General features: G+C 72.6%; 54 protein-coding genes. 31 read left to right on the top strand and 23 right to left on the bottom strand.

Annotation, left to right across the window (positions count from 1 at the left end):
* Positions 1-51: 51 nt before the first annotated feature.
* Positions 52-852: a C40 family peptidase gene (locus ACSNOC_RS07990; protein WP_436746566.1), complete on the bottom strand. Its 801-nt coding sequence runs from the start codon at positions 850-852 to the stop codon at positions 52-54.
* A gap of 619 nt (positions 853-1,471) precedes the next feature.
* On the opposite strand from ACSNOC_RS07990, the gene ACSNOC_RS07985 reads away from it, so the two are divergent.
* From ACSNOC_RS07985 to nuoN, 14 genes are all read left to right on the top strand, one after another.
* Positions 1,472-1,831, top strand: coding sequence for an NADH-quinone oxidoreductase subunit A (locus ACSNOC_RS07985; protein WP_436746565.1), 360 nt, complete (start codon positions 1,472-1,474; stop codon positions 1,829-1,831).
* A 16-nt stretch (positions 1,832-1,847) separates the two neighbouring features.
* Positions 1,848-2,402: a NuoB/complex I 20 kDa subunit family protein gene (locus tag ACSNOC_RS07980; RefSeq protein WP_436746564.1), complete on the top strand. Its 555-nt coding sequence runs from the start codon at positions 1,848-1,850 to the stop codon at positions 2,400-2,402.
* Positions 2,403-2,487: 85 nt separating this feature from the next.
* Complete coding sequence (locus ACSNOC_RS07975; RefSeq protein ID WP_436746563.1) at positions 2,488-3,216, top strand: NADH-quinone oxidoreductase subunit C; 729 nt, start codon at positions 2,488-2,490, stop codon at positions 3,214-3,216.
* The gene (locus ACSNOC_RS07970; RefSeq protein WP_436746570.1) at positions 3,213-4,550 is read left to right on the top strand and encodes an NADH-quinone oxidoreductase subunit D; all 1,338 of its coding nucleotides are present in this window, start codon (positions 3,213-3,215) and stop codon (positions 4,548-4,550) included. The genes ACSNOC_RS07975 and ACSNOC_RS07970 overlap by 4 nt, the downstream gene beginning before the upstream one ends.
* Positions 4,547-5,377, top strand: a complete 831-nt coding sequence (gene nuoE, locus ACSNOC_RS07965; RefSeq protein WP_436746562.1) for an NADH-quinone oxidoreductase subunit NuoE — start codon at positions 4,547-4,549, stop codon at positions 5,375-5,377. Before ACSNOC_RS07970 ends, nuoE begins: the two co-directional genes overlap by 4 nt.
* A 5-nt stretch (positions 5,378-5,382) precedes the next feature.
* Positions 5,383-6,735, top strand: a complete 1,353-nt coding sequence (nuoF, locus tag ACSNOC_RS07960; protein WP_436746561.1) for an NADH-quinone oxidoreductase subunit NuoF — start codon at positions 5,383-5,385, stop codon at positions 6,733-6,735.
* The gene (locus ACSNOC_RS07955) at positions 6,732-9,224 is read left to right on the top strand and encodes an NADH-quinone oxidoreductase subunit G (RefSeq protein WP_436746560.1); all 2,493 of its coding nucleotides are present in this window, start codon (positions 6,732-6,734) and stop codon (positions 9,222-9,224) included. Before nuoF ends, ACSNOC_RS07955 begins: the two co-directional genes overlap by 4 nt.
* 29 nt (positions 9,225-9,253) lie before the next feature.
* Positions 9,254-10,597 carry an NADH-quinone oxidoreductase subunit NuoH gene (nuoH, locus tag ACSNOC_RS07950; protein WP_436746569.1) on the top strand — a complete coding sequence of 448 codons (1,344 nt, stop codon included), beginning with the start codon at positions 9,254-9,256 and terminating at the stop codon, positions 10,595-10,597.
* Positions 10,590-11,219, top strand: coding sequence for an NADH-quinone oxidoreductase subunit NuoI (nuoI, locus tag ACSNOC_RS07945; RefSeq protein ID WP_436746559.1), 630 nt, complete (start codon positions 10,590-10,592; stop codon positions 11,217-11,219). Before nuoH ends, nuoI begins: the two co-directional genes overlap by 8 nt.
* A complete protein-coding gene (locus ACSNOC_RS07940; RefSeq protein ID WP_436746558.1) occupies positions 11,216-12,157 on the top strand; it encodes an NADH-quinone oxidoreductase subunit J in 942 nt (313 codons plus the stop codon). Before nuoI ends, ACSNOC_RS07940 begins: the two co-directional genes overlap by 4 nt.
* Complete coding sequence (nuoK, locus tag ACSNOC_RS07935; RefSeq protein ID WP_436746557.1) at positions 12,154-12,453, top strand: NADH-quinone oxidoreductase subunit NuoK; 300 nt, start codon at positions 12,154-12,156, stop codon at positions 12,451-12,453. Before ACSNOC_RS07940 ends, nuoK (ACSNOC_RS07935) begins: the two co-directional genes overlap by 4 nt.
* A 13-nt stretch (positions 12,454-12,466) precedes the next feature.
* Positions 12,467-14,362: an NADH-quinone oxidoreductase subunit L gene (gene nuoL, locus ACSNOC_RS07930; RefSeq protein WP_436746556.1), complete on the top strand. Its 1,896-nt coding sequence runs from the start codon at positions 12,467-12,469 to the stop codon at positions 14,360-14,362.
* Between the two features lie 10 nt (positions 14,363-14,372).
* Positions 14,373-15,989, top strand: a complete 1,617-nt coding sequence (locus ACSNOC_RS07925; RefSeq protein WP_436746555.1) for an NADH-quinone oxidoreductase subunit M — start codon at positions 14,373-14,375, stop codon at positions 15,987-15,989.
* The gene (gene nuoN / locus ACSNOC_RS07920) at positions 15,986-17,593 is read left to right on the top strand and encodes an NADH-quinone oxidoreductase subunit NuoN (protein WP_436746554.1); all 1,608 of its coding nucleotides are present in this window, start codon (positions 15,986-15,988) and stop codon (positions 17,591-17,593) included. The genes ACSNOC_RS07925 and nuoN overlap by 4 nt, the downstream gene beginning before the upstream one ends.
* A 110-nt stretch (positions 17,594-17,703) precedes the next feature.
* Here the strand turns inward: nuoN and ACSNOC_RS07915 are convergent, their stop codons facing one another.
* The 3 genes from ACSNOC_RS07915 to fahA form a co-directional block, all read right to left on the bottom strand.
* Complete coding sequence (locus ACSNOC_RS07915) at positions 17,704-18,291, bottom strand: hypothetical protein (protein WP_436746553.1); 588 nt, start codon at positions 18,289-18,291, stop codon at positions 17,704-17,706.
* A 247-nt stretch (positions 18,292-18,538) separates the two neighbouring features.
* A complete protein-coding gene (locus tag ACSNOC_RS07910; protein ID WP_436746552.1) occupies positions 18,539-19,120 on the bottom strand; it encodes a hypothetical protein in 582 nt (193 codons plus the stop codon).
* Between the two features lie 301 nt (positions 19,121-19,421).
* Positions 19,422-20,654 (bottom strand): fumarylacetoacetase, encoded by a 1,233-nt coding sequence (gene fahA, locus ACSNOC_RS07905; protein ID WP_436746551.1) that lies wholly within the window; start codon positions 20,652-20,654, stop codon positions 19,422-19,424.
* A gap of 132 nt (positions 20,655-20,786) precedes the next feature.
* On the opposite strand from fahA, the gene ACSNOC_RS07900 reads away from it, so the two are divergent.
* Positions 20,787-21,797, top strand: a complete 1,011-nt coding sequence (locus ACSNOC_RS07900; RefSeq protein ID WP_436746550.1) for a polyprenyl synthetase family protein — start codon at positions 20,787-20,789, stop codon at positions 21,795-21,797.
* Positions 21,798-21,986: 189 nt separating this feature from the next.
* A complete protein-coding gene (locus ACSNOC_RS07895) occupies positions 21,987-22,859 on the top strand; it encodes a LolA family protein (RefSeq protein ID WP_436746549.1) in 873 nt (290 codons plus the stop codon).
* Between the two features lie 163 nt (positions 22,860-23,022).
* Here the strand turns inward: ACSNOC_RS07895 and ACSNOC_RS07890 are convergent, their stop codons facing one another.
* Positions 23,023-23,475: a VOC family protein gene (locus tag ACSNOC_RS07890; protein ID WP_436746548.1), complete on the bottom strand. Its 453-nt coding sequence runs from the start codon at positions 23,473-23,475 to the stop codon at positions 23,023-23,025.
* A 21-nt stretch (positions 23,476-23,496) separates the two neighbouring features.
* On the opposite strand from ACSNOC_RS07890, the gene ACSNOC_RS07885 reads away from it, so the two are divergent.
* A complete protein-coding gene (locus ACSNOC_RS07885) occupies positions 23,497-24,114 on the top strand; it encodes a CGNR zinc finger domain-containing protein (RefSeq protein ID WP_436746547.1) in 618 nt (205 codons plus the stop codon).
* 9 nt (positions 24,115-24,123) lie between these two features.
* On the opposite strand, the gene ACSNOC_RS07880 is transcribed toward ACSNOC_RS07885, so the two are convergent.
* The 7 genes from ACSNOC_RS07880 to ACSNOC_RS07850 form a co-directional block, all read right to left on the bottom strand.
* Positions 24,124-24,534, bottom strand: coding sequence for a four-helix bundle copper-binding protein (locus ACSNOC_RS07880; RefSeq protein ID WP_436746546.1), 411 nt, complete (start codon positions 24,532-24,534; stop codon positions 24,124-24,126).
* Positions 24,535-24,615: 81 nt separating this feature from the next.
* Positions 24,616-25,515, bottom strand: a complete 900-nt coding sequence (rarD, locus tag ACSNOC_RS07875) for an EamA family transporter RarD (RefSeq protein ID WP_436746568.1) — start codon at positions 25,513-25,515, stop codon at positions 24,616-24,618.
* A gap of 173 nt (positions 25,516-25,688) precedes the next feature.
* Entirely contained in the window at positions 25,689-26,777 is a 1,089-nt protein-coding gene (locus tag ACSNOC_RS07870; RefSeq protein WP_436746545.1) for a 2-oxoacid:ferredoxin oxidoreductase subunit beta, read from the bottom strand.
* Positions 26,767-28,671, bottom strand: coding sequence for a 2-oxoacid:acceptor oxidoreductase subunit alpha (locus ACSNOC_RS07865; protein WP_436746544.1), 1,905 nt, complete (start codon positions 28,669-28,671; stop codon positions 26,767-26,769). Before ACSNOC_RS07865 ends, ACSNOC_RS07870 begins: the two co-directional genes overlap by 11 nt.
* 178 nt (positions 28,672-28,849) lie before the next feature.
* Entirely contained in the window at positions 28,850-29,509 is a 660-nt protein-coding gene (locus ACSNOC_RS07860) for a response regulator transcription factor (protein ID WP_436746543.1), read from the bottom strand.
* Positions 29,510-29,569: 60 nt separating this feature from the next.
* Entirely contained in the window at positions 29,570-30,859 is a 1,290-nt protein-coding gene (locus ACSNOC_RS07855; RefSeq protein ID WP_436746542.1) for a sensor histidine kinase, read from the bottom strand.
* A complete protein-coding gene (locus tag ACSNOC_RS07850) occupies positions 30,856-32,061 on the bottom strand; it encodes a sensor histidine kinase (RefSeq protein ID WP_436746541.1) in 1,206 nt (401 codons plus the stop codon). The genes ACSNOC_RS07855 and ACSNOC_RS07850 overlap by 4 nt, the downstream gene beginning before the upstream one ends.
* 187 nt (positions 32,062-32,248) lie before the next feature.
* Here ACSNOC_RS07850 and ACSNOC_RS07845 point away from each other — a divergent pair, with 187 nt between their 5' ends.
* The 12 genes from ACSNOC_RS07845 (at position 32,249) to ACSNOC_RS07790 (ending at position 42,640) form a co-directional block, all read left to right on the top strand.
* Complete coding sequence (locus ACSNOC_RS07845) at positions 32,249-32,620, top strand: NADH-quinone oxidoreductase subunit A (RefSeq protein ID WP_436746540.1); 372 nt, start codon at positions 32,249-32,251, stop codon at positions 32,618-32,620.
* Positions 32,611-33,168, top strand: coding sequence for an NADH-quinone oxidoreductase subunit B (locus ACSNOC_RS07840; RefSeq protein ID WP_436746539.1), 558 nt, complete (start codon positions 32,611-32,613; stop codon positions 33,166-33,168). The genes ACSNOC_RS07845 and ACSNOC_RS07840 overlap by 10 nt, the downstream gene beginning before the upstream one ends.
* A complete protein-coding gene (locus ACSNOC_RS07835) occupies positions 33,165-33,839 on the top strand; it encodes an NADH-quinone oxidoreductase subunit C (RefSeq protein WP_436746538.1) in 675 nt (224 codons plus the stop codon). The genes ACSNOC_RS07840 and ACSNOC_RS07835 overlap by 4 nt, the downstream gene beginning before the upstream one ends.
* Entirely contained in the window at positions 33,839-34,798 is a 960-nt protein-coding gene (locus tag ACSNOC_RS07830) for a complex I subunit 1/NuoH family protein (RefSeq protein ID WP_436746537.1), read from the top strand. The genes ACSNOC_RS07835 and ACSNOC_RS07830 overlap by 1 nt, the downstream gene beginning before the upstream one ends.
* Positions 34,795-35,325, top strand: coding sequence for a NuoI/complex I 23 kDa subunit family protein (locus tag ACSNOC_RS07825; protein WP_436746536.1), 531 nt, complete (start codon positions 34,795-34,797; stop codon positions 35,323-35,325). The genes ACSNOC_RS07830 and ACSNOC_RS07825 overlap by 4 nt, the downstream gene beginning before the upstream one ends.
* Positions 35,322-35,885, top strand: coding sequence for an NADH-quinone oxidoreductase subunit J family protein (locus tag ACSNOC_RS07820; RefSeq protein ID WP_436746535.1), 564 nt, complete (start codon positions 35,322-35,324; stop codon positions 35,883-35,885). The genes ACSNOC_RS07825 and ACSNOC_RS07820 overlap by 4 nt, the downstream gene beginning before the upstream one ends.
* The gene (gene nuoK / locus ACSNOC_RS07815; RefSeq protein WP_436746534.1) at positions 35,885-36,205 is read left to right on the top strand and encodes an NADH-quinone oxidoreductase subunit NuoK; all 321 of its coding nucleotides are present in this window, start codon (positions 35,885-35,887) and stop codon (positions 36,203-36,205) included. Before ACSNOC_RS07820 ends, nuoK (ACSNOC_RS07815) begins: the two co-directional genes overlap by 1 nt.
* Positions 36,202-38,094: an NADH-quinone oxidoreductase subunit 5 family protein gene (locus ACSNOC_RS07810; RefSeq protein WP_436746533.1), complete on the top strand. Its 1,893-nt coding sequence runs from the start codon at positions 36,202-36,204 to the stop codon at positions 38,092-38,094. Before nuoK (ACSNOC_RS07815) ends, ACSNOC_RS07810 begins: the two co-directional genes overlap by 4 nt.
* A 6-nt stretch (positions 38,095-38,100) precedes the next feature.
* Positions 38,101-39,678 (top strand): complex I subunit 4 family protein, encoded by a 1,578-nt coding sequence (locus ACSNOC_RS07805; protein ID WP_436746532.1) that lies wholly within the window; start codon positions 38,101-38,103, stop codon positions 39,676-39,678.
* On the top strand, positions 39,675-41,222 hold the full coding sequence (locus tag ACSNOC_RS07800) for an NADH-quinone oxidoreductase subunit N (protein ID WP_436746531.1): 1,548 nt from the start codon (positions 39,675-39,677) through the stop codon (positions 41,220-41,222). The genes ACSNOC_RS07805 and ACSNOC_RS07800 overlap by 4 nt, the downstream gene beginning before the upstream one ends.
* Positions 41,223-41,362: 140 nt before the next feature.
* Positions 41,363-42,223: a zinc metalloprotease HtpX gene (gene htpX, locus ACSNOC_RS07795; RefSeq protein WP_436746530.1), complete on the top strand. Its 861-nt coding sequence runs from the start codon at positions 41,363-41,365 to the stop codon at positions 42,221-42,223.
* 15 nt (positions 42,224-42,238) lie between these two features.
* Positions 42,239-42,640 carry a YccF domain-containing protein gene (locus ACSNOC_RS07790; RefSeq protein ID WP_436746529.1) on the top strand — a complete coding sequence of 134 codons (402 nt, stop codon included), beginning with the start codon at positions 42,239-42,241 and terminating at the stop codon, positions 42,638-42,640.
* Positions 42,641-42,671: 31 nt separating this feature from the next.
* Here the strand turns inward: ACSNOC_RS07790 and ACSNOC_RS07785 are convergent, their stop codons facing one another.
* From ACSNOC_RS07785 to ACSNOC_RS07735, 11 genes are all read right to left on the bottom strand, one after another.
* The gene (locus ACSNOC_RS07785; RefSeq protein ID WP_436746528.1) at positions 42,672-43,289 is read right to left on the bottom strand and encodes a DedA family protein; all 618 of its coding nucleotides are present in this window, start codon (positions 43,287-43,289) and stop codon (positions 42,672-42,674) included.
* Positions 43,290-43,312: 23 nt separating this feature from the next.
* The gene (locus tag ACSNOC_RS07780) at positions 43,313-44,419 is read right to left on the bottom strand and encodes a magnesium and cobalt transport protein CorA (RefSeq protein ID WP_436746567.1); all 1,107 of its coding nucleotides are present in this window, start codon (positions 44,417-44,419) and stop codon (positions 43,313-43,315) included.
* Between the two features lie 120 nt (positions 44,420-44,539).
* On the bottom strand, positions 44,540-45,202 hold the full coding sequence (locus ACSNOC_RS07775; RefSeq protein WP_436746527.1) for a GOLPH3/VPS74 family protein: 663 nt from the start codon (positions 45,200-45,202) through the stop codon (positions 44,540-44,542).
* A gap of 81 nt (positions 45,203-45,283) precedes the next feature.
* The gene (locus tag ACSNOC_RS07770) at positions 45,284-46,522 is read right to left on the bottom strand and encodes an ABC transporter permease (protein WP_436746526.1); all 1,239 of its coding nucleotides are present in this window, start codon (positions 46,520-46,522) and stop codon (positions 45,284-45,286) included.
* The gene (locus tag ACSNOC_RS07765; protein WP_436746525.1) at positions 46,509-47,480 is read right to left on the bottom strand and encodes an ABC transporter ATP-binding protein; all 972 of its coding nucleotides are present in this window, start codon (positions 47,478-47,480) and stop codon (positions 46,509-46,511) included. The genes ACSNOC_RS07770 and ACSNOC_RS07765 overlap by 14 nt, the downstream gene beginning before the upstream one ends.
* Positions 47,477-48,265 carry a class I SAM-dependent methyltransferase gene (locus ACSNOC_RS07760; protein WP_436746524.1) on the bottom strand — a complete coding sequence of 263 codons (789 nt, stop codon included), beginning with the start codon at positions 48,263-48,265 and terminating at the stop codon, positions 47,477-47,479. The genes ACSNOC_RS07765 and ACSNOC_RS07760 overlap by 4 nt, the downstream gene beginning before the upstream one ends.
* Positions 48,262-48,822, bottom strand: a complete 561-nt coding sequence (locus ACSNOC_RS07755; RefSeq protein WP_436746523.1) for a hypothetical protein — start codon at positions 48,820-48,822, stop codon at positions 48,262-48,264. Before ACSNOC_RS07755 ends, ACSNOC_RS07760 begins: the two co-directional genes overlap by 4 nt.
* Positions 48,822-49,877, bottom strand: coding sequence for an alpha/beta fold hydrolase (locus tag ACSNOC_RS07750; protein ID WP_436746522.1), 1,056 nt, complete (start codon positions 49,875-49,877; stop codon positions 48,822-48,824). Before ACSNOC_RS07750 ends, ACSNOC_RS07755 begins: the two co-directional genes overlap by 1 nt.
* On the bottom strand, positions 49,874-50,761 hold the full coding sequence (locus ACSNOC_RS07745; RefSeq protein ID WP_436746521.1) for a hypothetical protein: 888 nt from the start codon (positions 50,759-50,761) through the stop codon (positions 49,874-49,876). The genes ACSNOC_RS07750 and ACSNOC_RS07745 overlap by 4 nt, the downstream gene beginning before the upstream one ends.
* Positions 50,762-50,900: 139 nt before the next feature.
* Positions 50,901-51,107 carry a hypothetical protein gene (locus tag ACSNOC_RS07740; protein ID WP_436746520.1) on the bottom strand — a complete coding sequence of 69 codons (207 nt, stop codon included), beginning with the start codon at positions 51,105-51,107 and terminating at the stop codon, positions 50,901-50,903.
* 17 nt (positions 51,108-51,124) lie between these two features.
* On the bottom strand, positions 51,125-51,322 hold the full coding sequence (locus tag ACSNOC_RS07735; protein WP_436746519.1) for a hypothetical protein: 198 nt from the start codon (positions 51,320-51,322) through the stop codon (positions 51,125-51,127).
* A gap of 356 nt (positions 51,323-51,678) precedes the next feature.
* Here ACSNOC_RS07735 and ACSNOC_RS07730 point away from each other — a divergent pair, with 356 nt between their 5' ends.
* Together ACSNOC_RS07730 and ACSNOC_RS07725 are read left to right on the top strand one after the other, a co-directional pair.
* Positions 51,679-52,341 (top strand): response regulator, encoded by a 663-nt coding sequence (locus ACSNOC_RS07730; protein WP_436746518.1) that lies wholly within the window; start codon positions 51,679-51,681, stop codon positions 52,339-52,341.
* A partial coding sequence (locus tag ACSNOC_RS07725; RefSeq protein ID WP_436746517.1) for a sensor histidine kinase occupies positions 52,338-53,378 on the top strand: 1,041 nt, incomplete at its 3' end. The genes ACSNOC_RS07730 and ACSNOC_RS07725, both read left to right, overlap by 4 nt.

Genomic DNA, 53,378 nt, shown 5'->3' with positions numbered 1-53,378 from the left:
GACGGGCTGGCGGGCGGGGCGTGACCTGGCGGACGGGCGGGCTCGGCGGATCTACAGGACGCGGACGGCTCCGGTGGGGCTGTCCCACCCGAGGTCGCGCTCCACGACCCCCGTCGAGGGGTTCTGCGCGCCGATGAACGTGCCGTTCCCGGTGTAGACGGCCACGTGGTAGGCGCTGCCCGCGGAGCCCCAGTAGAGGATGTCACCGGGCTGGAGGGCGTCGAGGGAGACCTGGGTGCCCACCACCGACTGCGAGGCGGCGGTGCGCGGCAGCGAGACGCCGGCCGTCGCGTAGGCGGCCTGCACCAGGCCGGAGCAGTCCCAGGCGCTGTCGCCGCTGGCGCCGAGGACGTACGCGTCGCCCAGCTGGGCGCGTACGAAGTTCACGATGGCGGCTCCCGCGCCGCCGGTCACGGGCGCGGCGGCCGGCTCCGCGGCCGTGCCGAGGGTGGCGGCTTCCTGGGCCTGGGCGGCGGCTTCGGCGTCCCGCCGCTCGCGCTCCATGGCCCGGCGCTCTGCCTCTTCCTGCTCCGCGCGGCGCTCGGCGGCCTCCTGGCGGGCCTGCGCGGCGGCGCGGTCCTGCGCCCGCTGCCACTCGTCGAGGACCTGCGTCTCGCTGACGTACGCCTGGGTGGCCTCGGCGGCCCGGGTGGCGCTGTGGGCGAGGACGGAGTCCAGCGTGGGCAACTCCCCGGTCGACTCGGCCGGCTTCTCGTCGGCGGAGGCGGGGGTGGTCGCGCCGGTGACGGCGACCGATCCGACGACGCCCGTGAGGACGCCGCCGCGGATCAGGTTGCCGGCACGCGACGTGCGGGGTTTTCGGTGTCGACCTTGATAACGGATTGGGGACATGGGGATAACGGCTATCAGCACCTGCCGGTTGATCTCAATTCACGTGTGATGCGCCACAGTGGACGTGTACGCGCCGAATCCATGGGCGATTTGCCCGGAACGCCGCTTCGTCCGGATCCGGACGGCGGGCGTCCGTCTTCCGCCGTGTCCTGCGGGTTGTCCGGATTGTCCGGCGGCCGGCCGGAGGCTTAGCATGTCCGGCGCTCCCGATCAACGTTGCTCCACCGTTACCGGCCGGGAACGTGGCGCACGTCACTTCCCCGCGCCGCCTTCACGTTCCTTCACCAGTTGAACGGTCGGGTGCTCTACCATCTGGCGGTTCCGCGTGCGAATTTGCCGCCCGGAGACCTCCGATGGTAGAGCGAGCCGCCCGGTTCGGCCGGGAATATCCCACCCCCTCCCCGGCCCGTGGTTGGCCAACTACCTTGTGTGGCACATCCTGAACGGGTGCTCCGACCTCGTCTTTGCCGAGGTGGGAGAGATCACAGAGATTGTTGGGCGACCCCGTGTCGAAGGTCACAGGCGGTGAGGCATAGGATGCCTCCAGCTTTGTGAACTGACTCACATAGCGGTGATCTTCGTGAGGGCAGTCGCCGTCGACTGGAAGGAGCGAGGTGCGGTGAACGCGTACGTTCCCATCCTCGTGCTGGGGGCCCTGGGAGTCGGCTTCGCCGTCTTCTCCGTGGTCCTGGCCGCGATCATTGGCCCCAAGCGCTACAACCGGGCGAAGCTGTCGGCCTACGAGTGCGGAGTCGAGCCCACCCCGCAGCCGGCCGGCGGCGGAAGATTCCCCGTCAAGTACTACCTGACGGCGATGCTCTTCATCATCTTCGACATCGAGATCGTCTTTCTCTATCCCTGGGCCGTCCACTTCGACTCCCTGGGGATGTTCGGGCTTACGCAGATGCTGATTTTCGTGGGCCTCATCGGCGTCGCCTACGCATACGACTGGCGCCGGGGAGGACTCGAATGGGACTAGGAGAGAGGCACTCCTGATGGGGCTCGAAGAGAAGCTGCCCAGCGGGTTTCTGCTCACCACCGTGGAGAACATCGCCGGCCTGGCCAGGAAGTCCTCCGTCTTCCCGGCCACGTTCGGCCTGGCCTGCTGCGCCATCGAGATGATGACGGCCGGGGCCGGCCGCTACGACCTGGCCCGCTTCGGCATGGAGGTCTTCCGCGGCTCGCCCCGGCAGGCCGACCTCATGATCGTGGCCGGCCGGGTCAGCCAGAAGATGGCGCCGGTGCTGCGGCAGATCTACGACCAGATGCCCAACCCCAAGTGGGTCATCTCCATGGGCGTCTGCGCCTCGACCGGCGGCATGTTCAACAACTACGCCATCGTCCAGGGCGTCGACCACGTCGTCCCCGTCGACATCTACCTGCCCGGCTGCCCGCCGCGCCCGGAGATGCTGATGGACGCCATCCTCAAGCTGCACGCGAAGATCCGCGAGGAGAAGCTCGGCGTCAACCGCGAGCAGGCGGCCCGCGAGGCGGAGGAAGCGGCGCTCAAGGCGCTGCCGATCATCGAGATGAAGGGGCTGCTCCGGTGAGCGGCGCACGGGCGGCCACCGGGGCGCCGACATCGGTGACGCGTGCGGGGTGCCGCGCGGGCGGAGAAGCGAACGAGGAAGCGCTGTGAGCGACGGCCAGCAGGTGAACCAGAGCACGGACACGAACGAACTGCCCGCCCATCGCGGGCGGGGCGGTGAGGCCATCGCGCACCGGCGCGGGATGTTCGGCGCCAACAACGGCGGCGACACCACCGGTTACAGCGGCCTCACCCGCACCATCCGGATGCCAGGCCCCAGCGCGCGCCCCTACGGCGGGTACTTCGACGAGGTCGCCGACGAACTGGAGGGCGCCCTGGAGGAGCAGGGGATCGACCCCGCCCTGGCGATCGAGAAGACCGTCGTGGACCGCGGCGAGATCACGTTCCACATCGCCCGCGAGCACCTGCTCCAGGTGGCCCGCACGCTCCGCGACGACCCGGCCCTGCGCTTCGAGCTGTGTACGGGCGTCAGCGGCGTGCACAACCCCGCGGACGCCGGGCGCGAGCTGCACGCCGTATACCATCTGCGGTCCCTCACCCACGGGCGGCTCATCCGCCTGGAGGTCAGCGCGCCGGACAGCGACCCCCACATCCCGTCCGTCGTCCCGGTCTACCCGACCAACGACTGGCACGAGCGCGAGACCTACGACTTCTTCGGCATCGTCTTCGACGGCCACCCCGCGCTGACGCGGATCATGATGCCCGACGACTGGCAGGGGCACCCGCAGCGCAAGGACTACCCGCTCGGCGGCGTCCCCGTCGAGTACAAGGGCGCCCAGATCCCGGCACCCGACCAGCGGAGGTCGTACTCCTGATGACCACACACGCGACCCGGCCCGCGGAGGCCAGGGAGACCACGGAAGGCACCGTCTACACCGTCAGCGGCGGCGACTGGGACGAGGTGGCCCAGAGCGTCGCCGACCGCGGCGACGACGAGAAGATCATCGTCAACATGGGCCCGCAGCACCCGTCCACGCACGGCGTGCTCCGGCTCATCCTGGAGATCGACGGCGAGACGGTCACCGAGGCCCGGGCCGGCATCGGCTACCTGCACACCGGCATCGAGAAGAACCTCGAGTACCGGACCTGGACCCAGGGCAGCACGTTCGTCACGCGCATGGACTACCTCACCCCGTTCTTCAACGAGGTGGCGTACTGCATGGGCGTGGAGAAGCTGCTCGGCATCACCGACGACGTCCCCGACCGCGCCACCGTCATCCGCGTCCTGCTGATGGAGCTCAACCGCATCTCCTCCCACCTGGTGGCCATCGCCACCGGCGGCATGGAGCTGGGCGCCAGCACGGTCATGGTCTACGGCTTCCGCGACCGCGAGCACACCCTGGACCTGTACGAGCTGATCACCGGCCTGCGGATGAACCACGCGTTCATCCGGCCCGGCGGCCTCGCCCAGGACCTGCCGCCCGGCGCGGTGGACGCCATCCGCGAGTACATCAAGAAGATGCGGAAGAACCTCCCGGAGTACGACAAGCTCTGCTCCACCAACCCGGTCTTCAAGGCCCGGCTGAAGGACATCGGCTACCTCGACCTGGCCGGCTGCCTGGCGCTCGGCGCCACCGGGCCCATCCTCCGCGCCGCCGGCCTGCCGCACGACCTGCGCAAGACCGACCCGTACTGCGGCTACGAGACCTACGACTTCGAGGTCCCCACCACCGACACCTGCGACTCCTTCGGCCGCTTCCTGCTGCGCCTGGAGGAGATGCACCAGTCGCTGCGGATCGTCGAGCAGTGCCTCGAACGGCTGGAGCCGGGCCCGGTGATGGTGGCCGACAAGAAGATCGCCTGGCCCGCGCAGCTCGCCCTCGGCCCCGACGGCCTGGGCAACTCGCTGGACCACATCAAGAACATCATGGGCACCTCCATGGAGGCCCTCATCCACCACTTCAAGCTGGTCACCGAGGGCTTCCGGGTCCCGCCGGGCCAGGTCTACACCGCGGTGGAGTCCCCCAAGGGCGAGCTGGGCGTGCACATGGTCAGCGACGGCGGCACCCGCCCGTACCGGGTCCACTTCCGCGACCCCTCCTTCACCAACCTCCAGTCCATGGCCGCGATGTGCGAGGGCGGCATGGTCGCCGACGTCATCGTCGCCGTGGCGTCCATCGACCCCGTGATGGGAGGCGTCGACCGATGACGGACGTGCATCTCGGCATGCCGGACCTGCCCGCACCCGCCTTCCCGGAGGAGGTGCGCGCCCGGCTGGAGGCGGACGCGAAGGAGGTGATCGCCCGCTACCCCGACAGCCGGTCCGCGCTGCTGCCCCTGCTGCACCTCGTGCAGTCCGAGGAGGGATACGTCTCCCGTACCGGCATGCGGTTCTGCGCGGAGGTGCTGGGCCTGACCACCGCCGAGGTGACGGCGGTCGCCACGTTCTACTCCATGTACCGCCGCAAGCCCTCGGGCGACTACCAGGTCGGCGTCTGCACCAACACCCTGTGCGCCGTCATGGGCGGCGACGCGATCTTCGCCGCGCTCCGCGAGCACCTCGGCGTCGGCAACGGGGAGACCACCGGGGACGGCAAGGTCACCCTGGAGCACATCGAGTGCAACGCCGCCTGCGACTACGCGCCGGTCGTGATGATCAACTGGGAGTTCTTCGACAACCAGACCGTCGAGTCCGCCAAGCGGCTCGTGGACGACCTGCGCGCCGGCCGCGAGGTCGCGCCCACCCGGGGCGCGCCGCTGTGCGACTTCCGGCAGACCGCCCGCGTCCTGGCCGGCTTCCCCGACGAGCGCCCCGGCGCCGTCGCCGCCGGCGGCAGCGCGGGCCCCGCCTCGCTGGCCGGGCTCCGGCTCGCCAAGGGCGAGCGGGGTCCCGCGACCGTGGCGGTCCCGCGGGCGACCGAGCCCCCCGCCGGCGAGGAGCCCCCGGCACACCCCAGCTCCCACGACGCCCCGCAGCCGAGCTCGGCCTCCGACCCGCACCACCCCGCGGGCCCGGTGACCGGGGAGGGTGAGTGACGACCATGTCCGACGTGACGCAGATCGACCCCGGGAAACTCCTGTCGCCCGTGCTGTCCGCGTTCTGGGACGAGCCCGGGTCCTGGACCCTCGACGTCTACCGCCGGCACGGCGGCTACCGCGGCATGGCCAAGGCACTGGCGATGCCGCCCGACGACGTCATCGCCTACGTGAAGGAGGCCGGGCTGCGCGGACGCGGCGGCGCGGGCTTCCCCACCGGCATGAAGTGGCAGTTCATCCCGCAGGGCGACGACAAGCCGCACTACCTCGTCGTCAACGCCGACGAGTCCGAACCGGGCACCTGCAAGGACATCCCGCTGCTCTACGCGAACCCGCACTCCCTCATCGAGGGCATCGTCATCGCCTGCCACGCCATCCGCTCCCGGCACGCCTTCATCTACCTGCGCGGCGAGGTCGTCCCCGTGCTGCGCCGCCTCCAGGCCGCGGTGGCCGAGGCCTACGCCGCGGGGTACCTCGGCAAGGGCGCGCTCGGCGCCGGCGGCGACCTGGACGTCACGGTCCACGCGGGCGCCGGCGCGTACATCTGCGGCGAGGAGACGGCGCTGCTGGACTCCCTGGAGGGCCGCCGCGGCCAGCCCAGGCTCCGCCCGCCCTTCCCGGCCGTGGCGGGCCTGTACGCCTGCCCCACCGTGGTGAACAACGTGGAGTCCATCGCCTCGGTTCCCGCGATCATGGACCGCGGCAAGGAGTGGTTCCGCTCCATGGGCAGCGAGAAGTCCCCCGGCTTCACGCTCTACTCGCTCTCCGGGCACGTGGCGCGCCCCGGCCAGTACGAGGCGCCGCTCGGCGTCACGCTGCGCGAGCTGCTCCAGATGAGCGGCGGCATGCGGCCCGGCCACCGGCTGAAGTTCTGGACGCCGGGCGGCTCGTCCACGCCGATGTTCACCGAGGAGCACCTCGACGTCCCCCTCGACTACGAGGGCGTCGGCGCCGCCGGCTCCATGCTCGGCACCAAGGCGCTCCAGTGCTTCGACGAGACGGTCTGCGTGGTGCGGGCCGTGACACGGTGGACCGAGTTCTACGCCCACGAGTCGTGCGGCAAGTGCACGCCCTGCCGCGAGGGCACGTACTGGCTCGTCCAGTTGCTGCGCGACATCGAGGCCGGCAAGGGACTGCTCAGCGACATCGACAAGATCGCCGACATCGCCGACAACATCAACGGCAAGTCCTTCTGCGCCCTCGGCGACGGCGCCGCCGCGCCCATCTTCTCCTCGCTGCGGCACTTCCGCGACGAGTACGAGCGGCACATCACCGAGGGCGGCTGCCCCTTCGACCCGGCCCGGTCCACCGCCTGGGCGGACCAGGGCCCGCAAGCACACCAGGAGGTGAACGCGTGACGGTCACCACCGGCGCCGAGACCGCCGCCAAGCAGGAAGACCTCGTCACGCTGACGATCGACGGCATCGAGATCTCCGTGCCCAAGGGCACCCTGGTGATCCGCGCCGCCGAGCGCCTCGGCATCGAGATCCCCCGGTTCTGCGACCACCCGCTGCTGGACCCGGCGGGCGCCTGCCGCCAGTGCATCGTCGAGGTCGAGGGCCAGCGCAAGCCGATGGCCTCCTGCACCATCACCTGCACCGACGGCATGGTCGTCAAGACGCAGCTCACCTCGCCCGTCGCGGAGAAGTCGCAGCGCGGTGTGATGGAGATGCTGCTGATCAACCACCCGCTGGACTGTCCGGTCTGCGACAAGGGCGGCGAGTGCCCGTTGCAGAACCAGGCGATGACGGCCGGCGACCCGGAGACCCGGTTCGACGGCGTCAAGCGGACCTGGGAGAAGCCGGTCCCGATCTCCACCCAGGTGCTGCTGGACCGCGAGCGGTGCGTGCTGTGCGCCCGCTGCACCCGCTTCTCCCAGCAGATCGCGGGCGACCCGATGATCGAGCTGCTGGACCGGGGCGCGCTCCAGCAGGTCGGCATCGGCGAGGGCGACCCGTTCCAGTCGTACTTCTCGGGCAACACCATCCAGATCTGCCCGGTCGGCGCGCTGACCTCCGCCGCCTACCGGTTCCGCTCCCGCCCCTTCGACCTCGTCTCCTCGCCCAGCGTCTGCGAGCACTGCGCCGGCGGCTGCGCCACCCGGACCGACCACCGGCGCGGCAAGGTGATGCGCCGGCTGGCGGCCGAGGACCCCGAGGTCAACGAGGAGTGGATCTGCGACAAGGGCCGCTTCGCGTTCCGCTACGCCCAGCAGCCCGACCGGCTGACCACGCCGCTGGTGCGGAACGCGGAGACCGGGAAGCTGGAGCCGGCGAGCTGGCCGGAGGCGCTGCGCGTCGCCGCCGCCGGGCTGGCCGCGGCGAAGGCCGGCGGCGCCGCCGTGCTGACCGGCGGCCGGCTCACCGTCGAGGACTCCTACGCCTACGCCAAGTTCGCCCGGGTCGCGCTCGGCACCAACGACATCGACTTCCGGGCCAGGCCGCACAGCGCGGAGGAAGCCGCGTTCCTCGCCTCCCGCGTCGCCGGGCACGGTCTCGCCCTCGACGGAGGTGGGATCACCTACGGCACGCTGGAGGCGGCGCCTGCCGTGGTGCTGGCCGGGTTCGAGTCCGAGGAGGAGGCGCCGGGCGTCTTCCTGCGGCTGCGCAAGGCCAACCGCAAGCGCGGTCAGCGCGTCTTCTCGATCGCCACCCACATCACCCGCGGCCTGGCCAAGACCAACGGCACGCTGCTGCCCGCCGCCCCCGGCACCGAGACCGCCTGGCTGACCGCGCTGGCCGACGGCGGCGGGACGGACGAGGCCGGGCGGCGGGCCGCCGAGGCGCTGCGCGAGCCCGGCGCGGTGCTCATCGTCGGCGAGCGGCTCGCCACCGTGCCCGGCGCCTGCACCGCGGCCGTCTCCGTCGCCGCGGCCACCGGCGCCGAGCTGCTGTGGATCCCGCGCCGCGCGGGCGAGCGCGGCGCGATCGAGACCGGCGCCCTGCCCGGGCTGCTGCCCGGCGGCCGTCCCGAGTCCTCGGCCCGCGCCCGCCAGGAGGTGGCCGCCGCCTGGGGCATCGCGGCCCTGCCCGAGCGGCCCGGCCGCGACACCGGCCAGATCCTGGGGGCCGCCGCCGCCGGTGACATCCGCGCCCTGGTGGTGGCGGGCGTCGAGGTGGCCGACCTGCCCGACCCGGCCGGCGCGCGCGCCGCGCTGGACGCGGTGGCCGCCGACGGCTTCCTGCTCAGCCTGGAGCTGCGGCCCACGGAGATCACCGAGCGGGCCCACGTGGTGCTGCCGGTGGCCGCCGTGGTGGAGAAGGGCGGCACGTTCCTCAACTGGGAAGGCCGTGCCCGGCCGTTCGGTCCGGCCATACAGCCCGCCCAGATGACCCGCCGCCTGGTGCAGAGCGACGCCCGCGCGCTGCACATGCTCGCCGACGCCATGGACGTCCACCTCGGCCTGCCGGACCTGCACACCATCAGGCAGGAGCTGGACGGACTGGCCGACTGGCGCGGCGAGCTGCCGCTCGGGCCGACGGCCACCCCCGCCGACCTGCCCGCGCCGGGGCCGGGCGAGGCGGTGCTCGCCGGGCACCGGCTGCTGCTCGACCAGGGCGTGCTCCAAGTCGGTGACGACGCGCTGGCCGGCACCCGGCACCCGGCCGTCGCCCGGCTGTCCCCCGCCACCGCCCGCGAGGCCGGCGCCGGGGACGGCGCGCCGCTGACCGTCACCGGCCCCGCCGGGACCGTCACGCTGCCGCTCGTCGTCACCGCCGAGATGCCGGACCGCGTGGTGTGGATCCCGCTCAACTCCACGGGCGGCGGCGCCCTTCAGGACCTGGGCGCGGTCCCCGGCGACGTCGTCCGCGTCGCCCGTGAGGTCACCGAGGAGGTGAACGCGTGATCACCGTGGCTCAGGAGCCGGACCTGTCGATGTTCGGCGACGACCCGTTCTGGCTGGTCCTGATCAAGGCGGTCTTCTGCTTCGCGTTCCTGATGGGCTGCGTGCTCATCAGCATCGTCATGGAGCGCAAGGTGCTGGGCTGGATGCAGTTGCGCATCGGCCCGAACCGGCACGGCCCCTGGGGCATGCTCCAGTCGCTCGCCGACGGCGTGAAGCTGATGTTCAAGGAGGACATCACCGTCAAGGGCGCCGACAAGGCGCTGTACATCCTGGCGCCGATCCTCGCCGCCGCGCCGGCGTTCATGGCGATCGCCGTGATCCCCTTCGGCCCGGCCGACGACCCGGTCAGCGTCTTCGGCACCGAGACCGTCCTTCAGCTCACCGACCTCCCGGTGGCGCTGCTGTACGTGCTGGCCACCGCGGCGATCGCGGTCTACGGCACGGTCCTGGCCGGCTGGTCGTCCAACTCGACCTACCCGCTGCTGGGCGGCGTCCGCGCCACGGCGCAGATCATCTCCTACGAAGTCGCGATGGGCCTGTCCTTCGCGGCCGTCTTCCTGTACTCCGGCTCGATGTCCACCTCGGCCATCGTGGACGCGCAGAGCGACCGGTGGTTCGTGATCCTGCTGCCGGTGTCGTTCCTCATCTACATGATCTCGATGGTGGGCGAGGCACACCGGCCGCCGTTCGACATGCCGGAGTCCGAGGGCGACCTCGTCGGCGGGTATCTCACGGAGTACTCGTCGATCAAGTTCGCCTTCTTCATGCTCTCCGAGTACATCCACACCGTCACGGTCTCCGCCCTGATGGTGACCCTCTTCCTCGGCGGCTGGCGGGCCCCGGCGCCGCTGAGCTTCTGGGAGGGCGCCCACTCCGGCTGGTGGCCGCTGCTGTGGTTCACCGCCAAGCTGGTCTGCGTCATCTTCTTCTTCGTCTGGATCCGCGGCGCGCTGCCCCGCGTGCGCTACGACCAGTTCATGGTGCTGGGCTGGAAGGTGCTCATCCCCATCGCCCTGGTCTGGCTGATGCTGGTCGCCACCGTGCGGGCGATGCAGAACGAGGAGTACGAGTTCCGCGACATCGTGATGTGGGTGGCCGGCGGCGTGCTGCTGCTCCTCCTGCTCTCCTTCGTCGTGGACTTCTTCCGCGACCGGGCCGACCAGCGCCGCGAGGAGGCCGAGGCCGCGCGGCCGGCGGAGCCGTTCGACCCGATGGCCGGCGGGTACCCCGTGCCGCCGCTGCCGGGCCAGACCCTGCCGCCCGTGCCCCGGCGCCCCTCGCGGGCCGGCCGGGCCACCGCCGGCGTCGCCGCCGACACCCCCGGATCCACCTCGGCAAGCACCGAACCAGGAAGGGAGGGCGACGATGCCTGAGATCCACAACCCTGTGGGCGGCTTCGGCGTGACCTTCAAGGCCATGTTCAAGAAGCGGCTCACCGAGCAGTACCCGGAGGAGAAGAAGCCCACGGCGCCCCGCTTCCACGGCCGCCACCAGCTGAACCGGCACCCGGACGGCCTGGAGAAGTGCATCGGCTGCGAGCTGTGCGCCTGGGCCTGTCCGGCGGACGCCATCTACGTGGAGGGCGCGGACAACACCGAGGAGGAGCGGTACTCCCCGGGCGAGCGCTACGGCCGCGTCTACCAGATCAACTACCTGCGCTGCATCCTGTGCGGCCTGTGCGTGGAGGCGTGCCCCACCCGGGCGCTCACCATGACCAACGACTACGAGCTGGCCGACCGGACCCGCGCCTCCCTGATCTACACCAAGGAGGAGCTGCTCGCCGGCCTGGAGGACACCATGGTCCCCCCGCCGCACGCCATGTACCCCGGCGCGGACGAGCAGGCGTACTACCGGGGCGAGGTGCGCGGCGCCGCCCCCGGCACCGTGCGGCAGCGGGTCACCGGGGAGCAGCTGGCCGACGACGACGCCGTGTCCGCCGCCACCCGGCTGCACGACCCGGCCACCGACCGCGGCTCCTCGGAGGTGGAGGTATGAGCGCCCTCGCCACCGCCCTCGCGGCGGAGACGTCCACCTCGACCGGCGAGGCCGTGCAGTTCTGGCTGCTGGGCCCGCTGGCCGTGGCGGGCGGGCTCGGCACCGTGCTGATGCGCCGCGCGGTGCACTCGGCGCTCTGCCTGGCCGGCACGATGGTGATCCTGGCGACGTTCTACCTCGCCAACGGCGCCTACTTCCTCGGCATGGTGCAGATCGTCGTCTACACCGGCGCAGTCATGATGCTGTTCCTCTTCGTGCTGATGCTCGTCGGCGTCAGCAGCGCCGACTCGCTGAAGGAGACGCTCAAGGGACAGCGCTGGCTGGCCGGGGGATGCGGGCTCGGGCTCGGGCTGCTGCTGATCGCGGGCATCGGCCAGGCGTCCACCGGCTCCTTCACCGGCCTGTCGGAGGCCAACGCCGGCGGCAACGTCCAGGGCCTGGCCTCGCTCCTCTTCACCCGCTACGTGGTGGCGTTCGAGGTGACCGGCATCCTGCTGACCATCGCCGCCGTCGGCGCCACCCTGCTGACGCACCGCGAGCGCATCGAGCGGATCAAGAGCCAGCGCGAGCAGGCCGTCGAGCGCGTCCGCGGCGCCCACGTGCCGCCGCTGCCCGCGCCCGGTGTCTACGCCCGGCACAACGCGGTCGACCTTCCCGGCCTGCTGCCCGACGGCACCCCGGCCGAGCTGACGATGAACGAGACGCTGCGCGGGCGCGGCCAGATCCGCGAGGTGCACCGGCAGTCGGTGGCCGACGTGGCGGCGCTGGAGGCCCGCGCCGCCGGATACCACGGCCAGACGTACATGGCGGGCCCGCGCGGGCCCCGGAGCGTCACCGCGCTGGAGACCACCGGTCAGCCGGACGCGTCGCGGGCCGTGACCGACCCGCGCGACACCGACGGCACCGGCACCGAGGAAGCCGAGGAGGCCCGCCGGTGAACCCGGAGAACTACCTGTTCCTGTCGGCCCTGCTGTTCACGCTCGGCGCCTGCGGCGTCCTGCTGCGGCGCAACGCCATCGTGGTGTTCATGTGCGTGGAGCTGATGCTCAACGCCGCCAACCTCGCGCTGGTCACCTTCTCCCGCATGCACGGCAACCTCGACGGCCAGATCATGGCCTTCTTCGTCATGGTGGTGGCCGCCGCCGAAGTCGTGGTCGGGCTGGCCGTCATCGTCACCGTCTACCGGTCGCGCCACTCGGCCTCGGTCGACGACGCCAGCCTGATGAAGCTCTAAAGGGGTCAGAACAGTGGAGTCATTGATCGGACTGCTCGTCGGCGCGCCGCTCCTCGGCGCCGCCCTGCTCCTGGTGGGCGGGCGGCGCCTGGACCGGGTGGGCCACTGGCTGGCGACCGCCCTGGCCGCGACATCGTTCGTCCTCGCCACCGTGCTCTTCCTCGACCTGCTGGAGAAGGAGGGCGAGGAACGCACGCTCCACCAGCACCTGTTCAGCTGGGTGCCCGTCGCGGACTTCCGGGCGGACGTGGCGTTCCAGCTCGACCAGCTCTCGATGACCTTCGTGCTGCTGATCACGAGCGTGGGCACGCTGATCCACCTCTACTCGGTCGGCTACATGGCGCACGACGAGCGGCGGCGGCGCTTCTTCGCCTATCTCAACCTGTTCCTCGGGGCGATGCTGCTGCTGGTCCTCGCGGACAACTACCTGCTGCTGTACGTCGGCTGGGAGGGCGTCGGTCTGGCGTCGTTCCTGCTGATCGGCTTCTGGCAGCACAAGCCGAGCGCGGCCACGGCGGCGAAGAAGGCGTTCATCGTCAACCGGGTCGGTGACGTCGGCCTGTCGATCGCCATCCTGCTGATGTTCACGACGTTCGGCACGTTCGCCTTCGAGCCGGTCCTCGACAACGCCACGCGGACCGGCGAGGCCACGCTGACCGGCATCGGGCTGATGCTGCTGCTGGCCGCCTGCGGCAAGTCGGCGCAGGTGCCGCTGCAGTCCTGGCTCGGGGACGCGATGGAGGGCCCGACGCCGGTCTCGGCGCTGATCCACGCGGCGACGATGGTGACCGCGGGCGTGTACCTGGTCACCCGCTCCGGCGCGATCTTCGACGCGGCGCCCGACGCGCAGACCGCGGTGGTCGCGGTCGGCGCGGTGACGCTGCTGTTCGGTGCGATCATCGGGTGCGCGAAGGACGACATCAAGAAGGCCCTGGCCGGGTCCACCATGTCGCAGATCGGCTACATGATGCTGGCCGCCGGCCTCGGCCCGGTCGGCTACGTCTTCGCGATCATGCACCTGGTGACGCACGGCTTCTTCAAGGCGGGGCTCTTCCTCGGCGCCGGTTCGGTCATGCACGCCATGAACGACGAGGTCGACATGCGGCGGTACGGGGGCCTGCGCCGGCACATGCCGGTCACCTTCGTCACGTTCGGCCTGGCCTATCTGGCGATCATCGGCTTCCCGTACCTGTCCGGGTTCTTCTCCAAGGACGAGATCATCTACGCCGGGTTCAGCAAGGGCGGCACCGAGGGCTGGATCCTCGGCGGCGTGATGCTGCTGGGCGCGGCGCTGACCGCGTACTACATGACGCGGATCATGCTGCTGACGTTCTTCGGCGAGAAGCGGTGGCAGCCGGACGCGCACGGCCACGAGCCGCACCCGCACGAGGCGCCGCTGTCCATGACGGTCCCGATGATCCTGCTGGCCTTCGGCTCGGTCTTCGCCGGCTTCGCGTTCGACGCGGGCGAGCGGTTCGTCCACTGGCTGGAGCCGGTCACGGGCCTGGAGCACGGCGACTCGCCGGTCAGCCACGGCACGGTCGGGCTGGCCGCGACCGCCGTGATGCTCACCGGGGTGGCCGGCGCCTGGTTCCAGTACGGCCGCCGGCCGGTGCCGGTGGTCGCGCCCACGGGCCGGCTGGTCACCCGCGCGGCCCGGCGCGACCTGCTCCAGGACGACTTCAACCACGCCGCGTTCGTCACTCCGGGGAACTACCTCACCCGCGGTCTGGTCTACCTCGACCACAAGCTGGTCGACGGTCTGGTCAACGGCACGGCCGCCTCGTTCGGCGGGTTGTCCGGGCGGCTGCGGCGGGTCCAGAACGGATTCGCCCGGTCGTACGCGGTCTCCATGTTCGGGGGAGCGGCCCTGCTCATCGCCGCGACCCTGCTGATGAGGGCGGTCTGAGAGGTCTGATATGTCTTTTCCCCTGCTGACGGCCACGGCCCTCACCCCGGCCATCGGCGCGATCGCCACGGCCGCGGTGCCCGCCGCGCGGCGCGCCGCCGCCAAGTGGATCGCGCTGCTGTTCGCGCTGGCGACGGCCGGGATGGCCGCCGCGGTGCTGGTGCGCTTCGACACCGGGCCGGGCGCCGACCGGTTCCAGCTCACCGAGTCCCGGTCCTGGATCGAGGACTTCGGGGTCCGCTACGAGCTGGGCGTGGACGGCATCGGCGCGGTGCTGATCGCGCTGACCGCGGTGCTGGTCCCGTTCCTCATCGGCGCCGGCTGGAACGACGCCGACCCGGCGGAGAGCGAGACCCCGGCAACCCGGCGCCGGCGGCCCACCCAGGGCTTCTTCGCGCTGATGCTGATGGTCGAGGCGATGGTCGTCATGTCCTTCGCCGCCACCGACATCTTCCTCTTCTACATCTTCTTCGAGGCCATGCTCATCCCGATGTACTTCCTCATCGGGGGCTTCGGGGACCGGGCCGGTGAGCTGGACGAGGAGGGCCAGTCGCGGCAGCGGTCGTACGCGGCCGTCAAGTTCCTCCTCTACAACCTCGCCGGCGGCCTGGTCATGCTGGCCGCGGTGATCGGGCTGTACGTGGCGACCGCCGACCAGCTGGAGACCGGGACGTTCTCGCTCCAGACGATCCTGCAGGCGCGGGCCTCGGGCGAGCTGGACCTGGCGACGGGCACCGAACGGTGGCTGTTCCTGGGCTTCTTCCTCGCCTTCGCCATCAAGGCGCCGCTGTGGCCGCTGCACACCTGGCTGCCCAACGCCATGGGCGAGTCGACGGCGCCGGTGGCCGTGCTGATCACCGCCGTCGTGGACAAGGTCGGCACCTTCGCGATGCTCCGCTACTGCCTCGGGCTCTTCCCCGAGGCCAGCGACTGGGCGACACCGGTGGTGCTGGTGCTGGCGCTGACCAGCATCGTCTACGGCGCGCTGCTGGCGCTGGGGCAGCGGGACATGAAGCGGCTGATCGCCTACGCGTCCGTGAGCCACTTCGGGTTCATCGTGCTGGGCGTCTTCGTGATGACCAGCCAGGGGCAGGGCGGCGCCACGCTCTACATGATCAACCACGGCGTGGCCACGGCCGCGCTGATGCTGGTCGCCGGGTTCCTGATCTCGCGGCGCGGCTCGCGGCTCATCGCGGACTACGGCGGGGTGCAGAAGACGGCGCCGCTGCTGGCCGGAACCTTCCTCATCGGCGGGCTGGCGACGCTGTCGCTGCCCGGCACCGGCCCGTTCATCAGCGAGTTCCTGGTCCTGGTCGGCACGTTCGCCCGGTACGAGGCCGTCGGCATCATCGCCTGCACCGGCATAGTGCTGGCGGCGCTGTACGTGCTGGTGCTCTACCAGCGGACCATGACCGGCCCGGTGAAGGCCGGTCTGGAGAAGCTGCCGGACCTGCGGGTGCGGGAGCTGGCGGTGGTCGTCCCGCTGATCGGCCTGCTGATCTTCCTGGGCGTCTACCCCAAGCCGCTCACCGACATCGTCAACCCGGCGGTCGAACACACGCTGTCCGACGTGGACCGGGCCGATCCCGAACCACACGTTGTCCCTGAAGTGGAGGCGGCCGAATGAACCCGGGCGAGCTTGAGGCTCCGGCCATCGAGTGGGTCGCGCTCTCGCCGAGCCTGATCGTGTTCGGCGCCGCCGTCATCGGCGTGCTGATCGAGGCGTTCGCGCCGCGCCGCTCCCGCTACCCCGCCGAGGTCGTCCTCTCGGCGGTCGCGCTGGCCGGGGCGTTCGCCGCGGTGATCGGACTGGCGGCCGACGGCCGGGCCACCAGCGAGGCGCAGATCGCGGGCATGGGCGCGCTGGCGGTGGACGGGCCGGCGCTGTTCCTCCAGGGGATCATCCTGCTGGTCGGCCTGGTCTCGGTGTTCATGTTCGCGGAGCGGCGGCTCGAACCGGCCGCGCACGGCAGGCCGGTGGACTCCTTCGCCGCCCAGCCGGCGGCGGTGCCGGGCGGCACGGCGGAGCGGGAGGCGGTGCAGGCCGGTCACACCACGACCGAGATCTTCCCGCTGCTGCTGTTCGCGGTCGGCGGGATGCTGCTCTTCCCGATGGCCAACGACCTGCTGGTGCTCTTCATCGCGCTGGAGGTGCTGTCGCTGCCGCTCTACCTGCTGTGCGCGCTGGCCCGCCGGCGGCGGCTGCTGTCGCAGGAGGCCGCCGTCAAGTACTTCCTGCTGGGCGCCTTCGCCTCGGCGTTCCTGCTGTTCGGCGTCACCATGCTCTACGGCTACGCGGGCACCCTGTCGTACGCGGGCATCGCGGACGTCGTCGGCGGCCGGCCCGCCGAGATGGACCCGGGCCTGGCCTCCACCATGGGCAACGACGCGCTGCTGCTGATCGGCGGGGCCATGGTGACGATGGGTCTGCTGTTCAAGGTCGGCGCGGTGCCGTTCCACATGTGGACCCCGGACGTGTACCAGGGCGCCCCGACGCCGGTCACCGGCTTCATGGCCGCCGCCACCAAGGTCGCCGCCTTCGGCGCGCTGCTGCGGCTGCTGTACGTGGTGCTGCCGGGGCTGCGGTGGGACTGGGAGCCGGTGCTGTGGGGCGTGGCGATCGCGTCCATGGTGGCGGGCGCGGTCATCGCCATCACGCAGACGGATGTGAAGCGGCTGCTGGCGTACTCGTCGATCGCGCACGCCGGGTTCATCCTGTCCGGTGTGGTGGCGGTGAGCGAGGACGGGGTGTCGTCGGTGCTGTTCTACCTGGCGGCCTACTCGTTCGTGACGGTCGGCGCGTTCGCCGTGGTGACGCTGGTGCGGGACGCCTCGGGCGAGGCCACGCACCTGTCCAAGTGGGCAGGGCTCGGCCGCCGTTCGCCGCTGCTGGCGGCGGTCTTCGCGCTGTTCCTGCTGGCGTTCGCCGGGATTCCGCTCACCTCGGGCTTCGCCGGGAAGTTCGCGGTGTTCCGGGCGGCGGCGGACGCGGGCGCGATGGGCCTGGTGATCGTCGGCGTGCTGGCCTCGGCCATCGCCGCGTTCTTCTACATCCGGGTCATCGTGCTGATGTTCTTCAGCGAGCCGAAGGCGGACGGGCCGTCCGTGGTCATCCCGAGCCCGCTGACGATGTCGGTGGTCGGTCTGGCGGCGGCGGTGACGGTGGCGCTGGGCGTCGCGCCGCAGTTCTTCCTCGATCTGGCGGGCGACGCCGGGGTGTTCGTGCGCTGAGCCCCCGCCCGGCGAGGCGTGTGACGGTGGCCCGGAACCCGCGTGGGGTCCGGGCCACCGTCGTGCCTCCTCGCGGGCCGCCGAGGTATCCCGGCGGCCGGTGTGCCCCGTCAGTACCGGGTGTCGTAGACCTCGGTGGTGCCGGAGCCCCAGACGACGGTGAGCGTGCTGCCCTCCAGGGACAGCGTGGCCTGGGTGTCCGGCCACAGCACCTCGCCGAACTGGTTGCACTCGACGGTGATGGTGTTGCCGGAGAGCGTGCCGTAGCAGACGTCGCCCTCCACACCGCTGTCCTCGACGTACGTGACGGAGGAGCCGGTGAACGACATGGAGCTGCCGTCCACGGTGACGTTCTCCATCCACATGCCGTCCAGTTGCCCGGGGGTGAAGGCGGAGCCCCCGCCCGAGTCGCCGCCACCGGAGACGGCCCCGCTGTCCCCGCCGCCGGCGGCAGCCGCCGCGCTCTCGCCCCCGCTGTCCCCGCCGCCGGAGTCGGCGCCCGGCATGGGGATTTCCCCGATCTCCCCGCCGCCGGCGGCAGCCGCCGCGTCCTCGCCCCCGCTGTCCCCCCCGCCCTGCTGACCCGCGTTGCCGCCCGGCGCGAACGGGTTGGCGCCGTTGTCGTCGTCACCGCAGCCGCTGAGCAGAAGCGTCGCCACAGCGACGGCGGGCAGGGCGATCCGTATGGACCTGCGCATTGATGTCCCCTCGTTTGTGTACTTGGTCCGGCAGGTTACCGGGGCGGTGGGCCGGGTAGACCGGAGCGTTACATGGCCATGGCAATCGCCGCCGAGCTGATACGTCCGTCGCCACCCGCGCGCATCCGGTGCCCGTCCCGTGAGGGGTCCGGGACACCGGCCGACCCCCGGGAGATGACCGCGGCCCGGTCCCCGCGCGGGAACCGGGCCACGGTCGTGCCTCCTGAAAATCCGCCGGGGCCTCGGCTCAGTAGCCGAGGTCCTCCAGCTCCTGCTCCAGGTCCTCCAGGTCGCCCATGTCACCGAGGTCGACGTCACCGAACGAGGTGAAGGTCTCGGTGGTGCCGGAGGCCCAGACGACGGTGAGCGTCTCGCCGTCCAGGGTCATGGTGGCCTCGGTGTCGGGCCACATCTCGGCGCCGAGCTGGGTGCACTCGACGGTGAAGCCGGTGTCGTTCACGGTGCCGGAACAGAGGTCGCCCTCCTCGAGGTCGTCCTCGATGTAGGTGACCGAGCCGGAGGAGAACATCAGCGAGCTGTCCTCGGGGTTGGTGCCCTCGAGCCACATGCCTTCGAGCTGCTCCGCGGTGGGGGCCGAGCCGCCCTGGCCGCCGGAGTCGCCGCCGCTCGCACCCTCGGCGCCGCTCTCCCCGCCGTCGGAGCCGCCGGTGGCCTCCTCGCCGCCGGACTCCGCGCCGCCCTGCTCCTGGCCGCCGTCGGCACCCGGGACGGGGCCGTTGCCGCCGTCGCTGTCGTCGTCGCCGCAGCCGCTGAGCAGAAGAGCCGCCGCCGCGACGGCGGGCAGGGCGATCCGTATGGACGTACGCATTGCTGTCCCCTCGATTTCGAACGTGGTCACGGCAGGTTACACGCGTCACCTACCGGGCAGACGAGAGTGTTACATGTCTATGGCAAAAGCCGCTGACCTGATACGCGGGCCCGACCTGCCCGGATGTCCTGCCGATCCGCGCGGCGGCGGGTCCGCTGCCGCCGCCGGGGGCGGCGAAACGCACGAAGCTTTTTCTTCCGCTAGGTAACGTGGCGTATCCGTAAGGGACTTGGCAGGCCCATGGCCGACCGGGCGCGCGGTGCCACGACGGCCCCGTGTGCCTGCCGCTTCGGCGGGGTCCTCATGCCGGGGGAGCCGGCACCACCCGTCCCGTTACCTCGCCGAGACCGATGCGTGACCCGGCGGGGCCGGGTGCCCAGGCGGAGATGGTCACCTCGTCGCCGTCCTGGAGGAAGGCGCGGGTGCCGCCGTCCGGCAGCGTCAGCGGGTCCCGGCCGCCCCACGTCAGTTCCAGCAGCGAGCCGCGCTGTCCCGGCTCCGGGCCGCTGACCGTCCCGGAGGCGAAGAGGTCGCCGGTGCGCAGGCTCGCGCCGTTCACGGTGAGATGTGCCACCTGCTGGGCGCCGGTCCAGTACATGGTGGCGAACGGCGGCTCGGAGATCGGGTGGCCGTTGAGCCGCACGGTCAGCCGGAGGTCGAGGCCGCCGGGTTCGAGGCCGCTGTCGTCCAGGTAGGGCAGCAGCGGGCGGTCGCGCGGGGGCGGCGGCACGCGGGCCGCGTCGAGGGCGTCGAGGGGCGTGATCCAGGGGGAGACGGAGGTGGCGAAGGACTTGCCGAGGAACGGGCCGAGCGGCACGTACTCCCACGCCTGGATGTCGCGCGCGGACCAGTCGTTGAGCAGGCAGACCCCGAAGACGTGGTCGCGGAAGGCGGTTTGCGGCACGGGCCGGCCCAGGGGCGAGGGGGTGCCGACGACGAAGCCGACCTCCGCCTCGATGTCCAGCCGCCGGGTGGGCCCGAAGGCGGGGGTGTCGGTGCCCGTGGGCGGGCGGCCCTGGCCGCGCGGGCGGACGACCGGGGTGCCGGAGACCACGACGGTGCCGGCGCGGCCGTGGTAACCGATGGGCAGGTGTTTCCAGTTGGGGGTCAGCGCCGCCCCGTCCGGGCGGAGGATGCGGCCGACGTTGGTGGCGTGGTGCTCGCTGGCATAGAAGTCGACGTAGTCGGCGACCTCGAACGGGAGGTGGAGGGTGACGGCGTCGAGCGGGAGCAGCAGCGGTGCCACGGTGGCGCGGTGTTCCGGCGCGGCGAGCCAGGCGCGCAACTCGGCGCGCACGGCCCGCCAGACCGGACGCCCGGCCGCGAGCAGGGGGTTGAGGGAAGGGGCGGCGAGCAGGCCGGCGTGCGGGGAGCGGAACGCGCGGGCGGCGGCGCCCGCGTCGAGCACGGCGTCCCCGTACCGCACGCCGATCCGCCGCGCGCCGGGCCCGCCGGGGTCCCCGGCGGGGCTGAAGAGGCCGTAGGGAAGGTTGTCCGGACCGAACAGGCCGGGCTCCGGGAAGGCGTCTGGCATGGCGCCACCCTAGACGGGCCCGAATCGGTACGTCCCGGTGGCGATCTCCCCCAGGCGTGGCCGCCTGGGAGGTGTCCCCACGGACCGGTTACGCTGCCGGAGACAACTCACCGGACACAGGGGAGAACGCTCGTGATCGTCGTGGGTCCTTTCGGGGTGAGCGTGCGGGATGAGGCCCTGAACGCCGATCTTCAGGCGGGTCTGGCGGCTGTCGAGGCAAGGCTGTTCGAGGCCACCAAGAGCGACGTTCCCTTCATCACGGAGACCGCGCAGCATCTGGTGCGCGCGGGGGGCAAGAGATTCAGGCCCTTGCTGCTGCTGCTGGCCGCGCAGTTCGGCGATCCGCACGCGCCGGGCGTCGTTCCCGCGGCCGTGGTGGTGGAGCTGACGCACCTGGCCACGCTGTACCACGACGACATCATGGACGAGGCCGAGATGCGGCGGGGCGTCCCCAGCGCGAACGCCCGCTGGGACAACTCGGTGGCAGTGCTCACGGGGGACTTCCTCTTCTCCCGGGCGTCGGCGATAGCGGCCGACCTGGGGACCGACGCGGTGCGCATCCAGGCGGAGGCGTTCCAGCGGCTGGTGACCGGTCAGATCCAGGAGACCGCGGGGCCGCGCGAGGGCGAGGACCCGATAGCGCACTATCTGGAGGTCATCGCGGGCAAGACCGCGTCGCTGATCTCGGTGGCCGGGCGGCTGGGTTCGCTGATGTCCGGCGCGTCCGATTCCGTGACGCACGTGCTGGCCACGTACGGGGAGCGGATCGGGACGGCGTTCCAGCTCGCCGACGACGTGCTGGACATCGCGAGCGACGGCCGGGAGTCGGGCAAGACGCCGGGGACCGACCTGCGGGAGGGCGTGGCCACGCTGCCGGTGCTGCGGCTGCGGGAGCTGGCGGCCGAGGGCGGCTCGCGGGAGGACCGCGAGCTGTGCGAGCTGCTCGACGGTGATCTGACGGATGACGCGCGTCACGCCGAGGCGCTGGCCCGGCTGCGCGCCCACCCGGCGCTCGGCATCGCCAAGAGCGACGCGTGGTCGTACGCGCGGCTGGCCCGGCAGGCCCTGGACCCGCTGCCGGACATTCCCGCCAAGGAGGCGCTCGCCCACCTCTGCGACGTGGTCGCGGACCGTACGGTCTAGGAGCGCCCGCCGCGTCGTTTTCCGGTGCGAACCCTGACCCGGTGGGGGACAACCCCTACGGGTCGGGTCAGGGATGGCGCGTTTGCACTCATCCCCTGGTCGTACGCGGATGCCAACTCTTGGCGGATGACCGCTGCGCCCCGGCCTGTTGGAATAGATGGTGCCGAGTGGCGAGTGGAGGGGCATCTGATGGCTTTGAACAACACTGTGCGGCGTGCGGCCGTCCCGGTGGCGGTGGTGGCCGGGATCGCGGCGGTCGGTGCCGGTCTGTGGCCCGCGATCGCCAGCGACGGCGGCCCGGATCTGCCGGATGTCACGGCGGAGGAGCTGCTGGCCCGCGTCGCGGAGTCGGAGACCGCTCAGCTCTCGGGCACCGTCCAGGTCGACGCGGACCTGGGCATACCGGACCTGGGCGGGATGCTGAGCGGGGTGCTCAGCGGGATGGAGGGCCCGGCGGGCAGGCTCGCCGAGCTGGCCGCCGGGGAGAGCACCCTGCGGGTCGCGGTGGACGGACCGGAGCACCAGCGGCTGGCGGTGGTCAGCGGCTCCGAGGAGTTCGCGCTGATTCACAACGGCGACGAGCTGTGGGCGTACGACTCCAGCAGCAACACGGTGCTGAGCGCCGAGGTGCCGGAGGGGGTCGAGGCGGAGGAGCGGGACGCGGCGGAGTGGCTGGGGGGCCTCACGCCGCGGCAGGCGGCCGAGCGGTTCCTTCAGGCCGCGGGCGAGCACGCGGACATCTCGGTGGCCGGCACGGCCCGGGTGGCCGACCGCGGCGCCTACCAGCTCCTGGTCGAGCCCACGGGGGAGGCGGCTGCGGAGAGCGGCGTGGAGTCGGTGCGGATCTCGATCGACGCCGAGACCGGGGTCCCGCTGGCCCTGACGGCGGAGGCCGACGGCGGCCGGTCGCTGGACGTGGCCTTCTCCCAGATCGACTACGCGAAGCCGGCGGGCGGGGTCTTCGACTTCACCCCGCCGAGTGACGCGGAGGTCCTGGAGGTCAACCCGGAGGAGCCCCTGGGCATCCTTCCCGACCTCCTGCCGGACGCCCTCGGCAGGTAGCCCCGACGGGGGCCCGTGAGGGCGTTGGCCGGGCCGCCGCCGACAGGGGTGGGAGCGGCGGCCCGGCGAAACACCGAGGCGCGGGGGCAGGGGCGGGGGCTGCCCCCGCGCACTCTTCACCGTGTGCGCGGCTCACCGCGTGGCGCGGCGTCGCGGCGAGCCGTCAGCTCACGCAGAATTCGTTCGACTCGGGGTCGAGCATGATCCACCAGTGGCCCGCCGGGCCCTGGTCGTGCTCCTCGACGCGGGTGGCGCCCAGCTTCTCCAGGCGGCTGACCCGCTCCTCCAGCGTGCCCCGCTCGCCGTGGATGTCGATGTGCAGACGGTTCTTGACGGTCTTGGGCTCGGGGACGTCCTGGAAGAGCAGCCGTCGGCCGCGGCCGATGCCGGTCGCCTCGTCGTAGGGGTCGTCGGGGTGGCGGACGGCGGCGAAGCCGCGGAAGGTCGCGCGTCCGCCGTGCTCCCTGATCCGGTCGGGACCGATCTGGCCGGCGGCCAGCAGCCGTTCGATCAAGGCGCTGTTGTCCTCCACCTCGTACTCCAGGGCGGCGGCCCAGAAGTCGGCGAGCGCGGGGGCGTCCCTGGTGTCGATGACCAGCTTCCAGTCAAGTGCCATGTAACTAGTTATAGTAGTTACATGACGTCGTCCGCAACAGGTCTCGTCCTGCGCGCCGCCTCCGGCGCGCCGTACCGGTTCGATCCCGGCGCCCTGTGCCTGGAGCTGCTGCCGACCGGCGGCCCCGGCGCGTTCGCGCGGTACGAGGTGCTGCACGAGCCCGCCGACCTGGCCGACTGGGCCGGGCGCTGCCGCCTGACGCCGACGCCCGCCGTGGAGGTGACGCCCGCCGACCTGACCGCGGCCAGAGCGCTGCGGGACGCCCTGTGGCGGCTGGCCGTGGCGCGTGCCGAGGGCGCCGCCGCGCCGAGCGCCGATCTCGCCGTCGTCAACGCGTCCGCCGCCCGCCCGCCGCTGGCCCCGGTGATCGGCCCGGACGGGGAGCGGGCGTGGACCGGCGCGCTGACCGGCGAGCGGCTGCTCGCCACGGTCGCGCGGGACGCGGTGGAACTGCTGACCGGCCCGTTCCGGGACCGGATCAGGATGTGCGCGGGGGACAACTGCTTCCTCGTCTACGTGGACACCTCACGGCCGGGCAGCCGCCGCTGGTGCTCGATGGAGCACTGCGGCAACCGCCACAAGGTGCGGGCCCTGCGGGCCCGCCGTTCCGGGGAGCCCGGCGGGGCCGGGCCGCCCTGACGAGCCGGTTCAGCCGAGGGAGGCCAGCAGCTCGCGGCAGGCCCGCTCGCAGCGGCGGCAGGCCTCCGCGCAGACGCGGCAGTGGTCGTGCCGGGAGGCGTGCCGCTCGCACTCCTCGGCGCACGCCTTGCAGACCGTGGCGCACGCGGTGAGCTGCGCGCGGGTCACGTTCGCGTCGTAGCCGGTGTGCCGGGAGAGCACGCGGGCCGTCGCCTCGCAGATGTCCGCACAGTCCAGGTCGGTGCGGACGCACTTCACCAGGTCCGCCACCTGCCGCTCGGACAGGCAGGAGTCCGCGCAGGCGGTACACGCCTGGGCGCAGGCCACGCACTCCTCGATACAGCGCCTGAGCTGGTCCCGGTCCACCCGGCCGAGGTCGGCGGGGTAGGTGGCCAGCATGTCGTCGATCGCCATCGTCATGATCCATCACTCCCGGATGGTGCCGGAAAAGAGCCGTTCTGTCCCGCTCCGGGTAACCGGTGGGCGGGAGGGGGAAACGGCTCAGTCCGTCACCACGGCCGGGCGCGGCTCGGCCACCGCGGGGGTGTGCCGGGCGACGGCGGCCGTCCTGCGGTTGCGGCGCGCCTGGCGCAGCGCGTCCCACGTCAGCATGCACAGCGCCGTCCACACCAGCAGGAACCCGGCCCAGCGCTCCGGCGGCATCTCCTCGTGGAAGGCCAGCACGCCCAGCAGGAACATGGTGGTCGGCGCGATGTACTGCATCAGCCCGATCGTGGACAGCGGCACGCGGACGGCGGCGGCCCCGAAGAAGATCAGCGGCAGCGCGGTGGCCAGCCCGCTGACCACCAGCAGCAGCGCGTGTCCGGTGCCCTCACCGGTGAACGTGGCGTCGCCGCGCGCCCCGAGCACGATCAGGAAGCCGAGCGCCGGCAGGAACTGCAGGGCGGAGTCGGCGCTGAAGCCCTCCAGCCCGTCCAGCGCGGTCCGCTTCTTGATCAGGCCGTACGTCGCGAAGCTGACGCTCAGCGCCAGCGCGATCCACGGCACCTGCCCGTAGGCGACGCTCATCACGACCACCGCCGCGCCCCCGACGCCGACGGCCGCCCACTGCACGGGCCGCAGCCGCTCCGACAGCAGCACCACGCCGAGCGCGATGGTGAGGAGGGGGTTGACGAAATACCCCAGGGAGGCCTCCAGCACCCGGTCCTCCGCGACGGCCCAGATGAAGATGTACCAGTTCACCGAGATGAGCGTCGCGGAGAGCGCCAGCATGCCCAGCCGCTTCGGCCGGCGCAGCAGCGGCCGTATCCAGCCCCAGTTCCGCACGGCGGCCAGCATCAGCAGGGCCGTGGGCAGCGACCACACCATGCGGTGGGCGAGCACCTCGCCGGCGGGCGTGCTGTCCAGCAGGTGCCAGTAGAGCGGGAGCAGCCCCCACATCCCGAACGCCGCCAGCCCGTAGGCCAGTCCCGCCCGGCTCGCCGTGCCGCCCCCTGCGCTCACCGCTGCCCTCCCCGTCGCCCGACGCCTCCCTGAACGTAGCGCCGCACGGGCGGGTTGTCATTCCCGTTTCGGGCTCATGGTGCTGTCGGGCGGCCGGGTGGCGGGGGGTGTCAGCCTTTGACGGTCCAGGTGTCGTTCCCGGTGAGCAGTGTGGCCAGGTCGCCCTTGCCGTGCCGTTCGACCGCCTGCTCGATCTGGTCGGCCATCAGGTCTTCGTAGACCGGGCGCCGGACGCTGCGCAGCACACCGACCGGGGTGCGGTGCAGGGTGTGCGGGTCGGCCAGCCGGGAGAGCGCGAACGCGGTGGTCGGGGACGCGGCGTGGGCGTCGTGGACCAGGATGCCGTCGGTGCCCTCGGCGGCGACGTCGACGACCTTCAGGTCGCCGGTGGCCGGGTCGCGCACCACGCCCTTGGAGCCGAGCCCGTCCGCGGCCGGGGCGCCGAAGCGGATCGGCTCCCCGTGCTCCAGCCGGATCACGGCCTCCAGCGCCTGGTCCTTGTCCTTGAGGGCCTCGAAGGCGCCGTCGTTGAAGATGTTGCAGTTCTGGTAGATCTCCACCAGCGCCGAGCCGTGGTGTCCGGCGGCGGCGCGCAGCACGCCGGTGAGGTGTTTGCGGTCGGAGTCGATGGTGCGGGCGACGAACGACGCCTCGGCGCCCAGTGCCAGCGAGACGGGGTTGAACGGGGTGTCCAGCGAGCCCATCGGCGTGGACTTGGTGATCTTGCCGGGCTCGGAGGTGGGCGAGTACTGGCCCTTGGTCAGCCCGTAGATCCGGTTGTTGAACAGCAGGATCTTCAGGTTGACGTTGCGCCGCAGGGCGTGGATGAGGTGGTTGCCGCCGATGGACAGCGCGTCGCCGTCGCCGGTGACGACCCATACCGACAGGTCCCGGCGGGCGGCGGCCAGGCCGGTGGCGATCGCCGGGGCGCGGCCGTGGATCGAGTGCATCCCGTAGGTGTTCATGTAGTACGGGAAGCGGGAGGAGCAGCCGATGCCGGAGATGAAGACGATGTTCTCCCTGGCCAGGCCTAGCTCGGGCAGGAAGCCCTGGACGGCGGCCAGCACGGCGTAGTCACCGCAGCCGGGGCACCAGCGGACCTCCTGGTCCGACTTGAAGTCCTTGGCGGACTGCCGGGTGTCGGCGGTGGGAACCAGGGACAGTGCGGTGCGGGCCTGGATGGGCGTCTCAGTGGACATCGTCGACAGCCTCCTTGAAAGCGGATGCGAGCTGCTCGGCCTTGAAGGGCAGGCCGGTGACCTGGGTGAGGGAACGCACGTCAACCAGGTACTTCGCGCGCAGCAGGGTCGCGAGCTGGCCGAGGTTCATCTCCGGCAGGACGACCCGGTCGTAGGCCCGCAGCACCTCTCCGAGGTTGGCGGGGAAGGGGTTGAGGTGGCGCAGGTGGGTCTGGGCGATGTGCCCGCCGGCCCGCCGGATGCGGCGGACGGCGGCGGTGATCGGCCCGAACGTCGAGCCCCAGCCCAGCACCAGCACCCTGGCCTGGCCGCTGGGGTCGTCCACGACGACGTCGGGGACCTCGATGCCGTCCGTCTTGGCCTGGCGGGTGCGGACCATGAAGTCGTGGTTGGCCGGGTCGTAGCTGATGTTGCCCGTGCCGTCCTGCTTCTCGATGCCGCCGACGCGGTGCTCCAGCCCCGGCGTGCCCGGGACCGCCCACGGCCGGGCCAGCGTCGCCTCGTCCCGCTTGTACGGCCAGAAGACCTCGGTGCCGTCGGCGAGCGTGTGGTTCGGCCCGGTGGCGAACTGCACGCGCAGGTCCGGCAGCGCCTCCACCTCCGGCACGCGCCACGGCTCGGAGCCGTTGGCCAGGTACCCGTCGGAGAGCAGGAAGACCGGGGTGCGGTAGGTCAGCGCGATGCGGGCCGCGTCCAGGGCGGCGGTGAAGCAGTCGCCGGGGGTGGCCGGGGCCACGATCGGCACCGGCGCCTCGCCGTTGCGCCCGTACATCGCCTGGAGCAGGTCCGCCTGCTCGGTCTTGGTCGGCAGGCCGGTGGACGGGCCGCCGCGCTGGATGTCGACGATGAGCAGCGGCAGCTCCAGCGAGACGGCCAGGCCGATCGTCTCCGACTTCAGCGCGACGCCGGGGCCCGAGGTGGTGGTCACGCCCAGCGCGCCGCCGAAGGCCGCGCCCAGGGCCGCGCCGATGCCGGCGATCTCGTCCTCGGCCTGGAAGGTGCGCACGCCGAAGTTCTTGTGCCGGGACAGCTCGTGCAGGATGTCCGAGGCCGGGGTGATCGGGTAGGACCCGAGGAACAGCGGCAGGTCGGCGCAGCGCGCGGCGGCGATCAGGCCGTAGGCGAGAGCCAGGTTCCCCGAGATGTTCCGGTAGGTGCCCGCAGGGAACGCGGAGGCGGCCGGCGCCACCTCGTAGGAGACGGCGAACTCCTCGGTGGTCTCCCCGAAATTCCACCCCGCGCGGAACGCGGTGACGTTGGCCTCGGCGATCTCCGGGCGCTTGGCGAACTTGGCCCGCAGGAACGCCTCGGTGCCCTCGGTCGGCCGGTGGTACATCCACGACAGCAGACCCAGCGCGAACATGTTCTTCGAGCGCCCGGCGTCCTTGCGCGTGAGATCGAAGTCCTTCAGCGCCTCGACCGTCAGCGTGGTCAGCGGCACCTTGTGCAGCGCGTACCCGTCGAGGGAGCCGTCCTCCAGCGGATTGCTTTCGTAACCGACTTTGGCCAGGGCGCGGGCACCGAACTCGTCCGTGTTCACGATCAGCTCGGCGCCGCGCGGCAGATCGGGCAGATTGGCCTTCAGCGCCGCCGGATTCATCGCCACCAGGACATTCGGGGCGTCACCCGGCGTCAGGATGTCGTGATCGGCGAAGTGGAGCTGGAAGGAGGAGACACCCGGAAGCGTCCCGGCCGGGGCACGGATTTCCGCCGGGAAGTTCGGCAGCGTCGACAGGTCATTCCCCAGGGAAGCCGTCTCGGAGGTGAAACGGTCACCCGTGAGCTGCATTCCGTCACCCGAGTCCCCGGCGAACCGGATGATCACCCGGTCCAGGCGCCGCACGTCCTTGGCGCTCCCGCTGTCCCGGTTTCCCTGGTCGACCTCAGTGGTCACTGCTCAGTCCTCCTTCGAGGCGGCTCATCTCGGCCATGGTACGTGGGTAAGGGTTGCCTACCTGAAGGTGATCACATGATGGGACGTATCCCTGTCCCATGGCGTTCCCGCACCCTCAACACGCCCCCCGTACCCGGCCCTTGGTCCGCTCACATCCCTGTTCCAGCCTGGCAGGACGCTAGGAATTGAGATAGGTCAGAACCGCCAAGACCCGCCGGTGATCTGTGTCACTCTGCGCCAAGCCGAGTTTCATGAAGATGTTGCTTACGTGCTTTTCGACCGCTCCGTGACTCACAACGAGTTGTTGAGCGATGGCCGAGTTCGTTCGGCCCTCCGCCATCAGACCTAGGACTTCCCTTTCCCGTGGCGTGAGCCCCGCGAGCACGTCCTGCTTGCGGCTGCGTCCGAGCAACTGCGCGACGACCTCCGGGTCGAGCGCCGTGCCGCCCGTCGCCACCCGCGCCACCGCCTCCACGAACTCGCTGACGTCCGCCACCCGGTCCTTCAGCAGGTACCCCACGCCCCGGCTGGACCCCGCGATCAGCTCCGTCGCGTACTGCTCCTCCACATACTGCGACAGCACCAGCACCCCGAGATCCGGGTACCGCTGCCGCAGCAGCACGGCCGCCCGCACGCCTTCGTCCGTGTGCGTCGGCGGCATCCGCACGTCCGCCACCACCACGTCCGGCGGCTCGCCCCCGTCCGCCAGCTCCCGCACCGCCCTGATCAGTGCTTCTCCGTCCCCGACCCCGGCGACGACGTCGTGCCCCCGGTCGTTCAGCAGCCGGGTCAGCCCCTCCCGGAGCAGCACCGAGTCCTCGGCGATGACTACCCGCACGTTCCACTCCCCGTTCGCGATGGCAAGCTCCCGCGAGCAGGATCTCACCTCCGCGCCGCGTCAGGGGGCCGGACGGTCCCGCCAGGGGAGGGCCGCCGTGACCGTGGTCGGCCCGCCGGCCGGGGACTCGATCGCCAGCAGCCCGTCGACGGCGGCGAGGCGTTCGGCGAGCCCGGCCAGGCCCGATCCGGCCGTCGCGTCGGCGCCGCCCCGGCCGTCGTCGGTGACCTGGAGCATCAGCCGGTCACCCGCCCGCCACACGTCGACCCCCGCCCGCCGCGCACCGCTGTGCTTGCTGACGTTCTGCAGCAGCTCCGAGGCCGTGAAGTAGGCGATGCCCTCGATCGCCGGAGCCGGACGCGACCCGAGCTCCACCTCCACCACCACCGGCACCGCGCAGCGCGAGGCGACGGCGGACAGCGCGGGGCCGAGTCCCCGGTCGGTGAGGATCGCCGGATGGATGCCCCGCGCGAGATCGCGCAGCTCCTGGAGGGCGAGCTTGACCTCGCCGTGCGCCTCCTCCACCATCCGTGCCGCCGTCTCCGGGTCCTCGGTCAGCTTCTCCTTCGCCAGCCCCAGATCCATCGCCAGCGCCACCAGCCGCGCCTGCGCCCCGTCGTGCAGATCCCGCTCGATCCGCCGCAGATCCGCCGCCGAGGTATCCACCACCACCGACCGGTCCGACTCCAGCTGCCACATCCGCGTCGCCGCCGCCGACGGGCCCAGCAGACCGGACACCAGCAGCCGGTCCACCGCCGCCATGCCCCGGATCAGGGGCGCCGCGGCGATCAGCACCAGCATCCCCAGCACCACGGCCATGATCACCTCGAACGGCCCGTCCCAGATCCAGCCGCCGCCCTCGCCGTCGGTGTTGACGCCCACCCCCGGCTCCTCGGTGAACGCGGGGATCGTCCAGAACCACAGCGGGTACGTCAGCATCGACCAGCCCGCCGCCCACAGCGCCGTCACCACCGAGAACGTGCACACCCCCCACGGCAGGTGCAGCAGCGCGTACGCCGCCGACCGCCACGACACGTTGCTGCGGAGCATCGCGCCCGTCCACGCCAGCGGACCCCGGCTCCCCCCGCGCGTCCGCAGCGGCTCGGGTTCGGCCACGTCCAGCCCCAGCAGCGCCCGCGCCCTGATCCGCTCCAGCCGCCCGAACAGGCGCAGGACCAGCAGCACCACCGCCATCAGCGGCAGCCCGACGAACGTCACCAGCAGCCCGCCGCTGACCGACAGGCCGGTCACCGCGACGACGAACCCGATCAGCGCCATCGGCAGGTTGAGCAGCCCGTACAGACCCTCCCGCCAGAAGCGGGCGGTGAAGGGCAGGCGCAGCACGGTCATCGCGGGGTCCCTTCCGGGGCGTCGGCGGGCCCCGACGGACGGTCCCGCCAGGGCAGTTCGGCGGTGACGGTGGTCGGCCCGCCGGCGGGGGAGTGGATGCCGAGGAGGCCGTCAACGGCGGCGAGGCGTTCGGCGAGCCCGGCCAGGCCCGATCCGGCCGTCGCGTCGGCGCCGCCCCGGCCGTCGTCGGTGACCTGGAGCATCAGCCGGTCGCCCGCCCGCCACGCGTCCACCGAGGCGTGCGCGGCGCCGCTGTGCTTGCTGACGTTCTGCAGCAGCTCCGAGGCCGTGAAGTACGCGATGCCCTCGATCGCCGGGGCCGGGCGGGCGTCCAGCTCCACGGTCACCCGGACCGGCACCGCGCAGCGCGAGGCGACGGCGGACAGCGCGGGACCGAGTCCCCGGTCGGTGAGGATCGCCGGATGGATGCCCCGCGCGAGATCGCGCAGCTCCTGGAGGGCGAGCTTGACCTCGCCGTGCGCCTCCTCCACCATCCGTGCCGCCGTCTCCGGGTCCTCGGTCAGCTTCTCCTTCGCCAGCCCCAGATCCATCGCCAGCGCCACCAGCCGCGCCTGCGCCCCGTCGTGCAGATCCCGCTCGATCCGCCGCAGATCCGCCGCCGAGGTGTCCACCACCACCGACCGGTCCGACTCCAGCTCGGCGATCCGCCGCTCCAGTTCGTCCGACGGCGACAGCAGGCCGCGCACCAGGGCCCGGTCCACGTTGGTCATCCAGCGCGCCAGCCACGGCAGCGCCGGCCAGGCCACGAAGAGCGAGACGAACGTCACCCAGCAGGCCAGCGTTGTCCACGGCAGCCGCACCACGAAGAACAGCGCGGACCGCCACCCCACCGGATCCTTCAGCCCGGCCCACACCCACCCGAAGAAGCCCGCGCCCCGCCGCGCGCCGCGCAGCGGGCTCGGCTCGTCGATCGGCAGCCGCAGCAGCTCCCGGGCGCGGGCCCGCTCCCAGGCGCCGAGGCGGCGGCAGCCGAGCAGTCCGGCGGCCAGCACCGGCAGGCCGATCACCGTGACGGAGAGCAGCGCCCCGACGTAGATCCACACCACCACGTAGCAGAACGCGAGCAGGTCGAGCGGCCAGCCCGACAGGAGATACCCGCACTCCCGCCAGGTCTGGGCGCCCAGCGGGGCGCGCGGCGGCGGCAGCGGCGCGGGGGTTTCGGCGGCGATGGCGCTGGTCATGGCCCCAAGACTGCCCGGCGGCCACCACGGCCGCCATGGGGTGGGTCGGTCAACCGCGGTGGGGCTATCCCCACCCCCGCGACCTCGGGGAAGGCCCCCCTGACGTCCCCACGGTGGTCACAAGCGGCCCACCACCGCCTAGACTCCCGTGCAGTCAGTCCCCCTGTCCCCGGTCGGAGGCCGAAACGTGCCCGACTACTTCCACGGCTACGCGGTCGTCGGTCTGGTCGCGGTCGTCGGCGTGCTGTTCGTGGCCGTCGCGTTCGGCGCGAACCGGCTGCTGAGGCCCGTGATCCCCACACAGGAGAAGCTGCTGACGTACGAGTCGGGCGTCGACCCGGTCGGCGAGGGCTGGGCCCACACGCAGGTGCGGTTCTACGTCTACGCCTTCCTCTACGTGATCTTCGCCGTCGACTCCGTCTTCCTCTTCCCGTGGGCGACGGTCTTCGCGGCGGACGGCTTCGGCGGCACCACGCTGGTGGAGATGTTCGTCTTCCTGGGCTTCCTCGGCGTCGGGCTGCTGTACGTGTGGAAGAAGGGGGTCCTGACATGGACGTGAGGCCGGTGAAGCCGGCGCTGGGGCCGCTGGCGCGGCTGGCGCCCGAGCCGATGAAGGTGGTCCTCAACTGGGGCCGCCGCTACAGCCTGTGGGTGTTCAACTTCGGACTCGCCTGCTGCGCCATCGAGTTCATCGCGGCGTCGATGGCGCGGCACGACTTCATCCGGCTCGGTGTGATCCCGTTCGCGCCGGGCCCGCGCCAGGCCGACCTGATGGTCGTCGCCGGAACGGTCACCGACAAGATGGCGCCCGCCGTGAAGCGGCTCTACGAGCAGATGCCGGAGCCGAAGTACGTGATCTCGTTCGGCGCCTGCGCCAACTGCGGCGGCCCGTACTGGGACTCGTACGCCGTGACGAAGGGCGTCGACCAGATCATCCCCGTCGACGTCTACGTGCCCGGCTGCCCGCCCCGGCCCGAGGCGCTGATGCAGGGCATCCTCACCCTCCAGGAGAAGATCGCGGCCGAGTCGGTGCCCGAGCGGTACGCCGCCTCCCCGGCGGCCCTGACCAGCGGCCTCGTCACCCCGGACCGGGGGAGCGGGCGGTGACCGTCGGCTGGCTGCCGCGTCCCGCCGAGGACATCTTCGGGGAGGGTGCCCGGGCGTCGGAGGCGTACGACGTGCTGACCGTGGACGTGCCGCCGGCCGCGTGGGCCGGCGCGCTGCGGACGGCGCGCGACGAGCTGGGCTGCACGTTCTTCGACTGGCTGAGCGCGGTGGACGAGCCGGGCACCGGTTTCCTCGTCTGCGCCCACGTCGCCGCGCTCGGCACCCCGCCGCGCCGCCTGCTGCTGCGCACCACCGTGCCGCACGAGAACGCGGCGCTGCCGACCGTGACCGGCGTGTACGCGGGCGCGGCGTGGCACGAGCGGGAGACGCGGGAGATGTTCGGCATCGACTTCCCCGGCCACCCGGAGCTGATCCCGCTGCTGCTGCCGGAGAACTTCGAGGGACACCCGCTGCGCAAGGACTTCGTCCTGGCGGCCCGCGTGGCCAAGGCGTGGCCCGGCGCCAAGGAGCCCGGCGAACCGGCCCACGGCGGCCCCAAGCGCCGCCAGATGCTGCCCCCCGGCGTCCCCGACCCGAACGAATGGGGCCCGCTGAAGGGGCAGCTCCCCGAGGGCCCGGCCGCCTCCGCCGGGCCGGGGCCCGCGCGGCCCCGGCGCGGGGACGTGCCGTGGGACCAGGACGCCGGGAACGGCGACGAGGGGAGCCGGTGATGGATCTCCTCGACGTCGCGGCGCGGCTGGTCGCCGTGCTGCTGGCCTTCCTCGTCCTGCCGCTCCTCGTCGGGCAGGGCGAGCACAAGGTCATGGCCCACATGCAGGGCCGGGTCGGCCCGATGCACGCGGGCGGATTCCACGGCTGGGCCCAACTCGTCGCCGACGGCGTGAAGTTCGCGCAGAAGGAGGACATCGTCCCGGCCGGGGCCGACCGCCGGGTCTTCCGGCTCGCGCCCGCCGTCGCGCTCATCCCGTACCTGGTGGTGATGATCGCGATCCCGTTCGGGCCGGACGGGATGGTCGGCCAGGTCCTCGACGCCGGGATCTTCTTCGTCCTCGCCGTCCTCGGCGTCGGCGTCCTCGGCTCCCTGATGGGCGGCTGGGCCTCCGCCAACAAGTACTCGCTGCTCGGCGGCATGCGCACCGCCGCCCAGCTCATGGCGTACGAGCTGCCGCTCCTCCTCACCGCCGCCTCCGTCGCCATGGCCGCCGGCACCCTCAGCCTCACCGGCATCCTGGCCGCGTTCGAGTGGTGGTGGGTGCCCTGGCAGCTCGTCGGCGCCTTCGTCTTCTTCACCGCCGGGCTCGCCGAGCTGCAACGGCCGCCGTTCGACGCGCCGATCGCCAACGAGGAGATCGTCTTCGGTGCCTACACCGAGTACTCCGGCCTCCGCTTCGCCTTCTTCCTCCTCGCCGAGTACGCCGGCATCGTCGTCGTCTGCGCGCTGACCGCCGTCCTCTTCCTCGGCGGCTGGCACGGCCCCGCCGCCGACACGCTCGGCTGGCTGTGGATGCTGCTGAAGACCGGCGTCCTCGCCTTCCTCGTCATCTGGACCCGCGTGGCGTGGCCGCGGCTGCGCGCCGACCAGATCCAGAAGTTCGCCTGGACCGTGCTGGTGCCGCTCGCCCTCGCGCAGGTCGCCCTCACCGGAGTCGTCAGGGTGGTGATCGCATGAGCCCTCCCGTCCCGGGGTCCGGTCTCGTCAAGGGCCTGGCCGTCACGCTGCGCACCATGACGCGCCGCGCCGTGACGCGGCAGTACCCGGAGGTACAGCCCGAACTGCCGCCCCGCAGCCGGGGCGTGATCGCGCTGTTCGAGGAGAACTGCACGGTCTGCATGCTCTGCGCCCGTGAGTGCCCCGACTGGTGCATCTACATCGACTCCCACAAGGAGACCCTGCCCCCGGCCGCCCCCGGCGGGCGCGAGCGCAGCCGCAACGTCCTCGACCGGTTCGCCATCGACTTCTCGCTCTGCATGTACTGCGGGATCTGCGTCGAGGTCTGCCCGTTCGACGCGCTGTTCTGGTCCCCGGAGTTCGAGTACTCCGAGACCGACATCCACGAGCTGACCCACGAGCGGGACCGGCTGCGCCAGTGGATGTGGACCGTTCCCGAGCCGCCGCCGCTGGACCCGGCGGCCGAGGAGCCCAAGGAGATCGCCGCCGCCCGCAAGGCGGCGGAGCGCGCGGGGGAGGGGACGTGACCGGCGGCAACGGGTATCTCTCGCCGTCCGGACAGGAGATCGTCTTCGTCCTGACCGGCCTCGTCGTCCTCGGCGCCGCCGTGCTGTGCGTCACCACCAAGCAGCTCGTGCACGCCGCGCTCTGGCTGGTCGTCGCCCTCGGCGGGATCGCCGTCCAGTACCTGCTGCTCACCGCCGAGTTCGTGGCCTGGGTGCAGGTCCTGATCTACCTCGGGTCGGTCGTCGTCCTGCTGCTGTTCGGGCTGATGCTCACCAAGGCGCCCATCGGGCCGTCCGCCGACGCCGATTCGCGCAACCGCCCGGTCGCGCTCGTCGTGGCCCTCGCCGCCGCCGGCACCCTCGTCACCCTCGTCGTCGACGCGTTCCGCACCGCCTGGATCGACCTCGACACCCCGCACGGCGCCTCCGGGCCGGTGGGCGAGAGCCTGTTCCGCGTCTGGGTGCTGCCGTTCGAGGCGCTGTCCGTCCTGCTGCTCGCCGCCCTCGTCGGCGCCATCGTCCTGTCCCGCAAGGACGGCCCGTCCCGCGACGACGCCGCCGCGAAGGACGGTGAGCGCTGATGCACCTCGTCTACCCGGCCGTGCTGTCCGCGCTGCTGTTCTGCGTCGGCCTGTACGGCGTCCTGGCCCGGCGCAACGCCATCCTCGTGCTGATGTCGGTGGAGCTGATGCTCTCCGCCGTCGGCCTCAACCTGGTCGCGTTCGACGTGTGGCTGCGCGACGCCACCCACACCGGCCAGGTCTTCACGCTCTTCCTCATCGCCCTCGCCGCCGCGGAGATCGGCATCGGCCTCGCCATCGTGCTGCTCGTGCACCGACGCCGCGGCACCTCGGCCGTCGACCGGCTGACCGAGCTCCGGGAGAAGAACCCCGTCCCGTGAACACCACGACCGCCGCCGTCCTCGTCCCGCTGCTGCCCTTCGCCGCCGCGGCGCTGATCCTGCTCACCGGCCGGCGCGCCCCCGGGTTCACGCGCCCGCTGGCCGTGCTGCCCACGCTGTTCTCCGCCGGGCTCGCCGTCTTCGTGGCGCTGCGCCAGGGCGGCGACGAGCCGATCGACGCCGCCACCCGCCTCACCCGCACCGGGAACGAGGCGCTCCCCATCGAACTGGCCCTGCGCCTCGACGGGTTCGCCGTCCTCGTGGCCGTCCTGGTCACCGTCGTCGCCGGCTGCGTCCAGCTCTACTCCACCGGCTACATGCGCGGCGACCCGCGCTACCCGTCGTACGCCGCCCTCGTCTCCCTCTTCACCGCCGCGATGCTGCTCGTCGTCTACACCGACGACCTGATCGTGCTGCTGACCGGCTGGGAGGTCATGGGCATCGCCTCCTACTTCCTGGTCGGCCACTACTGGGAGACGTCGGCCGCCCGCGCCGCGTCGCTGAAGGCGTTCCTGGTCACCAAGCTCGGCGACGTGCCGTTCCTGATCGGCATCCTGGTCCTGGCCGGCGACGCGGGCACGTTCCGGATCAGCGCCGTCGCCCACCACGCGGCGCGCGACCTCGCGCACCCGACGCTCGTGGCGCTGCTGCTGCTCGCCGGGGTGGCCGGCAAGTCGGCGCAGGTGCCGCTGCACACCTGGCTGCCCGACGCGATGGCCGGCCCGACGCCCGTCTCCGCGCTCATCCACGCCGCCACCATGGTCGCCGCGGGCGTCTACCTGATCGCCCGGCTGCTGCCCGTGTTCGCCGCCTCGGCCGCCGCGCTCGCCGTCCTGGCCGTCATGGCCGCGCTCACCATGCTGGGGTCGGCGCTCGCCGCGCTCGCCCAGGACGACGTCAAACGGATACTGGCGTACTCCACCATCGGCCAGCTGGGCTACATGACGGGCGCGCTGGCCGTCGCGGACCGCGGGGCGGCCGTCTTCCACCTCCTCACCCACGGCGCGTTCAAGGCGCTCCTCTTCCTCACCGCCGGGGTGCTCATCCACACCGCGGGCACCGGCTCGCTGACCGCCATGTCGCGGCTGCGGGCGCTGAAGCGGCGGGCGCCCGACGCGTTCTGGGCGATGACGATCGGGCTGCTCGCGCTGGCCGCCGTGCCGCCGTTCTCCGGGTTCTTCTCCAAGGAGGCCGTCCTCGGCGCCGCCGAGCACGCCGCGCTGGAACCGGGCCACGGCGTCCCGGCCGCCGCGGGCTGGATCGTGCTCGTCGCGGGCCTGGCCACCGCCCTGGTCACCGCGGCCTACGCGGCCCGGCTGTGGCTGGTCGTCTTCCACGACCCGGCCGGCGCGCGCGAGGAGCCGGTGCCCGTCGGGGAGGGCGCGAGCCCGGTGATGTCCGCCGTGCTGTGGCTGCTGGCGCTGCCCGCCCTGGCGCTCGGCCTGGCCTACCGGGAGCTGCCCGGCTGGTTCGACGGCGGGTCCCTCGCCCCGTCCGCGCTCACCTCGCTGCTGGCGACGGGCGCCGCGCTGCTCGGCGGGCTGGCGGCGTGGGCGGGCTGGCGGCGGGCGTACGAGGGCGACGGGCCGGTCGACCCGGCGCCGGTGCTGCTCGGCCCGCTGCACCGGCACGCCGCCGCCGGGTTCCACCTCGACGCCGTCTACGCGGCGGCGTTCGTCCGGCCGGTCCGGGCCGCCGCCACGCTGGTGCGCTTCCTCGACGCCGCCGTCATCGACACCTACGTGCGCGGCGCCGCCGCCGGGACCGGCCTGCTCGGCACCCTCACCCGCCGCGCCCAGACCGGCAACGTCCAGACGTACCTGAGCGCGCTGGCCGCCGGGGCCCTCGTCCTGGCCGTCGCCGCCGTCCTCGTCGTCACGGGGAAGTGACCGCCCATGATCACCCTGAACGACACCGCGACGCGACTGCTGCTGGTCGCCGTCGTCGTCCTGCCGCTGCTGGGCGCGGTGGCCGCACTGCTGCCCGCGCCGCCCGGCCTGCGCGGCCGGCACGGCCCCGACCGCGACGTGCTGCGGCACGGCGTCACGGTCTCCGGGGTCGTGCTGGCGGCCACCCTGGTGCTGGCCGCCGCGTTCGACCACGACGACCCCGGGCGGATCCAGGCCGAGACCGACGCGAGCTGGATCCCTGCGCTCGGCGTCCGGCTGCACCTCGGCGTGGACGGCATCTCGCTGCCGCTGCTGGTGCTGACCGCGCTGCTGACGTTCCTGTGCGCCCTGCACAGCTACTTCCGGCCGCCGGACGGCCCGCGGCCCGCCGCCTTCGTGGCGCTGCTGCTCCTGCTGGAGGCCGGGACGCTGGCCACCTTCGCCGTGCTCGACCTGGTGCTGTTCTTCCTGGCCTTCGAGACGGTGCTCGTCCCGATGTACTTCCTCATCGCCCGCTGGGGCGGCGCCGGACGGACGGCGGCGGCGTGGAAGTTCGTGCTGTACACGGTGCTCGGCTCGGTGGTGATGCTGCTGGGCCTGCTGCTGATCGGCGTCCAGGCCGGCACGTTCGACATGGTGGCCCTGGCGGCGGCGCACGGCGAGGGGCTCACGCACACCACGCAGCTCCTGGCCGTCCTGGCGCTCGGCATCGGGTTCGCCGTCAAGACGCCGATGTGGCCGCTGCACAGCTGGCTGCCGGACGCGCACACCGCGGCGCCCACCACCGGCTCGGTGCTGCTGGCCGGGGTGCTGCTGAAGATGGGCACCTACGGCCTGGTCCGCATCGCGCTGCCGGTGGCGCCGGAGGGCATGGAGACCTTCGCGCCCTACCTCGGCGCCTTCGCCGCGGCGGGCATCGTCTACGGCTCGCTCGCCTGCCTCTCTCTCGTCCGGGAGGGCGCGGGCGGTGACCTGAAGCGGCTGATCGCGTACTCCTCGGTCGGCCACATGGGCTTCGTGCTGCTGGGCGTGGCCACCCTCACCCCGACCGGGGTCAACGGCGCGCTGTTCGCCAACATCGCGCACGGCCTGATCACCGGGCTGCTGTTCTTCCTGGTCGGCGCCCTGAAGGAGCGGACCGGCTCCACCGACCTCGACTGGCTGGCGGGGGCGGGCGGCGCCGCGCTCTACGGACGGTCGCCGCGGTTCGGCGGGCTGCTGGCGTTCGCCGCCGTCGCCTCCCTCGGGCTGCCGGGGCTGGCCGGGTTCTGGGGCGAACTGCTCGCGATGCTCGGCGCGTTCGACCCGGCCGACGGGCTCAGCCGGCCCGCGTTCCTCACCTACCTCGCGGTCGCCGCGTTCGGCACGCTGCTGACGGCCGCGTACCTGCTGCTGGTCGTCCGCCGCGTCTGCATGGGCGACAGCCCGGCCCCCGGCAGCGACCTGCCCGACCTGCGCGGCTACGAGTACGCCGCCTACGCGCCGCTGGCCGCGCTCACCGTCCTCGCCGGGCTGTGGCCCGCCGTGCTGCTCGACCTCACCGATCCCGCCGTGCAGAGCCTCCTGCCGGGAGTCGTCCCATGAACCTCGTCCAGACCGTCGACTGGGCGGTCATCGCGCCCCCGGTGATCGCCGCCGTCGCCGCCGTCGCGGTGCTCGTCGCCGACCTGTTCCTGCCCGCCGCCCGCAAGGCGTGGCTCGGCCGGGGCGCGGCGGCGGCGCTGGCGCTGGCCGCGCTCGCCCTGCTGCCGCTGCGCGACGGCGACCGGGCCACGTTCTGCCTGCCGGACGACCCGGGGATGTGCAGCTACGCGGCGGACCGTTTCGCCGTGATCGTGCAGCTCCTGGTGCTCGGCGGCGCGTTCCTCACCGCCCTGCTGTCCATCCCGGAGACCGAGGACGGCGAGGTGCCGGGCGGGGAGTTCTGGTTCCTGCTGCTGTCCTCGGCGGCCGGGGCGGCGCTGCTGCCCGCCGCCCGTGACCTGGCCACGCTGATCATCGCGCTGGAGGTCACCACCCTCCCGGCGTACGCGCTGGTCGGGCTGCGCCGCGGCGGCGGCTCGGCCGGTCCCGAGGCGGCGCTGAAGTTCTTCCTGTCGTCCGTCACCGCCACGGCCGTCGCGCTGCTCGGCGTCGGCTTCGTCTACGCGGGCGCCGGGAGCCTGTACCTGGAGGGGATCGCGGAGGGGCTGCCGGCGGCGGATCCGAGGCTCGCCACGCTCATCGAGGTGGGGGTGGCGCTCACCCTGGTCGCCTTCGCGTTCAAGGCGGCGGCGGTGCCGTTCCACTTCTGGGTGCCGGAGACGTACGTCGGGGCCCCGCTGCCGGTGGCCGGCTATCTGTCGGTGGTCGGCAAGACCGCGGGCCTGGCCGGGCTGATCCTCGTCACCGCCGTCGCCTTCCCCGGCTACGGGGACCTGTGGGGGCCGGTGGCCGGCGTGCTGGCCGGGCTCACCATGACGGCGGGGAACGTGGCCGCGCTGCGCACCGATCCGGCGGCGCCGCACAGCGCGGTGCGGCTGCTGGCCTGGTCCTCCATCGGGCAGGCGGGCTATCTGCTGGTGCCGGTCGCCGCGTCGGCGTACGCGGCGGACACCGTCGGCACGGCCGTGGCGTACGCCCTGATGTACGGCGTGGTCAACCTCGGCGCGTTCGCGGTGGTGGCGTACGTGGCGCGGCAGCGGGCGGCCGACCGGCTCGCGGACTACCGGGGGCTGTACGCCCGGCAGCCGGCCGCCGCGCTGGCGCTGGCGTTCTTCCTGCTCTGCCTGGCCGGGCTGCCGCCGGGGATCATCGGGCTCTTCGCGAAGGTGGCGGTCTTCACCACGGCCGTCGACGCCGACCTCGGCGTGCTGGCCGTGGTCATGGCGGTCAATGTGGTCATCGCCCTGTACTACTACCTGCGCTGGACGGCCTACCTGTTCCGGCGGCCCGAGGCCGGGGCCGAGACCGGGCCCGAGGCCGGGGCCGGGCCCTCGACCGGGGCCGTGGCGGCCGGGGCCAGGACGGGCGCCCGGTGGCCCGCGCCGCCGCTGACCGGCGCGATCGGCCTGGCCGCCCTCGCGGGCGTCGTCCTGTCCGGAGCCCCGCAGATCATCCTCACTTTCGCCTCGGGAGCGCTGCTCTAGGGCCGACTCGTGGGGAGCCCGCGGGGAACGGAATTCCCTCATATGGCGTTGTGCACATCGGGAGTGTCCACTGTTAGTGGAGAAACTCCGACATCCGGATCCTTCCGGACACCCCCACTGCGCTACCTGGAGGGCACACCGTGCACCGCCGGCACAACGGACTGAGGACCGCCGCCCTGCTCGGCGGCATGTCCGCGCTGATCCTGATCATCGGCAGCTTCTTCGGCCGGACCGGGCTGGTCGTCGCCCTGCTGATCGCGCTCGGGACCAACGGCTACGCCTACTGGAACAGCGACAAGCTGGCCCTGCGCTCCATGCGCGCCCGGCCGGTCGGCGAGTTCGAGGCCCCCGAGCTGTACCGGATGGTCCGGGAGCTGGCCGGGCAGGCCCGGCAGCCGATGCCCCGGCTGTACATCTCCCCGACCGAGGCCCCCAACGCCTTCGCCACCGGCCGCAATCCGCGCAACGCGGCCGTCTGCTGCACCGAGGGCGTCCTGCGCCTGCTGAACGAGCGCGAGCTGCGCGGCGTCATCGGCCACGAGCTGAGCCACGTGTACAACCGGGACATCCTCATCGCGTCGGTCGCCGGCGCCATGGCGTCCGTGGTGATGTTCCTGGTCAACTTCGCGTGGCTCATCCCGTTCGGCCGCGACGACGAGGAGGGGCCCGGCATCTTCGGGATGCTGCTGATCCTCATCCTCGGCCCCGTCGCCGCCTCGCTGATCCAGCTCGCCGTCAGCCGCTCCCGCGAGTTCGAGGCGGACGCGTCCGGCGCCCAGCTCACCGGGGACCCGATGGCCCTGGCCAGCGCCCTGCGGAAGCTGGAGGCGGGCACCCAGGCCCGCCCGCTGCGGCCGGAGCCGCAGCTGGAGACGGCCAGCCACATGATGATCGCCAACCCGTTCCGCAGGGGCGAGGGGCTGGCCCGGATGTTCTCGACGCATCCGCCGATGGCCGAGCGCGTCGCGCGGCTGGAACGCATGGCGGGCGGCCGGCCCTGAGGCCATGCTGAAGGCGTGAAGACACTTCTCAATCTCGTCTGGCTGATCTTCTCCGGCCTGTGGATAGCCCTGGGCTACGCGGTCGCCGGCCTGATCTGCTTCGTCCTGATCGTCACGATCCCCTTCGGCATCGCCTGCTTCCGCATCGCGGGCTATGCGCTGTGGCCCTTCGGCTACACGGTCACCGAGCGCCGGGACGCGGGTGCCGCGTCCGGGGTGGGCAACGTCATCTGGCTGATCGTCGCCGGCCTGTGGATCACTCTCGGCCATATCGTGGCGGGGATCGGCTTCTGCCTGACCGTCATCGGCATCCCGTTCGGCATCGCGCACTTCAAGATGATCCCGGTCTCGCTGATGCCCCTGGGCCGCGAAATCGTCCCGACGAGCGACCCCTACCCGCGCTACCGCTGGTCCTGAACCACGGCCCGGTCAGGGCCCGGCCGGGGCCCTACTCGGCCCTGGCCGCCGCCCGGCGTTCGCGGACGATCCGGACACCCTCGTGGATCCCGGCGAGGGCCAGGGCCAGGCCGAGGCCGAGCAGGACGCCGCGCAGCGGGTTCTTCTCGAACGCCGCGCCGCCGATGAAGCCGATCATCGCGGAGTAGACCGCCCAGCTCACGGCCGCGATCGCGTCATAGGCGGAGAAGTACCGCAGCGGATACTTGGTGGCGCCGGTCGTCAGCGTGGCGGCCGTCCGGCCGCCCGGGATGTAGCGGGCGATGATCAGCATCAGGCCGCCGCGCTTGTCCAGCATCTCCCCGACCCGGTCGTACGCCTTCCGGGTCCGGCCCCCCGGTTTCAGTCGCGCGTAGACGCGATCGCCCGACTTCCGGCCTATGAAGTAGGAGATGTGATCCCCGGCGAAGGCGCCGAGGGCCGCCACGACGATGATGAGGGCCAGGTTCGGATTGCCGTCCGCCGCCGCGAAGACCCCCAGGGTGACCACCAGGGTCTCGCTGGGCACCACGGGGAAGAAGCCGTCGAGTTTTGCGACGGCGAAGAGAGCCACGTACACCCAGGGGGTGGCGATGAACCCTTCGATCGCGTCGAGGATCGCGTTATCCACGGGCCAAGCCTAAACCGCCGGTCTCACAGCCAGCCGTTGCGCCTGAATCCGCGGTGGAGCAGGAAGCAGGAGACGAGGATCACGGCCCACACGAGCGCGTAGCCGTAGGTCCAGCCCAGCTCCGGCATGTGCTCGAAGTTCATGCCGTAGACGCCGCACACCATGGTCGGCACGGCGATGATCGCCGCCCAGGCGGTGATCTTGCGCATGTCCTCGTTCTGGGCCACCGTCACCTGGGCCAGGTTGGCCTGAAGAATCGAGTCGATGAGCGAATCGAAGCCGGAGATCTGGTCGCTGACCCGCGACAGATGGTCCGCCACGTCCCGGAAGTACCGCCGGATGTCCGGGTCGATCATCGGCAGCCCGTTGTCCGAGAGCTGCTGCAGCGGCCGGTCCAGCGGCGCCACCGCCCGCTTCAGCTCCATCAGTTCGCGCTTGAGCTGGTAGATCTGTCCGGGGTCGCCGCCGCGCCCGGGGATGTCGGCGAAGACCGCCAGCTCCACCTCGTCGATGTCGTCCCTGACCGCCTCGGAGACGTCGAGGTAGTGGTCCACGACATGGTCGGCGATGGCGTGCAGCACGGCGGACGGACCCTTCGCCAGGTGGGCGGGATTCGCCTCCAGCTGCTCCCGGAGCGGGCCGAGCGAGCCGTGCCCGCCGTGCCGGACGGTGACCACGAAGTCCCTGCCGGTGAAGATCATGATCTCGCCGGTCTCCACCACCTCGCTGGTGGCGGTGAGTTGGGCGTGCTCCACATAGCGGACGGTCTTCAGCACCATGAACAGCGTGTCGTCGTACCGGTCGAGCTTGGGCCGCTGGTGCGCGTGGATCGCGTCCTCCACGGCCAGCGGATGCAGCCCGAACAGATCCGCGATCCCCGCGAACTCCTCCTCGTCCGGCTCGTGCAGCCCGATCCACACGAACCCGCGCCCCGGCCGCCTGCGCACATAGGACAGGGCGTCCTCGGGCGACCGGTGACCGTCCTGGCGGACCCCGTTGCGGTAGGCCGCGCAGTTGACGACGGCGGTGCCCAGCGGCGACCGGGCGGGGTGGCTCAGGTCCACCTTCCGGGCCGGCACGGTCTCCGTGCGCCCCAGGGGGTGCTGAATGGCCTTGCGAAGGTTGCGCATGACGGACACGGGGCCTCCTGAGATCAGCGCCAGTCTACGAAGCACGTCGCTCCAGCGTCTGACCTGGGAAGGCCACTTCATGCGTGCCATCGGCGCCGCCCGGCCGCCCGTGCCGGACCGTCAGCCGCCGCTGATCGCCACCCCCACCACCGTCCCGGTGATGATCGCCGTCAGCGCCGCGTCGGCCGCGTCGAGCACCCGGCGCACCGCCGGCGCCGCCCACTGCCCGCGCGCCACCTCGGCCATGGTCCTCTCCACCGCCCGCCGGTCGGCGTCGGGGAAGACCAGCCGGTGCAGCTTCGCGCCGTGGAGTAGCGCCAGCAGGGCGGCGGTGCGCTCGTCGGGCGCCTGCCCGCCGAGCACCGCGGCGTCCAGCCGCTCCCGCAGCGCCGCCTCCACCGAGCCGTCCGCCTCCGGGTACCGGCGCACCGGGAACAGGCCCAGCACCTTCCTGACCTCCTCCCGCACCAGACCGCGCTCCTTCAGACCGTCACTCGCCCCGTTCACCGCGCCCTTCATCAGGTGGCGCATCCAGGGGCCGGTCTTCCCCGGCTTTTCCCATCCGGCGATCTCCGCGAGCTGCGTGTCGAGATACGGGACACCGATCGGTGCCGGGTCCCGGACGGTGACCACGTCGTCCGTCACGTCGATCCGTCCCGCGAGGGCCAGCTCCACCAGCGACGCGGCGGCGATCGCCCACGCCACCCTCGTCGATTCCCGCTCGGCTCCCGACTCGTCGTCCAGCGACAGCAGGAGAAGCTGCTCTCCCAGCGTGATGTCCATTCCTGACGGCTCCCCTCTGGTCATGTGGCGCAAACGCCACCGCATATGCCGGTCCGTGTGTGTGGTGCGGGCAGGCCGCGCTCAGGCACGCCGCAGCACCTGGGCGAGCCGTACCCGTTTGCCGGTGTTCAGGATCGACCGGTTGTAGACGACGCCACCGGCCCAGGCCACGGCCGCCGTCGCCAGCAACAGGATCATCGCGGGCACGACGACGTCGACCGGGTCCGCCACGTCGGCGGCCATGCGCATCGGGACGATGATGGCGGAGAATGGCGGTACGTAGCTGAGCGCGGCGAGCCAGCCGGCGCCGATGTCCTGAAGCCCGATCACGGCCGCCACCAGCGCCGCCGAGTTCACCAGCTGGAGCGGAACGGTCAGCCCGGACAGCTCCTCCTGCCGGGAGACCAGCGAGCCGACCGCGCCGTAGAGGAAGCCGTAGAAGAGGAAGCCCAGCAGATACCAGGCGAGGCTCGCCGCCGCCACCCGGGTGAGGGTGGACTCGATGGCGAGCGTCCCGGCGACCGCCGCCGTGGCGACCCCGGCCGCCGCCACCGCGAGGAGCTGCACCAGGCCGACCGCGCCGATGCCGAGCACCTTGCCGACGAGCAGCGGGGTCGGCCGCACCTTGGCCAGCAGGATCTCGATGACCCGGGTGCTCTTCTCCTCGACCACCCCCTGGGCGACGGACCCCCCGGCCCCGATGATCTGGGTGAACAGCATCATCGACACCACGTAGGCCAGCACCACGCGCTGGGTGTCGCCCGTGTCGTCCTCCAGGAACGCCACCTCGGGCGGCCGGACGCCGGCGGCGATCGCCTCGACGTCCGCGCCCTGCCGCCGCAGCTCGTCGACGAGGGCCTGCTGCTCCAGGCGGGCGGCGAGGGTGTCCGCGAGCGCCTCGTCGGACTTCTGCCCCAGGGTGATCCGCAGCCCGGCGGCCGAGCCGGAGCCGTCGCCGGTGACCGTGCCGGTGACCTCGCCGTCGTCCAGCAGGCGCCGCGCCTCGGCGGCGTCGGCGGCCTCCCGCACGGTGAACCGTTCGCCCGGCGCGTCCTCGTCCGCGAGGGCCTGCCGCTGGGTCTGCGACAGGCCGGTGACCGCGACGGTCGCCTCGCCGTCGCCGTCGAGGAAGCCCGGCAGCAGGGCGAGGATGGCGACGATCACCATGGTGATGAGGGTGCCGGCGATCCAGCCGGCCGAGAGCAGCCGGGTCCGCAGCTCGCGCCCGGCCACCAGACGGACCGACACGGCCGCGGGCAGCGCGTCCGGCGTCGCCGTGTCGCCGGAGGGGGCGCCGGAGGGGGAGTCAGTCCGCGTCATCGTCGCTCACCTTGTCGCTCGCCTCGTCGTTCCCCAGGCCGTCCACCACGTCCCGGTACAGGTCGGTCAGGCTGGGCCGCACGGGCGTGAACTCCCGCAGCGGGCCCGCCTTCCCGGCCGCGGCCAGCAGCTCCTGGTCCCGCGCCGGCCCGGTTTCGACGACGCAGCCGCCGTCGCGCCACTCCAGCTCGGTCACTCCGGGCAGGCCGCCCGCCCAGCCGGGGCGGAGCCCGTCCGCGGCGATCCGGTACCGGACGGGCCCGCCGGAGCGCAGCTCCGCCACCGGCCCGTCGGCCACGATCCGGCCGGCCGAGATGATCACCACCTGATCGCACAGCCGTTCCACGAGGTCGAGCTGATGGCTGGAGAACAGCACCGGCCTGCCCCGCGCCGCCTGTTCCCTCAGCACCTCGCTCATCACCCCGACCGCCGACGGGTCCAGGCCCGAGAACGGCTCGTCCAGCAGGAGCAGCAGCGGATCGTGCAGCAGGGCCGCCGCCAGTTGCACCCGCTGCTGGTTGCCCAGGCTCAGCTCCGACAGCCGCGCCCGCCCGGCCCCGGCGAGCCCGAGGCGGTCGGCCCAGCGCCGCGCCGCCGCCGCGGCCCCGGCCGGGGAGTGGCCGCTGAGCCGGCCCAGATAGGCCAGTTGCTCCAGGACGCGCATCCGGGGGTACAGGCCGCGCTCCTCCGGCATGTAGCCGATGCGGCGGCGCGCGGCGGAGTCGAGGGGACGGCCGTCCCAGCGGACCGCGCCGCCGTCGAGGGCGGTCAGGCCCATGACGATGCGCATCGTGGTGCTCTTGCCCGCGCCGTTGTTGCCGACGAAGCCGACGATCCGGCCGGCCGGGACCGTGAAGCTCACCCCGTCCAGCGCCCGTTTCTCCCCGAACGCCTTGTCCACGCCGTCGATCTCCAGGCCGGGGGCGGCCGTGCCGGGGGCCGTCGCCGCGGCGCTCACCGGCCGCTCACCGGCTTGCGGTAGACCGCGACCAGCATCGCGCCGTCCTCCGTGTACGGGGTGCCGCCCCAGTCGGAGAAGCGGTGCGTGGCCACGAGCCCGGCGTCGGCGGCGTAGGCGTCGATCTCCTCGGCGGTGGTCAGGCGCAGGTGCTCGCTGCCGACGCGGAACGTGCCCGCGCTCATCAGGACCTGCGAGGTGTGCCACTCCGCCTTGGCCTCGTCCAGGAACCAGGAGCTGAGCACCCCGGTGTCCGGCTCCGGGTACGGCACGAAGAACGAGACGACGGGCCGGCCGGCGGCCAGCGCCAGCACCCGGGGCACGTTGTGCGTCTCGATCACCAGGTGCCCGCCGGGCGCCAGGTGCCGGGCGGCGGCGCGTACGGCCCGGCGCTGGTCGTCGGCGTCGGTGACCAGCAGCAGGGTGCTGCACACGCAGTAGACGAGGTCGAAGACCCGGTCCCCGGCGAGCGGGGCGAGGTCGCAGATGTCGGCCTCGACGGCCTCCACGTCCGCCTCCGCGGCGCGCGCCGCCGCGCGCAGCCGGTCCAGCATCTCGGGGGAGGCGTCCACGCCGGTGACCCGCCCGGCGCGCCGGGCCAGCGGGATCGCGATCCGGCCCGTCCCGGCGCCGAGTTCGAGGGCGGGGCCCCGGCCGCCCGGCAGCAGGGTGGTCAGGGCCTGCGCGATCGCGTCGGCCGCGTCGCCGGCCGGGAAGAGCCGGTCGTAGAAGTGCGCGAACTGGCGGCCGTACTCGGTGGCGCGCGCGGGAATCGTGCCGGTCATACGGGCTCCGGTTCGGGGACGAGCGGAATGAACGGCGAGACGAAGGAGAACTGCGGCTCCTCGGAGTGGTCGTGGCCGCTGTAGCGGACCACGAGGAACTGGAACCCCGAGACGTCCGGGGCGTTCTCCCGGGCGGCCGTCTCCCGCAGGTGCCGGCGCACGAAGTTGCGCAGCAGCCGGTACCCGGGCGCCTCGGCGACCTTGGCCGACTTGGCCCCGACCAGTCCCGTCAGCTCGCTGCAGACGTCGAAGATCGCCTTCTCCTGGCGCCGCCCGGGGAACCACACCATGTGCGTCCAGTTCCGCCGGACGACCTCCGACGCCGCCTGCCACGGGGACTCCTCCCCGGCGGCGGAGATGGTCCGGTAGAGCAGGTGGAAGTCGTGCCGGGCGGGCTGCGGCGCGAAGAAGCGCCAGTTGGGGATGAGCAGCCCGACCCGGTCGTAGAAACGGAACTTGTCGAACACCTGGTGCGGGTGCTGGCTGAGCAGCGTCATCACCAGCCAGGCCGCGAAGCCCGCCTCCACGGAACGGGCCACCGCCTTGCGCGTGTCCATCAGCTCCTCCCTTCCCCGGCCGGGGCGGCGGCCGGAACAGCGGCCGGGGCAGCCGCCGGTCCGGCCGGCAGACCGGCCACGAAGGCGTCGGTCAGGGCCGCGATCCGCCGCGCGGGCACCTCGTTGAACAACAGCTCGTCATGGGTGGCGTCCTCGATCAGTGCCAGCGTCCCGGCCGGGGAGGCGGCCACGAACTCCCCGTGCAGCTCCGCCTGGACCGGGTCCCGCTGGTGCGTCACCGCGGCGGCGACCAGGCACAGCGGGACGCCGACCGGCGGCGTGGACCCGTCGTGGTTCAGGAAGTCCGCGTAGACCCCGCGCCACTCGCGGGCGCCGGCGCTCCACAGCTTTCCGTCGCGGTAGTGGTCCAGCGCCAGCCGCCGCTCCTCCTCCGGCAGCATGTCCACCCACGGCGGGCGGCGCAGCAGCAGGCCGAGTCCGCAGTGCAGGGAGAGCGGCATGAGGGTGAGCGCGAAGGAGAACGCCTCGGCGCCCAGCGCCTGGGACCTGGAGCGCAGCAGCTCCGCCGGGTGGCTGGGGTCGATGAGCACCGCGCCGGTCACGACGTCGCGCAGCGGGCCCAGCGCCCGGACCGCGATGTACCCGCCGAGCGAGTGCCCGAGGAGCACCACCGGCCGGTCACCGCACACGTGCCGCACCAGGTCGGCGAGGTCCGCCGCCGCGCCCGCCACGGTGAACGGCTGCGTCCGGCGGTAGGCGCCGCGCCCGTAGCCCGCGCGGTTGTACGTGAGCAGCGGGTGCCGGCCGGCCAGCGCCCGGCGCAGCCACGCCCAGTGCTCCGCGGTGGACAGCAGCCCCGCCTCGCACACCAGCACCGGCCCCCCGGCGGGGGCGTCCGGGCCGGACGGCTCGGTGAACTCGTACGCGACCACGTTGCCGGAGCCGGTCTCGAAGAGCCGCTCGCCCGGCTTGCCGCGCAGCACCCGGCGCCGCCGCAGCACCCGGGCGGCCACGCCCACGGCGGCGGTCGCCGCCAGCGCGCCCCCGGCCGCGCGAGGCAGCGTGTCGCTCCGGCCGGCGACGACGGCGCTCACCGCGTCACCTCCGGGGTGCCCGGGCGCCCCTGCGCCGCGTACAGAACGGCGGGGTAGGTGGCGACGAAGGCCGTCAGGAACCGGCCCAGGCCCATCACCCGCGCGTTGACCAGGTGGAACGAGCCGGTCGCCGCCAGGACGGCCGGGGCGAACCGGCCCCTGGCCAGGAACAGCGCGGGGAAGCCGCACTCCAGGGCGAGCACCGCGTGCGCCACCGCCCGCGACGCCCCCGGGTGGCGGGAGACCAGGCGGTAGAACCCCTCGTCGCCGTACGTCTCGGTGCGCACGATGCCCGGCAGCGCCTCGCCGGACCGCCACACCGGGCTGAGCAGCTTGACCCAGCCGGAGACGGCGTAGGACATGGTCGACTGGAGCGCCACGTACCACAGGGCGGCGTCCACGATCCGCGGGTCGCGCTGGCCGAGCCGCGCGGTCAGCGCCGCGGTCTGCACGACGAACGAGACCTGGTCGGAGCCGTCGGTGCCGTAGCTGTGCCGGGGGTAGGTCGCCATGGAGGTGAGGGCGAGGAAGCCGTTGGCGGCGGCGCGGTGGGCCCGGTGGGTGCCGGGCACCAGCAGCGAGGCGGCGGCCACCGCCCGCGCGCCGTGCAGGAGGCGCGTGGTGCGGCGGTCCGCGACCGCGTCGAGGAGCTTCTTGAGCCCGGGCACGCGGGGCGCGTAGTTGTCGCGGGCGATGTCCCAGTCGTTGAGGCCGCCCTCGCGGCGGTCCCGGTCGCGGACGAGGAGTTCGAGGCTGCTGACGAGATGGGTGGTGGCGCTGATCTGCTCGGCGAGGGTGAGCGCGCGGTCCCGTCCGATGCGCGGCGGGGAGCAGACCTTGCCGGCGAGTGCGGCGGCGCGGGAGGCGATGGAGGCAAGCGTCACTGGTCGCACGTTCCTGTCGGGAGTTCTGCCTGTCGGGTGAGGGCCGGTGAGGGCCGGTGGGAGCCGGTGGGGGCCGTGGGCCGGTGAGGCCGCCCGGCCCGTGCCGGGCGGCCTCGTCTCGGTCGTCGGTCCGACGCCCTCAGCCGAACAGGGCGTCACCCACCGCGATGCCGCCGGTGAAGGCGGCGACGCCGAGGGTCACGCTGTTCAGGGTCGGGGTGACGGTGACGGCGGCCGGGGTGGCGAGCACGGGAGCCTGCCCGTTCGCCCACTCGACCTCGGTGATCCCGCTGGGGATCGCGCTGAATTCGACGCTGGCGTTCACCTTGGTGACGACGGCGGACATGCTGGGCCTTCCTTCCCTCAGTCGTTCACGGTGTAGGTGATGCCGACGCCGGTCGCGAACAGGCCGCCGCCGATGATGTAGCCCGTCGCCGGGCACACGGTGGTGATCGTCGCGAGCACCGGAATGCCCGCCGACATGTCCTTGGCCTCGGCGAGATCCGAAGCCACCGAGCGCAGCTCCTCACTCGCATTCACCTTGTTCAGCAAGGTGCTCATTCGCCCCTCCTCCGAAAAGCAGTCACTGCGATTCACTGGATCTTCACGCGAGTAAAAGCGCGGCGAAGGAAATGAGCCGATGGTCGTCATCCGCCCCCCTGGCACACAACTCGCGGAAGTTCCCCGGACAAATCGTTGACGGCAAAGGAGAGACATAGCCATCCCCTGGCCGGGGGAGAGCGCGCCCGTTCGCCTCCCACGGTTGGGGGATGCTCTGGCCTGCGGGAATCGGACAGATTTCCGGAATGAGGGCGTCACGGGACCATAACGAAAAGAGGACTCCGGTGGTACGCCCGGACCGGACGGCGGACCATGAATCAGGGCGCTTCCGCACGTCCGGAAATCAGGTGGGGATCGTGATACGCGTTTTGATCGTCGATGACGAGCCGTTAGCGCGGTCCGCACTGCAAACCCTGCTCGGAACCGACGCCGGGCTCCGCGTCGTCGGCCAGTCCTCCGGCCGCGACGCCGTCCCGCTCGCCCGCACCACCCGCCCCGACGTCGTGCTGCTGGACATCCGGATGCCGGACGCCGACGGCATCACGGTGCTGCGCGGCCTGCGCGCCCTGCCCGCGCCGCCCGCCGTGCTGATGATGACCAGCATCGCCACCGACGACGACGTCCTGCGCGCCTTCGCCGCCGGCGCCTGCGGCTATCTGCTCAAGGACGCCTCCGTCGAGGAGCTGACCTCCGCCGTCCGCAAGGCCCGCGCCGGGGTCGGCGTCGTCTCCGACCACGTCGCCCCCGCCGTCATCGCCGGCTACCGCGCCCACGCGGCCCGCTCCGCCGGCAGCCAGGCCGCCCGCCACCTGGCCGAGGCGCTGACCGCGCGGGAGCGCGACGTCCTGCGGCTCCTCGGCGGCGGCCTGTCCAACCGCGAGATCGCCGAGCGGCTCATCGTCAGCCCGGAGACCATCAAGACCCACCTGACCGGCGTCTTCGCCAAGCTCGGCACCAGCAACCGGGTCCGGGCCGCCCTGATCGCCGAGCGGATCGGGCTGCTCGAAGACCGCCCATGACCGGGCCGAGCCGCCCGAGCGCCCGGGTCACCGACACCTGCGTGCTGCTCCTGGGCGGCCTCGACGTCCTCCGCCAGGTCGTCACCTCGCCGGACGGGCTCCTGGCCTGGCGGCTGGCCGTGTCCGTCACCGCCGTCGCCGCGCTGCTGCTGCGCAGGCGCTGCCCGGTCGTCACGCTGATCGTCGTCCTGCCCGGACTCGCCCTGGCCGGCACCTGGTTCGCCACGGCCATCGCCCTCTACCAGGTCGCCCTGCGCCGCCCGGCGACCGTGGCCGCCGGCTGCGCGGCCGTCACGGTCGTGGTGTCGGCCGCCGCCGTCCTGGCCGCCGGCCACGGCCGGGCCGGCGCCGGCGCCGTGCCGGTGGTGCTCGCCGACCTCACCGCGATCGCCGCCGCCCCCGTCGCCCTCGGCCTGCTGGTCGCCGCGCTCCGCGCCCAGGAACACCGCCGCACCGAGGAACGCACCTCGCTGGCACAGGAGTTGCACGACTCCGTCGGTCACGCCGCCAGCCTGATCGCCCTGCGCGCCGCCGCGCTCGGCGCCGGTACCCAGGACCCGGCGGTCGCCCGCGAGGCGGCGGCGATCCGTTCGCTCAGCAGCCAGGCCCTGGACGAGATGCGCAGGCTGACCGGCGCCCTGCGGGTCAGCGCCGCCCCGGTGTCCGCCCCCGGCCTGAGCGAGCTGCCCGGACTGATCGCACGCGCCGGCCACGTCACGCACAGCCGCGTCGCCGTCGGCCGGCCCGACCGGTGGCCCGCCGCGACCCAGGCCGCCGCGTTCCGCGTGGTGCAGGAGGCACTGACGAACGCCGCGCGCCACGCGCCCGGCGCCTGGGTCCACGTCGACGTCGGCTCGGTGGACGACGACACCTGCCTGGTCGTCGAGGTCCGCAACGGCCCGCCCACCCGTCCACCGGCCCCGGAACGCGGCGGCAGCGGCCTGACCGGCCTGCGCGACCGCGTCGCCGCCCTCGGCGGCACCCTGCGCGCCGCCCCCACCCCCGACGGCGGCTACCTGCTGCGCGCCGCCTTCCCC

The sequence above is a fragment of the Streptomyces sp. URMC 129 genome (assembly GCF_051386415.1).
Taxonomy (GTDB): Bacteria; Actinomycetota; Actinomycetes; order Streptomycetales; family Streptomycetaceae; genus Streptomyces.
Note: the sequence above shows the minus strand (reverse complement) of the source record. Positions and strands in the feature narration are given on the sequence as shown.

Excerpts from the sequence above, each read along its gene's own strand:
- nuoN (WP_436746554.1), top strand. The coding sequence starts at position 15,986 with ATGAACCCGGGCGAGCTTGAGGCTCCGGCCATCGAGTGGGTCGCGCTC.
- ACSNOC_RS07885 (WP_436746547.1), top strand. The coding sequence starts at position 23,497 with ATGACGTCGTCCGCAACAGGTCTCGTCCTGCGCGCCGCCTCCGGCGCG.
- nuoF (WP_436746561.1), top strand. The coding sequence starts at position 5,383 with ATGTCCGACGTGACGCAGATCGACCCCGGGAAACTCCTGTCGCCCGTG.
- nuoK (WP_436746534.1), top strand. The coding sequence starts at position 35,885 with ATGCACCTCGTCTACCCGGCCGTGCTGTCCGCGCTGCTGTTCTGCGTC.
- ACSNOC_RS07825 (WP_436746536.1), top strand. The coding sequence starts at position 34,795 with ATGAGCCCTCCCGTCCCGGGGTCCGGTCTCGTCAAGGGCCTGGCCGTC.
- ACSNOC_RS07840 (WP_436746539.1), top strand. The coding sequence starts at position 32,611 with ATGGACGTGAGGCCGGTGAAGCCGGCGCTGGGGCCGCTGGCGCGGCTG.
- fahA (WP_436746551.1), bottom strand. The coding sequence starts at position 20,654 with ATGCCAGACGCCTTCCCGGAGCCCGGCCTGTTCGGTCCGGACAACCTT.
- ACSNOC_RS07910 (WP_436746552.1), bottom strand. The coding sequence starts at position 19,120 with ATGCGTACGTCCATACGGATCGCCCTGCCCGCCGTCGCGGCGGCGGCT.
- rarD (WP_436746568.1), bottom strand. The coding sequence starts at position 25,515 with ATGTGGGGGCTGCTCCCGCTCTACTGGCACCTGCTGGACAGCACGCCC.
- ACSNOC_RS07755 (WP_436746523.1), bottom strand. The coding sequence starts at position 48,822 with ATGGACACGCGCAAGGCGGTGGCCCGTTCCGTGGAGGCGGGCTTCGCG.
- ACSNOC_RS07925 (WP_436746555.1), top strand. The coding sequence starts at position 14,373 with ATGTCTTTTCCCCTGCTGACGGCCACGGCCCTCACCCCGGCCATCGGC.
- ACSNOC_RS07760 (WP_436746524.1), bottom strand. The coding sequence starts at position 48,265 with ATGACCGGCACGATTCCCGCGCGCGCCACCGAGTACGGCCGCCAGTTC.
- ACSNOC_RS07990 (WP_436746566.1), bottom strand. The coding sequence starts at position 852 with ATGTCCCCAATCCGTTATCAAGGTCGACACCGAAAACCCCGCACGTCG.
- ACSNOC_RS07800 (WP_436746531.1), top strand. The coding sequence starts at position 39,675 with ATGAACCTCGTCCAGACCGTCGACTGGGCGGTCATCGCGCCCCCGGTG.
- nuoH (WP_436746569.1), top strand. The coding sequence starts at position 9,254 with ATGTTCGGCGACGACCCGTTCTGGCTGGTCCTGATCAAGGCGGTCTTC.
- nuoE (WP_436746562.1), top strand. The coding sequence starts at position 4,547 with ATGACGGACGTGCATCTCGGCATGCCGGACCTGCCCGCACCCGCCTTC.
- ACSNOC_RS07870 (WP_436746545.1), bottom strand. The coding sequence starts at position 26,777 with ATGTCCACTGAGACGCCCATCCAGGCCCGCACCGCACTGTCCCTGGTT.
- ACSNOC_RS07740 (WP_436746520.1), bottom strand. The coding sequence starts at position 51,107 with ATGTCCGCCGTCGTCACCAAGGTGAACGCCAGCGTCGAATTCAGCGCG.
- ACSNOC_RS07770 (WP_436746526.1), bottom strand. The coding sequence starts at position 46,522 with ATGACGCGGACTGACTCCCCCTCCGGCGCCCCCTCCGGCGACACGGCG.
- ACSNOC_RS07805 (WP_436746532.1), top strand. The coding sequence starts at position 38,101 with ATGATCACCCTGAACGACACCGCGACGCGACTGCTGCTGGTCGCCGTC.
- ACSNOC_RS07830 (WP_436746537.1), top strand. The coding sequence starts at position 33,839 with ATGGATCTCCTCGACGTCGCGGCGCGGCTGGTCGCCGTGCTGCTGGCC.
- ACSNOC_RS07850 (WP_436746541.1), bottom strand. The coding sequence starts at position 32,061 with ATGACCAGCGCCATCGCCGCCGAAACCCCCGCGCCGCTGCCGCCGCCG.
- ACSNOC_RS07880 (WP_436746546.1), bottom strand. The coding sequence starts at position 24,534 with ATGACGATGGCGATCGACGACATGCTGGCCACCTACCCCGCCGACCTC.
- ACSNOC_RS07895 (WP_436746549.1), top strand. The coding sequence starts at position 21,987 with ATGGCTTTGAACAACACTGTGCGGCGTGCGGCCGTCCCGGTGGCGGTG.
- ACSNOC_RS07980 (WP_436746564.1), top strand. The coding sequence starts at position 1,848 with ATGGGGCTCGAAGAGAAGCTGCCCAGCGGGTTTCTGCTCACCACCGTG.
- ACSNOC_RS07855 (WP_436746542.1), bottom strand. The coding sequence starts at position 30,859 with ATGACCGTGCTGCGCCTGCCCTTCACCGCCCGCTTCTGGCGGGAGGGT.
- ACSNOC_RS07940 (WP_436746558.1), top strand. The coding sequence starts at position 11,216 with ATGAGCGCCCTCGCCACCGCCCTCGCGGCGGAGACGTCCACCTCGACC.
- nuoI (WP_436746559.1), top strand. The coding sequence starts at position 10,590 with ATGCCTGAGATCCACAACCCTGTGGGCGGCTTCGGCGTGACCTTCAAG.
- ACSNOC_RS07890 (WP_436746548.1), bottom strand. The coding sequence starts at position 23,475 with ATGGCACTTGACTGGAAGCTGGTCATCGACACCAGGGACGCCCCCGCG.
- ACSNOC_RS07775 (WP_436746527.1), bottom strand. The coding sequence starts at position 45,202 with ATGGACATCACGCTGGGAGAGCAGCTTCTCCTGCTGTCGCTGGACGAC.
- ACSNOC_RS07780 (WP_436746567.1), bottom strand. The coding sequence starts at position 44,419 with ATGCGCAACCTTCGCAAGGCCATTCAGCACCCCCTGGGGCGCACGGAG.
- ACSNOC_RS07735 (WP_436746519.1), bottom strand. The coding sequence starts at position 51,322 with ATGAGCACCTTGCTGAACAAGGTGAATGCGAGTGAGGAGCTGCGCTCG.
- ACSNOC_RS07915 (WP_436746553.1), bottom strand. The coding sequence starts at position 18,291 with ATGCGCAGGTCCATACGGATCGCCCTGCCCGCCGTCGCTGTGGCGACG.